Source organism: Caenimonas koreensis DSM 17982, from assembly GCF_009646335.1.
Classification (GTDB): Bacteria; Pseudomonadota; Gammaproteobacteria; order Burkholderiales; family Burkholderiaceae_C; genus Ramlibacter; species Ramlibacter koreensis.
This window is the reverse complement of sequence record NZ_WJBU01000002.1, coordinates 1-57,671: the sequence shown is the minus strand read 5'-3', so window position 1 is coordinate 57,671 and position 57,671 is coordinate 1. Positions and strand designations below refer to the sequence as shown.

The following is a 57,671-nucleotide window of genomic DNA, read 5'->3' as shown; positions in this document are numbered from 1 at the left end:
AGCAGCCAGCGCAAGGCACCTGACCACTGCGCCGAGAGGCTCGCGTGCGGCTTGCACAAGTCGCCGCAACGCGCATCGAGCGTGCAGCACAGCGAGCAGATCGGCCCTTGGTAGGCGGGGCAATGCGCCATGTCCGGGCCTTCGTAGTCGCGCTCGCAGATCACGCAGCGCTGGGTCTGCAAAGGCTGGTACTGGGAAAGATCACGCTCATCTTGCCTTGCGATGTAGTAGCGGCCCCTTGTCGCCCACGCAATGAGCGGTGAAGTGACGAACGCCACCCCCAGCGCGATCACCGCAGAGAACGCCTGCGCCGTTGGCCCGAACACGCCCAGGTGCGCGGGAATCGACAACGCCGACGCGAGCGCCATCGAGCCCACACCCACCGGGTTGATGTCGTACAGGTACGCGCGCTTGAACTCGATGCCAGGCGGCGACAAACCCAGCGGCTTGTTGACGACCAGGTCAGCCACCACGGCCATCATCCACGCGATAGCGACGTTGGAGTACAGGCCAAGCACATCGCCCAGCGCCTGGAACACATTCATCTCCATCAGCATGAAAGCGATGAGCGTGTTGAACACCACCCACACCACGCGCCCGGGGTGGCTGTGCGTGATGCGTGAGAAGAAGTTCGACCACGCGAGCGAGCCTGCATACGCGTTCGTCACGTTGATCTTCAGCTGCGAGATCACCACGAAGATCGCCGTGGCCGCCACGGCCCAGCCGTAGTTCGGGAACACGTACTCATACGCCGCGAGGTACATCTGGTTCGGATCGACAGCGCGGTCGGGCGGCACCATATGCGTGATCGCCAAGTAGGCGAGCAACGCGCCGCCCAGCATCTTCAAAACGCCCAGCACGACCCAGCCCGGCCCACCCGCAAGCACGCCAAACCACCACGCCTTCCTGTTCGCCTCGGTCTTCGCGGGCATGAACCGCAGGTAGTCCGCCTGCTCGCCCATTTGCGTGATGAGCGCGATACCGACAGTGAGCGCAGCACCGAAGAGGTGCAGATTGAACGCCGCCGTCTCGCCTTTCTCACCAGTGAAGTGCACGATGCCGGCAAACGCCCCAGGATCGCGCATCAGCACATACACGAACGGCACGACGAGCATCACCAGCCACAGCGGCTGCGTCCACACCTGCAGCCGGCTGATGGCCGACACGCCGTGCGTGACCAGCGGCACCACGACCAGCGCGCAAATGAGATAGCCCCACACAGGCGGAATGCCCAGCGCCAGATCGAGCGCGTAGGCCATCACGGCGGCTTCAAGCGCGAAGAAGATGAACGTGAACGACGCGTAGATGAGCGACGTGATCGTCGAGCCGATGTAGCCAAAGCCCGCGCCGCGCGTGAGCAGGTCCATGTCCACGCCATAGCGCGCGGCATAGATGCTGATCGGCAGGCCGGTGAGGAAGATGATCAGGCCCGTGGCGATGATGGCCCAGAAGGCATTGAGGAAGCCGTATTGCACGAGCAGCGTGGCGCCGACTGCTTCGAGAATCAGGAACGATGCCGCGCCAAACGCCGTGTTGGCGACGCGGAACTCCGACCACTTGCGAAAGCGCTGCGGCGTGTAGCGCAGCGCATAGTCTTCCATCGTCTCGCTTGCCACCCAGCTGTTGTAGTCGCGGCGCACCTTGACGACGCGCTGTGGCGCGTCTTCATTGGCCGGGCGCTGTGGCGCGTCTTCGTTGGCCGGGCGCTGTGGCGCGTCTGCCGGGTGGATAGGAATAACAGTGCTCAGGGGCTGGCTCACAGAGCCATTGCGCACATTCCGTGCCCGCAATGCGCCAAACGGCGTATGGGCGGGCATGGGCCTTGCACTAAGATGGAACACGCTCTTTTGCCCCGCCAACTGGTCCCCTATGGAACTGACTCCCCGCGAAAAAGACAAGCTGCTGATCTTCACGGCGGGCCTGCTCGCCGAACGGCGCAAGGCACGCGGCCTGAAGCTCAATTACCCCGAAGCCGTGGCGCTGATTTCTGCGGCGGTGATGGAAGGCGCGCGTGACGGCAAGACCGTGGCGCAGCTCATGTCGGAAGGCCGCAGCGTGCTCACACGCGCCGACGTGATGGAAGGCGTGGCCGAGATGATTCCTGATATCCAGGTCGAAGCGACCTTCCCGGACGGCACCAAGCTCGTCACCGTGCACCAACCGATTGTTTGAGGCAGGAGTTGCTCCATGCGAAGCTTGAAACGCATTGCCGTCGTATCGGCATTGATCACCACAGCCACCAACGCACTGGCACACGGCGGGCATGCCGTCGAAGGCGCGCACTGGCACGCGAGCGACGCGTGGGGCTTTGTCGTGGTCATGGCGCTGGCCGCAGCAGCCGTCCTGTTCTCACGCGGCGATCGCTGAGAGCACCGCGATGATTCCCGGCGAACTCTTCACTGACGAAGGCGACCATGTGCTCAATCCGGGCCGCCGCGCGATCACCGTGATCGTGCAAAACACCGCGGACCGGCCCATCCAGGTCGGCTCGCACTATCACTTCGCGGAGACGAACGGCGCGCTGCAATTCGACCGTGACGCAGCGCGCGGCATGCGGTTGAACATTGCGTCGGGTACGGCGGTGCGCTTCGAGCCGGGGCAACAACGCACTGTCGAACTGGTCGATTTCTCAGGCGACAGGAAGATCTACGGCTTTCGCGGCCTCGTGCAAGGAAGCGTTTAAGACATGGCAACCATTGGCCGCCGCGGCTATGCGGAAATGTTCGGGCCCACCAAAGGCGATCGCGTTCGACTGGCCGATACCGATCTGGTGATTGAGGTCGAAGACGACTACACGCTGCGCGCGGGTGGCTATGGCGAAGAAGTGAAGTTCGGCGGCGGCAAGACGATTCGTGATGGCATGGCGCAGTCGCAGCGCACACGCGTCGAGGGATCCGTTGATTGCGTAATGACGAACGCGCTCATCATCGACCACTGGGGCATCGTCAAGGCTGACATCGCCATCAAGGACGGGCGCATTGCCGCCATCGGCAAAGCCGGCAATCCGGATACGCAACCCGGTGTAGACATCATCATCGGCCCCGGCACGGAAGTGATCTCGTGCGAGGGCAATATCGTGACTGCGGGTGGCATCGACAGCCACATTCACTTCATTTGCCCGCAACAGATTGAAGAGGCGCTGGCGTCAGGTGTGACAACGATGCTCGGCGGCGGCACAGGCCCCGCCACGGGCACATTCGCGACGACCTGCACGCCCGGCCCCTGGAACATCGAGCGCATGCTGCAAGCCGCCGATGCGTTCCCGATGAACCTGGGCTTTCTCGGCAAGGGCAATGCGAGCCTGCCCGCTGCGTTGCACGAACAGATCGACGCCGGCGTGATCGGCCTGAAGCTGCATGAAGACTGGGGCACGACGCCCGCCGCGATCAGCAATTGCCTCGATGTGGCCGAGTTGACCGACACGCAGGTGGCGATTCACAGCGACACGCTGAATGAATCAGGCTTTGTCGAGAACACGATTGCAGCAACGAAGGGCCGCGGCCTGTGCGCCTTCCACACCGAAGGTGCGGGTGGCGGGCATGCACCGGACATCTTGCGTGTGGTCGGTGAGGCGAACTTCCTGCCGTCGTCCACCAATCCAACGATGCCGTACACGCGCAACACGCTCGACGAGCACGTCGATATGTTGATGGTGTGCCACCACCTTGACCCGGCGATTGCAGAAGACCTGGCCTTCGCCGAAAGCCGCATCCGCAAGGAGACAATTGCCGCTGAAGACGTGCTGCATGACTTGGGCGCGATCAGCATGATGTCGAGCGACTCGCAGGCGATGGGCCGAGTCGGTGAAGTGATCATGCGCACGTGGCAGACGGCGCACAAGATGAAGGTGCAGCGCGGCGCGTTGCCGGGCGACGGTGCGCGCAACGACAACTTCCGCGCGAAGCGCTACATCGCCAAGTACACGATCAACCCTGCGATTTCGCACGGCATCAGCCATGAAGTGGGCAGCATCGAGCCGGGCAAGTGGGCCGACCTGGTCGTGTGGAAGCCAGCGTTCTTCGGCGTGAAGCCGGCATTGATTTTGAAGGGTGGCTTCATTGCAATGGCGGCGATGGGCGACCCGAATGCGTCGATCCCTACGCCGCAGCCCGTGCACTACCGGCCGATGTTCGGCAGCTTTGGTGGCGCTGTGGCCAAGGGTTCCTTGACGTTTGTATCGCAGGCTGGACTGGCTGGTGGCATCAAGGAGAAGTTCGGTCTTGCGAAGAACCTGTGTGCCGTGAAGAACATCCGCGGTGTGCGCAAGCAGGACCTGATCCACAACGGCTATCTGCCGAAGATGGAGATCGATCCGCAGACGTACGCTGTGCGCGCTGATGGGGTGTTGCTGACTTGTGAGGCAGCCACTGTGCTGCCGATGGCGCAGCGCTACTTCCTGTTTTGAGTCGTGCCGGTCTGGTGGTGGCGGTTCGCACTACCATCCACCCATGCTCCAAGTCTCGAAAGTACTCTCCCAGGGCCACGGCCTGGCCAAAGTCCTGCTCAAACGCGCAGCCACCGTCGAGCTCGACTGGGATGTGCGGCAGAAAAGCCGCTTCGACTGCACCGACTCGCAGGGCCGCCACCTTGGCGTGTTCCTGCCGCGCGGCACACTCGTGCGCGGTGGCGACGTGCTCGTTGCCGAAGATGGCTCGCTGATCCAGGTGATCGCTGCGCCGCAACCCGTGCTCGTCATCACACATTGCAAGGAACACGGCACGCCGTTTGACTTGACTCGTGCGGCCTACCATCTGGGCAACCGGCATGTCGCGATTGAACTCAAGCCCGACCACCTGAAGATCGAACCCGACCATGTGCTTGCCGACATGCTGCGCGCCATGCATTTGATCGTGCATGAACAAACCGTGGCGTTCGAGCCCGAAGGCGGCGCGTACAGCTCGGGCGGCGGGCATGGCCACTCACATGGGCATGGGCATGACCACGATCACGCGCATGGGCACGACCATGCCCACACGCCCGCCACCCAAGGCGTCGGCCCCCTCGCCCACGGCGCGTACGGAGACGATGGTCACGACCACCACGCTCACTGACGACGCGCTGCTCAGCCTGATCTGGCTCGCGTCGCCCGCGCTGCCCGTGGGCGGCTTCTCTTATTCCGAAGGGCTGGAGGCCGCGGTCGAAGGCGGCCACGTCACTGATGAAACCACCGCCAGCGAATGGCTCGCGCAGCAACTGCACCTGACGCTTGCTCGCGCTGATCTCGGCGTGATCGCGCAAGCCGTCGATGCGTTTCGCGTGAACGACATCGCGCAGGTTCGCGAACTCGACCAGTGGATTTTGCAGACACGCGAGACGAGCGAGCTGCGCGCGCAAACCGAGCAGATGGGCCGCTCGCTCGGCGAGTGGATGCGCACACTCGATGCATCCAACTCACCGCAGGCACCGCAAGAGCCCAACGCCAACTGGACGTACCCGATTGCCTTTGCGCTGGCCGCATCGCGCGGCGCAGCCAGCACGCGCGCCATCCTGCTCGCATTCACCTTCGGCTGGGCCGAGAACATGATGCAGTCGGCCATCAAGTCGATTCCGCTGGGCCAGAGCTCGGGCCAGCGCATCCTGGCGCGGCTGGCCAGGGAAATTCCTGCGGCGGTGGACCACGCTTTACAACTGTCTGCCGACGCGCGGCAGGCTTTCTCGCCTATGCTGGCAATCCTGTCGGCGCAGCACGAAACACAGTACTCACGATTGTTCCGCTCATGACCCTGCACCACATCGCCAACCGCACCAAAAAACTTCCGCCGCTGCGAGTGGGCATAGGCGGCCCCGTCGGCTCGGGCAAGACCACGCTGCTGGAAATGCTGTGCAAGGCCATGCGCGAGAAGTACGACCTCGTCGCCATCACGAACGACATCTACACCAAGGAAGACCAGCGCATCCTCACCGTGAGCGGCGCGCTCGCGGCCGAACGAATCATGGGTGTGGAAACCGGCGGCTGCCCACACACGGCGATCCGTGAAGACGCGTCGATCAACCTCGAAGCGATTGACCGCATGCTGGAGGACTTTCCCGATGCGGACATCGTGTTCGTCGAATCGGGCGGTGACAACCTCGCGGCCACCTTCAGCCCCGAACTCTCCGACCTCACCATCTACGTGATCGACGTGGCAGCCGGCGAGAAAATTCCGCGCAAGGGCGGGCCAGGCATCACCAAGAGCGACTTGTTCGTGATCAACAAGACGGACCTCGCGCCGTATGTGGGCGCCAACCTCGACGTGATGGAAGCGGACACCAAGCGCATGCGGCGCGACAAACCCTTCGTCATGACCAACCTCAAGACCAACACGGGCCTGGCGGAAGTGGTCGAATTCATCGAACGCAAAGGCATGCTGGAGCACACATGAAACGCAGGAAGTTTCTCAGCACATCCACCACCATGGCGTGGGCCTCGGTTGCGGCGCTGTCGGCTTGTGGCGGCGGCGGTGGTGGTGGCAGCCCCGCGCCCGTTCCTTCGCCGAGCCCGTCGCCCAGCCCGACACCGGCACCAGGCCCCACACCCGCGCCCAGCCCGACACCCACGCCCGCGCCTGTCACAGGCCCTGCCTGGGCCATGCTCGGGCGCAACGCGCAGCACACGGCCGTGAGCGCAATTGCCACGCAGGACATGAACCGCATCGGCTGGAGCACGCCGGTCGACCTCGCGCCGCAATACACCTCGGGCGGCGCGCTGCTGGCGCACTACGGCACGCCTGTGATCACGACGCAGAACACGGTGGTGATCCCGGTGAAGACGGGGCCTACGTCGGGCTTTCGCGTCGAGGCGCGCAATGGCGCTGATGGCTCGCTGATCTGGTCGCAAACCTCCGACTACGTGATGCCTACGCACAACTGGGTGCCCACCTACAACGCGGTGCTCACGCCTGCGGGCCGCGCGTATGCGCCGGGTGCAGGCGGCAAGCTGTTGATGCGTGTGTCGGCAGACAATGCCGGGGCCTTCACGAACGTGGTGTTCTACGGCTCGGCAGCGTATGACGCCAACCCGGCGGCATTCAACACGACCGTGTTCATCAACACGCCCATCACCAGCGACAGCGCAGGCAATCTCTTCTTCGGCTTTGTCGTCACCGGCACGAACCCGGCAGGCCTGCAAAGCGGATTCGCGCGCGTGGACGCAGCGGGCAACGGATCGTGGGTGCCTGCGACCACGATCGCCGGCGACGCGACGATTGCGAAGTGCGCGATGAACTGCGCGCCGGCCCTCTCGCCGGATGAGGGCACGGTGTACATCGCTGTCAACAGCACCGCCGTCACCGGCACGCCTGCCTTTGGCTACCTGCTGGCGTTGAACAGCACCACGCTCGCGCTGCGCAACAAGGTGCTACTGCTCGACCCCGTGACGGGCTTGCGCGCACGTGTCGAAGACAACGGCACATCGTCGCCCGCTGTCGCCAGTGATGGCCGCGTGTTCCTCGGTGTGCTCGACAACCCGTTTGCCTCGCACAATGCGCGCGGCTGGATGCTGCAGTTCACCAGCACGCTGGCTAGCGCCGGCGCGCCGGGCAGCTTCGGCTGGGACGTGACGCCGTCGATCATTCCGGCGGGCATGGTGCCGGGCTACGTCACAACGTCCACCTATCTCATCGCGGTGAAGTACAACAACTATCAGGGCATCGGCTCCGGCAACGGCGCGAACCGGCTGGCCGTGCTCGACCCATCGCAGACACAAATCGACTTCATCTCCGGCAACACGGTGATGCGTGAGGTGCGCACCATCACCGGCCCGACCTTCGAGCCGGGCAGCAGCGTGGCTGTGAAGGAGTGGTGCATCAACACCATGGCAGCCGACCCGGCCGGCAACACCATCATCGCCAACAGTGAAGACGGCGTGCTGTACCGCTGGCACCTGCCGAGCAACACGTTCACGCAGAGCATCCGCATCACAAACGGCCTCGGCGAGGCGTACACGCCCACGGCCATCGGGGCGGACGGCACGGTGTACGCGATAGGCAATGCGAAGCTGTTCGCCGTGAAGGCCTAAGTCTCGACGCGCTACCCATCCGGGAACGACTGCTGGCAACCCGTTACGAAACGGGCTCAGGGAGCGGTCGTAGGTTAGGAGTAGCAGCATGCGAGTAGGCGCAGCGAGCAGGATTTCGCTTCCCGAAACAGACAACGCGTGGCCATTGAACGAGCGTCAGCTGCAGTTCTGGTGCCAGCATCCACCGTCGTGGCTCAGTGACAGCGTGAAGGGCAAGTGCGAGTCGCTGCGCGAGCAAGTCGCGCGGATCGCGGGTGCGTCGGCGCTCTCGCTCGATGAACGGTGCGAGAAGTATGTGCAAGTGCTGGGGCGCACGACACCGCGGCGCAGTTCCATCGTGGACCTGGCACTGAACACGCAGCACGGTGAAATTGCAGGAGCTGTGTTGCTTGGCCTGCTGGGGTCCGGCGCGCAGCCTGATGAAATTCAGGCGATGCTCTTGCGCGCGGGCATCGATGTGGCGCGGGTGAGCGCCGCTGTGCGAGCGTTGCCCGACGATGGATCGGGCTGGGCAGATGAATTGGCCGATGAAATCGACGCGCTGGGGCAACGCCAGAGGCAGCCCAGTGCCGACCATGCCTGCGCAGCAGAGCAGGCACCAGTGCGCATCGTGCTACCCCGAGCCGAAGCGGTCGAACCCCAACCGCGGCGGACTGATCCCGCGTAGCACCTAGAATACGGGCCTTGCGGAGAGTTGGCAGAGCGGTTGAATGCACCGGTCTTGAAAACCGGCGACGTTGAAAGACGTCCGTGAGTTCGAATCTCACACTCTCCGCCACCCCTACGGCTTATTCGGATCGACAGTTCCGTTCTTGCCCGTATCCGGATTCTGATTGCCCTTCGTCGACCAGTTGTTGGCCTTGGTCTTATCGGGGCTGGTGGCACGGTGCGGTGCCACGTACGTGCCGTCTTTCTTCACATAGCCTCTCACGCGAGGAGCAGCTTTCCCAGCGGCACGGCATAGCGCTCAACCCAACAGCGCCGCCGTCAACGCCAGGTTGACGTAGTAGTTGCCGCGCCCGATCTTCTGCTTCTTGACGAATCCGCCGGCTTCAAGCGCCTCAAGGTACCGGGTCGCGGTCAAGCGCGACACCTGCAAATCGCGTTGCACAAAGTCGATCTTTGTGTACGGATGCGAGAACAGGTTGTTGATCAAGTCCTGGCTGTAAAACCTGTAGCCGGCACGAATGCGATGCTTGTAATCAAAGAGCGCTGACTTGATCGAGTTGATGGTGGTAATTGCTTGCCCGGCCGTTTGCTCGACACCATCGAGCAGATACAGCACCCACTCTTCCCATGAGTCCTCTACGCGCACCGATTGCAGGAGTCGGTAGTAGTCGGCCTTGGTTCGCACGATATGACTACTGAGATACAGCACCGGAATATCGAGCAGGCCTTCCTTCACCAGGTAGAGCACATTCAGGATTCGGCCTGTCCGCCCGTTGCCGTCGTAAAACGGGTGAATGCTCTCGAACTGATGATGAATCAGTGCCATCTTGATCAGGGGGTCGACATCCAGCAGGTCAGGCTCGTTGATGAACCGCTCCAGATCTCGCATGAGCGACACGATCTCTGTCGGGTCTTGCGGTGGTGTGTAGATCGTATGGCCGGCACCATCTTTGAGTGCAGTGCCGGGCAGCTTGCGAAAGCCAGCGTTGTTGCGTTCCAGCTCGGCCTGCATTTCGACGATGTGATTGGCAGTGAGAAGCCCACTGCTGCGCACGCGCTCGAAACCAACACGCAGGGCTTGCCTGTACCGCAACACTTCTTTGGCGGCCGGGTTCGCGAAGGCTTCCGGTAGCACGTCGTCCTTGAACAGCTCATCATGGGTCGTGATGATGTTCTCTATCTCCGAGCTGTCCTTGGCCTCCTGTAAACCCAAAGTGTTGATCAGGATGCCCTGATTGGGGATGGACGCAGCGGTGCCCTTCAGCTCAGCCAGGCGGCGGCTGCTGCTGCTGGCCAGCTTCTTGAGGATCGCTGGGGTCTCGAACCGGGCCGCGGACAGTTTTTCGAGCGGAGCTAGGGAAGGCATGCGAGGTGGCCTAAAAGAGGTGACGTGTATAGAAAATCGCGATTTCTATACATATTAATGCGACGTGTATAGAAATCGCGCCTTTTTGATCACATCGCCCCGCCGCGCCCCGACCGCCTGACATCCCGCAGCATGAACAGATACAGGCTCTCAACTTTCTCCCGCGCCCACGGCGTCTTGCGCAGGAACTTGAGGCTTGACGCTACGCTGGGGTCCGTCGTGAAGCAGCGAACTGGGATGCGCTCGCCAAGGCCCGCCCAGCCGTAGTGGGCCTGTAGCGCAGTGACGATCGCTTCCAGGGTCAAGCCATGCAATGGGTTGCGAGGCTGTGGCGAAGGCGGCTGTATGGGTTGATCGGCCATGTTGATGCTGACTTCAAGGAGTGGGCACCAGCCCCACCCCATCCACCTGCGGCGGCACCGCCGCCCCCATCATCTGCATCACCGTCGCCGTCACCTGCGGCGTGGTCACCTTGCCCATGCGCGCACCCGGCTCAAACCCTGGCCCGCACATCAACACAAACCCCTCTGACGAATGCCCGCCCGTGCGGAAGAACGGCGCTGGCCCGACGCGGCCGAGCGTGGGGTGATCGGCCACATCCGTCTCCACATCTTCGCGCCACACCACCATCAGATCCGCCGCTGAGAGTTGCACCGCATCGTCGAACGGGCCTTGCCGCACACGGATCACGTCTTGCACCAGGCGCTCGCCGCTGCGCGGATCGACGATCTGCTTGGCCAGCGCAGTGAGTTCGTCGCACAGCGCGTCGAACGATTCCGGTGGCACGCCACCATCGCCGTCGCGGCCCGCCACGTTGATGCGGATCAGCCCTTCGGAATAGCCGGGCAGCACGAACGCGCGCATCTTGTGCCACTGGTCGCGATACCAGTTGCCCGGGTCCCAGTCGAGTGGGTCGCCGCGCTTTTCCTGCTCGTAGGGCGACTCTAGGGTGTCGTTGCCGTGGGGCGTGCGCAGCGCCCACACTTCTTCGCGCCAGTGGCGCGTGTAGTCGGCTCGCGGCGCAGGCACGGGCTCGCCCGCCGCACCGCCTGTGAACGCAGCTTTGCCGGTGCTCCAGCGATAGAGCAGCTCGGGCAACAGGAACATCGCATACAGGTCGATCGCGTTGCCCACCATGCCGTGCGGCGAAAACAGGATGACCTGCGCGTCTTGCGGCGCGGCGGCCAGCAGCTCGCCCAGGCCTGTGTCGATGGCCTGCACGATCTCGAGCATCCAGTCGCCTTGCGTGCCCGGCGGGCGCGTCTGCGAAAGCAGGTGCGGCTGGCTCAGGTGCCAGAAGATGTGGCCGGCCGTGTGCGCCTCGGCATACGTCGCCATGAACAGGTCCCACCGTTCGCGCGCCATCACGTCTTTCAAGATGGCCGTGCGCTGCCCGATGGCGGCGAGCAGCATCGCCTTGACTTCAGCCAGCCGCGTGTAGTCGTACGCGCTGGGGATGCGATACGACAGTGTCTCGGCGCCGTCGTCGGCATTGGTGATCGTGTCGTAGAGCGGGTGGCGGCCATGCTTGTCGATCAACTCGCGCATCAGGCCCGGGGGTTGTGATTGCCGCAGGATCTGGTTCACTTCGGTGCCCCAGCCAAGCAGCTGCACACCATCCACATTCGGCACCATGCGCGTGAGCGGTATGTCGAACACCGCCACACGCTTGCCAGGCGCGAGCGCATAGAACGGCTGCAGTGTGTTGAAGCGGTAGGTGGCGTTCTCGTTCAGCTGGTACTTGCCTGCATCGTATTGCTGGTGGCCCCACTCGCGGCTCTTGTCGATGGTGCAGCCTTGCAGGAACGTGAGCCAGCTGTTCTCCACGCGATACAGGTTGGTGTTGATCTGCCGTGCATACGTGCCTTTGGCGAACAGGCGCGCGAGCACGGGCAGTTTGCCTTCGCTCACCCACCGCTCCAGCAGTTCGGGGGACATGGCGTCGATGCCAATTGCGATCACAGGTGCTGTCATGGTCAGTATCCGAATCCGTAGGGGCGAATCGCTTCGAGCTCGCCGGCGCTGGCAAAGCGCGCGGCCTGCGCAAGCCAGGGGTGCAGGCGGAAATTTACTTTCACCTCGAAGTCGTCTTTCACTCGCGCATGAAAGGCCAGCGCGTCATCGAGCACGGCCTGCGCGTCACCGCGCCTGCCCTGCGATGCATGGATGGAGGCGAGCACCATCGACGCATTGAGCGACTCGACGGGGAACAGCGCGGGCCGCCCGCCGTGCACCTGGCCAAGCTGCTCGCACGCTGCGGCAAGCCGGCCTTCGCGGTAATGCATGTAGCCGCTGAACCATGCGTAGCGCAGCCAGTGCGGGTCGCGCTGTTGCGCGCGGGCCAGGCGCCACACATAGCGCGCGTCTTTGGCTACGCGGCGCGACAGGTCAGGAAAGTGCCGCAACCGCATCGCTGACCAGCTTGCCGTGCCGCCCGCTTCGCGCAGCGACGGCTGCACTGTGTCGTGAACAAAGCCGCGGTGGTAGTGCCCCCGCCGGAAGATGCACAGCTTGTAGTCTTCGACCAGGCCTTCGTCGCCCAGGTCCGTGTCCCAGCCGCAGAACAGGCCTTCGGGCAGGGCTGCGTCGTCTTGCGCGATGAGCGCGACGAGCTCGTCGCGGTCGATGCGCTCGTCAGCATCGAGCGTCAGCACCCAGGGCGTGGTGAGCACATCGAAGCTGCGGTTGCGTTGCGGTGCCAGGGCAAAGCATTCTTCCTCCAGCAGCTCGCCTTGCAGCGGCGTGATGCCAAAGCGCTCGTGCAGCAGCTCGCGCGTGCGGTCGGTAGAGCCGGTATCAACGATCACCACCTGCTCGAACAGATCGACGATGGGAGCGAGGCAGTCCACGATGTTGTGCTCTTCGTTCTTCACCATCATGCTCAGCCCGATTTTCAGCATCCGCTCGATCCCGTTTGTTCATGCATAGAATTTGCCCAAAGGATTGTCCACTGTGTTCTACCAGCAGCTCGCATTCTGGGCGAAGGCCACGCCCACGGCGATAGCGTCGATCGCGGCGGGCCAGCGCATGACGTACGCGCAGGCGCTCAAGGGGGTCGACGGGCTCGCGGCCCACTTCACGGCAGCAGGTATCCGGCCTGGCCACCGGGTGATCGTGCCCAAGGTCAATCACATCACTTCGCTGCTGTGCCAGTTCGCGCTGGACAAGATCGGCGCGGCCACCTGCATCCTGCAAGGCGACATACCGGACTGGGTCGACAAGATCCTCGCCCACCGCAGCAGCGATGACCCGCGCACAGTGTTGATCCCGCGTGACTTGCGGCAGGCACCCGCCATCGATGTGCCCGTGCACGAGTGGAAGCTCACCGAGCCGTGCCGGCTCAAGTCGTCATCCGGCTCCACGGGCCGCATCAAGGTGATCAGCCGCTCCTACGGCTCCACTGTCGAGGGCACGGACGCAACGCAGTTCATGATGGGCGTGCGGCACGGCATGGCCGTCGCATCGCTCGTGTCGTGGGCGGGCCCGGCGACGACGATGAAGACCATCGCGTGGCTGCATGGCGCCACGCTTGTCATGCCGTCGCGGGACGAGGCGATCTGGCCTTTGCTCAATGAGCACCGGGTGAGCTTGCTGGCGGCCAGCCCCGTCAACCTGAACATGGCGATCGCGCGGGGCGAGACGTTCGAGCGCGTGCCGGGCCTGTCGATCTACCTTTTTGGCGGGCGCGCTTCGCCGACATTGGTCGAACATTACCGCCGCCATGTCACCGAAGACATCGTGATGACCTATGGCTCCACCGAAACCGGCTCCCTCATGATGCAGCCGCTGCGCGGCATGCCGGCACCGCAGGTGACGCTGGGGCGCGTGTTGCCCTCACGCGTGGTGGAAGTAGTGGCTGCTGATGGCCAGGCCGTGCCGCGCGGCCAGACGGGCTTGCTGCGGCTGCAAACGCGCCACCTGCGCCATGACGGTTATGTGCGCGAAGGCGGCGTGCTGCATCCGCTCAACGAGAAAGACCGCGAGTGGTTCCAGCCCGGTGACCTGGGCTTCATCGATGCAGATGGCCTGGTGCATGTGCTGGGCCGTGAAGACGACGTGATCAACATGGGCGGCGGCAAATTCCTCACGTCGGACCTTGCCGACGCTGTCGAGCGAAGCGGCCTCGCCACCGACCAGGCGGCGCTGAACGTGATTGCGTCTGACGGCCCGTCGCGCGCGTGCGTTGCCGTTGTATTGAAGCCGGGCGTGACGCTGGCGGAGATTCGCGCCGCGCTGAAGGAACGCTTCAAGACACTGAACCAGGTGCACATCGTGCCGTTCGCAGAACTGCCGTATCTGGCCAACGGAAAGGTGGACTATCCGCAGCTGCGCGAGAGCATTCGGGCGGTGCTGGATGGGCAGGGGGCGCAGGAAGTGGTGGGGTGAATTCGCAAGTCACCTGGCCGTATCCGCCATCAACTTCAGGTCCTCAAAGTTGAGCTCGTGAATCCTTCGAAAATCCGCCCACAGGGCCGCAGCGTCTGAGTCCTCGAGCCGGGCTGCCCCAACGTTGCTGCCGCATTGACCTGCACCAGCTTGCGCAAGTGCTGCTGCTGCCCCGCCGCTTCCAACAATTCGTGCGACATCAAAGGGAGTTTCACCAAAGTCATTCTCGATACGCGCATTCGCACCCCGCTTGGGGAGATAAAGGGCCACATCCAGCTGCCCTGCGAGAACAGCCAAGTGGATCGGTGTATTGCCAAGATCGCCAATGGCATCAATCTCGGCACCACAATCGAGCAAGACGGCAACGTCATCAATTTGCCCGGCAAACGCTGCTATGCGAAGGATCGTGTCGTCGAAAGCACCAACCTGATTGGCGCTGCGTATAGGCAAACCAACGAATTCGACATGCTTGCCGTACTTGTCAGCCATATAGGACACGGGGAGCGGCTTCAGATTCTTTTTCATCGGGCGCATTTTTCCTGCGAACATCCTTCAGGTTCTCCCACTTGTTTCTCAACTCGGTAATTTTTGTCCCTGCGCCAGCTGGCTGCATTGCCAAGTTGACGACAGTTCTTCATGGCTCAGAAAATTCTGGATACGCCCACTGCTTGCTCAATGAATGGGCGATTTCATAGGGTGATCTTTCTACTTGGCCGCAATGAAATCAGACTCGGACCCCAATTCACCCTCGGACGCGTCGCTATCCTGCGCGACCACCGACCTCTGAATCCAGCAGCGCACCTCGTCGCTCGACGTTCACCATCCAGGCATAGTCGCCCTGGCGCGGTCGAATGAGCTTAGCCAATATCGAAACAGCAATCTCGATGATCTGCTTCGTTTCACTTTCCGAACCCATTGAATCCCTCTCGATTCGTAAAAGCAAGAATTCAACTTCGTCTTGAATCTCCATTTGCACACTTTTGACCAGTGAATCAAGCGCCCTTGAGATTTCTTGCCTGACGAATTCTCCCGTAGCTGGGTCTATTGGTCCCATATTGCCTCCTTCAGGGTGTCGGTCTTTTTGGCGCCGGTCGGGCCAACAACTCATACGCCTTCGGGGGGACCGTGCACCCCATGCTGACAGCTTCGTCGATAAATCGATGCCGAAGCTGCGTGCTGCGGTGTCGCCGGTGCCCCACGTCCATGATTTCGGCTGGCCGAGCGCGTTGTGCGTGAGGCTGCTAATGAAGGGGATCGTAGGTTTGGGCTTGCGGGCGGTGCCGGGCTCGCGAACGGTAACGCCACTCATCTTGCCTCTTTGGGATCGGGCCTGCCCTCATGGGGCAAGAAACCGCGATCACACCGGAGAGTCGGGTCGGCACCGGCCGCAAGCAGTGCTTCAATGTTCTCGCGCTTCCCGCCCATGTAGGCATAGTGGAGGGGAGTCATTTCAAAGTCGCCACGCCGACTGATATCAGCGCCATTTTCCAACAGCGAACGAATGTCCTCCGCTGAGCCGCTCCGAGCGGCAATGTGAATGGGCGCCTCCCCAAGAGCATTGAGCTGGTTCACGTCAGTCAGCGGAATGTCGTAACCCATTTCATCGGTTTGACACCACCAATATTCACGCAGTCTTTCAAGAACCTCTAGCATGGCGCGCAATCTCCTCTAGCCAAGCGAGCACGAAGCTTGTCAATGTCTCGCCGAAGTGTATCCACTCGCCCCGCATGGCCTGGATTGAACACACCGCTGTACCACTTGTTTGTCAATGCAACTCGGCGCGCAACGATATCTTCCAGAAAACGGATGCGTTCCCGAATCTCGTCGCATGTTGGTTTGCTCGGATCTTTATATGGAACAGGCTTGACGTCATTAACACCATCGCGATCACGGATGAACTCCTTGTTCTTTTCCGGATCTGGTGACCAAGGGCTGTAGTCCGGAGGTGGAGCCAACGTCATAGCCACGGCTGCTGCTGTAGCAAGTGCGGCTGTGCCATAGGCAAGGGCAGGTGCCCACGCAGGCGCCAACAGAGGAGCTAGTAGAAGCGGTACAAATTGTCCGGTCGGATCGGTGTAACTTGTCGGAGCACCGGCAGCGTAGCCGAACGTATTGATGCCCCCGTCAAGTCCAATTGAATCACTCTGAATGTACCTGCCGCAACGCGCGCAGTAGTGACGGTGCCCGTTGTAGAACAGCCCCGTCTCCGCATCGAAGTACTGCCCCGGGAACCGCAGATTCATCTCGATGGGCTTGGTCGCCTTGAGCAGCACCGGCTGATTCGTGATCGCTTGCTTGGGGTTCGGTGTGGATTGCAGGACGCCCGTCGGCGTGTTGTTGCCGAAGGCTGAATAGGGCCATTGCCACACCGGTTTGTTGGCTTCATCCGTGATCAGTCTTGGCGTGCCCAGATGGTCTGCATGCACTGCGTAGAACTTGCCATTGCGGTACATGCCCACTGGCAATGCCTGGCCGTCTTGGGTGAGCAGCCAGATGTATTCTGTGCGGCCCTTGCCCACTGCGCTTCCGTTGTCGTACTCGCCCAGCATCGCCCATGCGGGGATGGGGCCGTCGCCATAGACGTATGCCGTGCCGAGGCCCGCACCTGTTGTCGTGGTGCTGGCGCTGAACAGCCAGCCGAACGACTTCTTGAGCCACGCGATGAAGCCCGCGTCCAGCGTCGTTTCATCGGGAAGGGTTTGCTCTGCCTGCGGGACGCTCTTGAACACCCGTTGGCCCATCGCGTTGGTGAGATAGACCACTCTTGCGGCTTCGCCGTCTTTGCTGACGGTCACTTTGGCGAGTCGGTTGGCCGCGTCGTAGTCGAACTCTCGCAGGCCATCGCTGGTCATTGATCCGTTCGCGTTGACGATGTAGTTCACCGGCGCCGTCACCACGCTCTTGACCTTGCCATTGCTCATGGTGGTGAGCGTCTGCGTGAAGCCCAGCAGGCGGTTGCTGTCGCCGTCCATCAAAGACACCTGGCTTGTGGTGCTGGCGGCGTCTTGCTCGGTGAACTGGCCGTCTATGTCCGTGTCGCTGGTGGTCTTGTCGATGGACGTAAGGCGGTTGGAGTTCGCGTCGTAGGTGTAGTGGGTGCTGGCGCCTGCCCGGGTGAATGAAGTGAGGTGGTCGCGGTTGTCGTAGCCGGCAGTCCAGGTCAGGGGCGTGCGGTACAGCTCCAGCGTCGTGGTGCGTTGTGCCCACAGCTCTTGCGTGATGCTGGTGATGCGGCCTGCCGCGTCGTAGCCGTAGCCTGAGAACTCGGTGGCCGTCATGCGGCCATCGGTGTCGAAGGTGCGTGCGGCGGTGTCGCCCGTGCTCCACGTCCAGCTTTGCGGCTGGCCGAGCGCGGTGTGCGTGAGGCTGCTGATGAACGGGATCGTGGGCTTGGGCTTGCGGGCGGTGCCGGGCTCGCGCACGGTCACGCCGGTGATGCGGCCTGCGGTGCGCTGGTAGCTCACTGCAAGGCCGCTGGGGTAGGTCATGCCTGCGAGTTCACCTGCTGCGTAGCTGTAGCTCACCGTGTAGCTGCTGGGCGTGTTGGGGTTGTCCAGCACCGTGGAGGTCTTGCTGGTGATGCGGCCCTGCGCATCGCGCACGAAGACGAGTGAACCTGTCTTGTCGCTGATGCTGGCCAGATACCCCGTCTTATTGCTGTCCCACTCGAACTGCTGGGCGGGTTCATTGCCGTAGCGGATATCAGCGCCTTGGGCTGCTAAGACGAAGACGAGCCTTCCTCTTTGATTGAAATTCTCCTAACCGCACAATCTGCCGGACGAATTCCCACCCGCCGCTCGATTCAGATCAAGCTTGAAGGATAAATCGCAGCCGCATACCGAATTCGGACGCGGCCGCCCGGACTGAACTTCGCCACGACCTCATCCGCGTGATCCTCCGCCGGAAGCAATTCGAAGAGCTTGAGCTCTTGACTAGCTTCGACAGCAAATTCGACGTGACTGACACCCTCTAGCCGGATGACTCCACTTTGTCGGCCCGGATACTCAGGCAGCCCGAGAAAATTGGCATAAATGTCGTCCACAACAAACTCCACGACCTGAGATTCAACATGCCAATTCATCGCGACGAGACGCGCATCGTGGAGACCGCCAAGTTTCAACAGATATTCAGGTAGCTGATTCATCTTGTCTCTCACAGTTTGGGTTCACAGTTTAGGGTAGCGGGTACATGTAGACGCGTGGCGGCGGCACAGGCATGAACCTTTCTCGACGCGTGTCATACACCGCTGGCGGCATGAAAGCATCCTTTAGCCGATCGATCAGTGACCGCTCAACCGGCTCAGGCGGGCAGCTATCGGGAATCTCGCTGCCAGGCGGAAGGTGTTCGTCGCCACCGTTGTGATGCCAGTGATCTCTTCCTCGCCAGCCAGGCAAGCCAGGACGACCTTTGTGCCAATCCAATACGTCTCCATTAGGATCGCGAAAACGCTCACCGTTCGGATCGCGATGCGACAGGTCAGGCTTCCATCCTGGCGGCAAACCACTTGGATCATTCGGTAGCTTCAGCAATCCAAGAGGATCGATGTGCCTCAGCGGATTTGCGCCCACATACCCAAACAGGTTCATCCCGCCAATCAGCCCGATCAGATCACTTTGGATGTACCGCCCACCCTTGTCGTTGTAGTAACGATGCCAGTTGTAGAACAGTCCCGTCTCCGCATCGAAGTACTGCCCCGGGAACCGCAGATTCATCTCGATGGGCTTGGTCGCCTTGAGCAGCACCGGCTGATTCGTGATCGCTTGCTTGGGGTTCGGTGTGGCTTGCAGGACGCCCGTCGGCGTGTTGTTGCCGAAGGCTGAGTAGGGCCATTGCCACACTGGCTTGTTGGCTTCATCCGTGATCAGTCTTGGCGTGCCCAGATGGTCGGCGTGCACGGCGTAGAACTTGCCGTTGCGGTACATGCCCACGGGCAATGCCTGGCCGTCTTGGGTGAGCAGCCAGATGTATTCTGTGCGGCCCTTGCCCACTGCGCTTCCGTTGTCGTACTCGCCCAGCATCGCCCATGCGGGGATGGGGCCGTCGCCATAGACGTATGCCGTGCCGAGGCCCGCACCTGTTGTCGTGTTGCTGGCGGTGAACAGCCAGCCGAACGATTTCTTGAGCCAGGCGATGAAGCCCGCGTCCAGCGTCGTTTCATCGGGCAGCGTTTGTTCTGCTTGCGTGACGCTCTTGAACACGCGCTGGCCCAACGCGTTGGTGAGATAGACCACTCTTGCCGCTTCGCCGTCTTTGCTGACTGTCACTTTGGCGAGTCGGTTGGCCGCGTCGTAGTCGAACTCGCGCAGGCCATCGCTCGTCATTGATCCATTCGCATTGACGATGTAGTTCACCGGCGCTGTCACCACGCTCTTGACCTTGCCATTGCTTGTGGTGGTCAGTGTTTGCGTGAAGCCCAGCAGGCGGTTGCTGTCGCCGTCCATCAACGACACCTGGCTTGTGGTGCTGGCTGCGTCTTGCTCGGTGAACTGGCCGTCGATATCCGTATCGCTGGTGGTCTTGTCGATGGACGTGAGGCGGTTGGAGTTGGCGTCGTAGGTGTAGTGGGTGCTCGCGCCTGCTCGGGTGAATGAAGTGAGGCGGTCACGGTTGTCGTAGCCGGCAGTCCAGGTCAGGGGCGTGCGGTACAGCTCCAGCGTCGTGGTGCGTTGTGCCCACAGCTCTTGCGTGATGCTGGTGATGCGGCCTGCCGCGTCGTAGCCGTAGCTTGAGAACTCGGTGCCGGTCATGCGGCCATCGGTGTCGAAGGTGCGTGCTGCGGTGTCGCCTGTGCTCCACGTCCATGATTGCGGCTGGCCGAGCGCGTTGTGCGTGAGGCTGCCAATGAACGGGATCGTGGGCTTGGGCTTGCGGGCGGTGCCGGGCTCTCGCACGGTGACGCCGGTGATACGGCCTGCCGTGCGCTGGTAGCTCACTGCGAGGCCACTGGGGTAGGTCATGCCCGCGAGCTCGCCTGCTGCGTAGCTGTAGCTCACCGTGTAGCGGCTGGGCGTGGTGGGGTTGTCCAGCACAGTAGATGTCTTGCTGGTGATGCGGCCCTGCGCATCGCGCACGAAGACGAGTGAACCTGTCTTGTCGCTGATGCTGGCCAGATACCCCGTCTTGTTGCTGTCCCACTCGAACTGCTGGGCGGGTTCGCTGCCGTAGCGGATTTCTGTAGGGCGGCCCAGGGCGTCGCGGGTGATTGCCGTCTTGATGCCTTTGGCATCGGTGCTTGCGATCACGTTGCCTGCGGCGTCGTGCTCGTAGGTGACGTTGCCGCCATCGGCGCTGGTCTGGCGCTTCACATCGCCCAAGGCGTTCTGCTCGTAGCCGGTCTGCACGCCCTTGGGGTCGGTGACTCGCGTGAGCTGGTCCAACGCGTTCCAGTCGGTGGTCACGCTGGCGTTGTCGGGCAAGGTGGTGCGGATGGGGCGGCTCAGGCCGTCGAGCGATTGGGCTGTTGTTTGCTGCAGGGGATCGGTTACCGATGTCGGCTCGCCATTGGCGTTGTAGCCCAGCTGCGTGGTCTGGCCTTGCGCACCGGTCAGGGCCCGAACACGGTTGAAGCTGTCGATGAGCTTGCCGGTTTGCAGCGCGAGGTTGCCGTTGGCGTCCAGCACTCGTTCGCTGACGCGGTTGCCTGCGGCGTCCAACTCATACTGGATCGTTGCGCCGAGGTTATCGGCGATCGTGCGAAGGCGCTGTGCTGCGTCGTATTGATAGCTCTGGCTGTAGCCGCTGGGCAACTGCACGTTGGTAAGCAGGCCGAGTGCGTTGTACTGGTAGCTCGTGGTTTCGCCGCCTTGCGTGGCGCTGGTCATGCGGCCGCGTGCGTCGTACACGTAGGTCGTCACCAGGCCACTGGGCTCGGCTTGACTCAGAACGCGACCCGCGCCGTCGTGGGTGTACGTGGTCTCGTGGCCTGCGGGGTTCTTCACTGAACGTTGATTGCCCGCACTGTCGTAGCTATAGCGCCAGACGCCGCCGTTGGGGTCTGTCATCGTGTCTATTTGGCCGCTGCTCGTGTAGCTCCATGATGTTTTGCGCGATGCGCCACTGGCCGTGTCGGTCACTGTCTCGCTCAGCGTGTTGCCCTGCGCGTCGTACTCGTACGCTGTGGTGCGGCCTGCTTCTGTGATGAGCGTGGGCAGGCGGAATGTGGGGTGCCACTGGGTTGTGCGCGTTTGGGTCTCGGGGCGTCCTGCCGCTCGTGTGGTCGACAGGTTCAGCACGCGTGCTGTGTCCCACGTGTACGTGGTCTGCACGCCGGTGAAGTCGGTCTCGGACTGCGGCAGGTGTAGTGGCCCAAAGCCGGTGCTTGCCGTACGGTTGCCGTCGAACGAGCCGTTGGCGCCTGCAAGCCGGATCTGGCCGTCGCCACCTTGCCACGTGTAGGTGCGCGGGTTGCCGAGCGGGTCGTTCACTTGTGCGCTGGACTGGAACAAGTTCGGATTCACTGCCGCTGTGGTCAGGGTGCCGACGGCAGTTGTGCCGCCCGAGTACGTCACGCTGAAGCTGCCCGCAGCACCTGCGTGTTGCGTGCTCACTGCACGGCCTGTGTCGTCGTAGCTGAAGGTGGCATAGGTCGTGTTGGTTTCGTCCACGATGCCCGTCAGCGCCCACGGCCAGCGCGTGTCGTTGTATTGATAGCTGCGCGCGACGTTGCCCGTGAAGGTCGCTGTGGCCAAGCGGCCCAGGCTGTCGTAGCCGTAGCTGGTTTGTTGCCCATCCGGCGCTGTGATACCAACGAGCTTTCCTTGCTCGCTGTAAATGAGCTGCAGGCGCCGACCAAACGCATTCGTAACCGACTGAAGGCGATCAGCCGCATACGCCATGCTCATCGTCCAGCCATTGCGCTGCGTGATCGACAGGAGCTTGCCTGCCGTATCAAAGCGCCAGCGCGATTCGTCTGATACTCGCGTGTAGGTCAGGCCGGCTGCATCTTCTGCAAGCGCGTCTTTGTAGTTGTCTGCAACCCAGCCGCCAGTTGCTGCGCGCTTGAACAGCACCTTGCGCCCATCTCCAAAGCGGATGTGGCTGTCTGCATTGCCCTTGAACGCTGTGGCCGCGTAGTCGTGGCTCCACATCGGGCCCATGCCCGCATCGGTGTTGTACAGGCTGCGGTAGTGCCGCACGAATGACAGGGGATGCGCGCCGCTGTCGAGCCAATCAGATTCGTCTTGCAGCTTCTCACCTGTCGCAGGCTGTATTGGGTTGCCAACACCGCCGCACAAGTCGCACGACTGGACCGTGATCTGTTTGGTGGCCGCACTCGCGCAGCCGTCGCACGTGCCAGTCAATGTATCGGTCGTGGCTTTGTACGGCGGAACGTACGTGAAGTTGAATTCGCCCGCACCATTGGTGGTGCCGGTTGCAGTTGCTCCGCCCGTGATGGTGACCGTGACACTGCGCCCACTCACCGGGGCGCCGTTGCTCGTCACCTTCGCTGTCTGCGCAAGCACCGGCCCCGCAATCAACGCCTTGGTGCTGCTCGCACCAATCAGCTCAATGCGGTACGGCGCCACTTCGCAGCGCTGCGTCTGCTCGTTCCACGATTGGCCTACCGGGCATGCGCATGTCGCGTCGGCCTTGATGAGGGAGCCGCCCGGGCAATCGCAGCCCGGGCCGTAGATCGTCGTGCCCCATGGCTGGCGTACAAGCGGGTTGCCGCTGGGCTGCACGTCCAGCGCAGCGAAATCCAACAGGACGTTCGCGCCCAGTCCACCCACGTAATCGGGCCGAATGGTGGGATTGGAGAACTCGCACGATGTCACTTCCGATCCGGCCACGCACGACCACGTGTGGGCACCCCCCAGGTGCAGGGAGTGACTGCGCGCGAAACGTTTGCAGGCTTCCTGGATGGCGGCGTAAGCGCCCTGAACAATCATCGGTGGTGAACATTCCGGTCCACCCCAGATCTGGTCGGCCTGCACGTAACACATGGGTGCCGGCGCAGGCCCGCCAAACTGCATGGGCTGCTGCGCGGGCGCAATGCCCGACACAACAGACATCACAAGCGCGATGACGCAGCGCCACGCGGTGGCCGCTGCCACACTCACGGTTTTCTTCACCGTCCACTCCCTGCGTTATCAGAAGGGCGGACTATAGGTGCCGAAAACCGCTGAAGAACCTAGCCTTTCGTCTTTGTCACCAGCAAATCACGTCGCAAGATTTCTCAACTCGCGCAGCGCGACTGACAGCATCGCCAGGTCAGGATTGGTCGTCTCGCGCAGGTCCGCCAGCAGGCGGCTGGCGCGTGCAAACGTGAGCGGGTTGCGGCCTTCCCAGCCTGCCAGTTTGTCAGCGGAAGACTTGCCGTCGCCCTGCACCGCATCACGCACGATGGAGTTCTGCAGGTCTGCCAGGTCGCCGGCCAGCGCTGCTTTCGCAAGCGTCTGCCAGTTGGTGTCGGCGGGCAGCAGGTCGATCTGGCGGCGCAGCTTTTCAAGGCCCAGCCGCTCGCCCACACCAAACATCACGTCTGCCGCAACTTCAAGCGGTGACTTGCTGGCCTCTGCCACTTCCGCAATGTCGAGCGCGTTGAACAGCAGGTCAGCCGCGCCCACTTGCTGCGCGAGCGCTGCGGGCACTCCAGCATCAACCCACGCTGCAACACGCGGCGACGACTGGCGTTCAAGCTGCTTGCGCAGGAAGCTCACTGCGGGTGCAAGGCGTGTGGCTGCACGATCCGTCGGCTCTTCGAGGCGGCGCGAGCGCAGGAACCATGTGGTCGCGCGCGTGATCAGGCGGCGCCACTCCACAATCATTTCGTACTGCACGCTGTCGGCGACCTGGTTGTCGAGTGCCTCTATCTTTTCCCACACGCCCACGCTGCCAAACACTTCGCGCGAGAGCAGGTAGGCACGCACAACCTGCGATGGCTTCGCGCCGGTCAACTCCACCATCTGGTGAACAAAGGTGGAGCCGACGCGGTTGATCATGCTGTTCAACACGTGCGTCGCGATGATTTCGCGGCGCAGCGGATGGCGCGGAATGCATTCGCCAAACTGCTCACGCATGGCCGCCGGGAAGTAGCGCTCGAGCGCCGTGCCTATCCAGCCGTCTTCGGGCACGTCGGACTCGACGAGTTCTTCGGACAGCCACATCTTGCTGTAGGCCAGCAGCACGGCCTGCTCTGGCGTGGTCAGGCCCAGGCCCTTGCTCTTGCGCTGGGCGATTTCATCTTCAGGTGGCAGGAACTCGATTGCGCGGTTCAGCCGGCCAGTCTTTTCAAGGTAACGGATGAACTGCGCATGCGCGTCGAGCAGTGCCGGCGCTTCTCGGCGGCCGACTGACAACGCCTGCGTCTGGAAGTAGTTGTCGCGCAGCACGAGCGCGGCAACGTCATCCGTCATCGTGGGCAACACCGCATTGCGCTGATCGCCGTTCAACTTGCCATCGGCAACGGCGATGCCCAGCAGGATCTTGATGTTGACTTCATGGTCAGACGTGTCGACACCGGCCGAGTTGTCGATCGCATCGGTGTACAGGCGCACGCCGCTCAATGCCGCCTCGATGCGGCCACGCTGCGTGAAGCCCAGGTTGCCGCCCTCGCCGATCACCTTGCAGCGCAGCTCGTTGCCGTTGATGCGAAGCGCGTCGTTCGCGCGGTCGCCTACGTCTGCATGCGTCTCGCTGCTGGCTTTCACGTAGGTGCCGATGCCGCCGTTGTACAGCAGGTCCACCGGCGCCTTGAGGATGGCTGTGACGAGTTCTGTTGCGGTGAGCTGCTCTGCCGTGATGCCGAGCGCTGCGCGCGCTTGCGGTGAAATCGGGATCGACTTCTCGGAGCGTGCCCACACGCCGCCGCCTGCTGAGATCAGCTTCGCGTCGTAGTCAGACCACGACGAACGGGGCAGTGCAAACAGGCGCTCGCGCTCCTTGAATGAGGCGGCCGAATCGGGCGTCGGATCGATGAAGATGTGGCGGTGGTCGAACGCAGCCACCAGGCGGATGTGCCTGGACAGCAGCATGCCGTTGCCGAACACGTCGCCCGACATGTCGCCCACGCCCACCACAGTGAAGTCGGTGGACTGGATGTCGGTGCCCAGTTCGCGGAAGTGGCGCTTGACACTTTCCCAGGCGCCGCGCGCCGTGATGCCCATGACCTTGTGGTCGTAGCCGACGCTGCCGCCGGAGGCGAACGCATCGCCGAGCCAGTGGCCGTATTCAGCGCTCACGGCATTCGCGTAGTCAGAGAACGTGGCCGTGCCTTTGTCAGCCGCGACGACGAGGTAGGAATCGTCACCGTCCATGCGCACCACGTGCGGCGGCGGCACGCTGCGGCCGTTCACGAGGTTGTCGGTCAAATCGAGCAGGCCGCGCAGGTAGTCCTGGTAGCAGGCGATGCCTTCTTTCATGAACGCATCGCGGTCCGTGGACGGCGGCGCCTTCTTCAGCACGAAGCCGCCCTTGGAGCCCACAGGCACGATCACGGTGTTCTTCACCATCTGCGCCTTCACCAGGCCCAGCACTTCGGTGCGGAAGTCGTCCGGGCGATCAGACCAGCGCAGGCCACCACGCGCCACCTTGCCGCCGCGCAGGTGAATGCCTTCGAAGCGCGGTGAGTACACAAAGATTTCGTAGAGCGGGCGCGGCGCAGGCAGGCCCGGGATCTGCGCGGAGTCGAGCTTGAAGCTCAGGAACGTGCGGCGCGGACCTGCATCGCCCGAGTGGCCCACGCCCGTGCGCCAGTAGTTCGTGCGCAGCGTGGCCTGCACCAGCGCAAGCAGCTGGCGCAGCACGCGGTCTTCAGAGAGGTTGCTGACTTTCTCAAGCGCTTTCTCGATGGCGTTGACCTGTGCGGTCGCGCCCTGGGCGTCAAAGGCTTTCGGATCGAACCGCAGCTTGAACAGCACCACCAGCATGCGCGCGATGCGCGGGTGCGACGCGAGCGTGGCGGCAATGGTGTCTTGCGACTGCGCAAAGCCGATCTGCTTGAGGTACTTCGCATAGGCGCGCAGCACCACCACTTCTTCGGCGGCCAGGCCCGCGAGCAGCACGAGGCGATTGAAGTTGTCGCTTTCGACTTCACCACGCAGCACGCGTGCAAATGCCTCTTCGAACAGCGCAGCAAGTGTGTGCTGCTCGATCTCGCCCGTGACGGGCGCCTGCAATTCAAAGTCGTGCAGCGCAATGGCGTCGTGGGTGGGCGAAACAATCTTCCAGCTGGACTCGGCGATCACGCGCGCGCCCATGTGTTCGAGCATCGGCAGGCTATCGGAGAGCACCAGCGGCGCGCCGCGGCGGTAGACCTTCAGGCCGAGCGTGCCTGCAGCAGCACCGGCCGGCTGGTACAGCGCCAGCGCGAGCGGATTGGAGGCCGTCAATGATTCGAGCTTGGCGACGTCCGGCGGCGCGGTGTTCGCAGCCACGCGTTCACGGTAGGCCAGCGGGAAGGTGGAGCCCCAGCGCTTGTACTGCGCCAGGCCCACGGCCTCGCCGTTCGATTGCACCAGCGCATCACGCAGTTCGTCGTCCCAGCGGCGTGCCGCCGTTTCAAGGCGACGCTCGATCTCCTTGCGGTCGAAAGCCGGCACGTGCCCCGGTGAGGTACGCACCGTGATGTGCACACGCGCGAGCTGCGTGTCGCTCAGCAGCACATCGAAGTCGGAGTGGGTGCCGTTGAATGCTTCGAGCAGGATGCGCTGGAACTTCAGGCGCAGGTCGGTCGAGAACGCTTCTCGCGGCGCATAGACGAGGCACGACACGAAACGCTCGAACGGGTCGCGCCACAGGAACAGCCGCAGTCGTTGCCGCTCGCCGAGGGCGACGATGCCCATGGCGGTGTCGAACAGGTCTTCGTCGGAAATCTGGAAGAGATCGTCACGCGGGAATGTTTCCAGCACGTGGTCGAGCGCCTTGGCCAGGTGGCCGCCGGGTGGAAGGCCGGCGCGCCGCTCGATGGCGCCCACCTTGCCGCGCAGCAGCGGTGTTTCCAACACGCGCGCACGGTATGCAGTCGAGGTGAACAGGCCGATGAAGCGGTGCTCGCCGATCACTTCGCCCTGTGCGTTGTAGCGCTTGACGCCGATGTAGTCCGTGTAGCCGGCGCGGTGCACGGTGGAGCGTGTATTCGACTTCGTCACCACCAGCATGGGCAGCGGCGCAACGGCCACAGCGCGCGCTTGGGCAGACAGTGCCGAGAACGTGGCCGAGACGGCATCGGCCGCGGTGTCGGCCAGCAGGCCGAGGCCGCTGCCGGCAACGATGCGCATGGCGACATCGCCGCTTTTGTCCCTGACGAGCTCTTGCTGGCGATAGCCCAGCAACGTGAGGTGGTCGTCGGCCAGCCACTGCAGGAAGGCGCGGCTTTCATCGACGGCTGCGCGCGGCAGTGACGCGGGCGCGTGGTCGAGTTCGGCAATGATTTGCGCGAGCCGCTCGCACATGGGTTGCCAGTCGCGCACGCCGGCACGCACATCGGCCAGCACACTTTCAATGCCGGCGCTGAGTGCGTCGCGCTGGGTGTTGTCGAGCAGGCGGTCGATCTCAATGTGCATCCACGACTCGCGCGGTGCGTCGCCTGCGGCTTCGCGCGGCGCGAGCGACTGCAGCTGGCCTTGCGCGTCGCGCACGGCCTGGAAGATCGGGTGGACGATGAGGTGAAGTGTCTGGCCCTGGCGATTGATCTCGAGCGATGTCGAGTCGACCAGGAAGGGCATGTCGTCATTGACGATCTGGATCACCGAATGCCGCGACCACCAGCCGTCTTCGCTGGCTACGGGGCTGAAGATGCGGATATTGGGCTGACCGGGCTGGCGGGTCTGGCCAAGCTGCAGGTGGGAAAGCAAGGCGCCGAGAAGGTCCTCGGGGGTTCGCTCGGCCAGGTCGTCCGCGTCGAGACGGGCGAAGTACTCGTGGGCGACCCCTTCCACCAGCTTGTGGCGCGCGGCATCAAGCCGCGATGCGGAAAGGGCCACCACCGCCGCGACACGGTTGTGCAGCAGTTGGGCAGGGGCATTCATGGAGGCAACCTCGTTGTTGTTCTATCGAGGCCACGACTCTAGGCTTGCGGGCGCGGTGGTGCAAATGCCATTTGCAACGCCGACCATGCAAACAATGCATGCATGCCTTTTTGCGCATGCAGCATTCATGGAACTACTCGGGCTTGAGGCCCAGCGATTGGGCAAGCCGGCGGTAATACGCAAGCCGGTCGGCCAATGCACTGGCGAGTTTTTCCGGCGAGGTGTCTTCCTCGACCGAACTGCCGCGCGCGAGCATCAGCTCACGCATCTTCGGGTCTTTCGACGCGAGCGCGAAATCACGGTTGAGCCGGCGCACCACGTCAGGCGGGGTCCCGGCCGGCGCCATGATGCCAATCATGCCGTCCACCACGAAGCCGGGCCAGGTCTCGCGCAATTGCGGCAGGCGGTCGAAAGGCGCCATCAAGGGCGCTGCGCCGGTGGTGGCAATCGGCAGGATGCGTTCACCATCGGCCCACGGCACAGCGGCGTCGTAAGGCGCGAGCATGACGTCGATCTGCCCGGCCGCCAGCGCGTTCACCGCAGGTGCGACGCCAGGGTAAGGCACCGTGACCACCGCGCCGCCGAGCGCCTGCTTCAGCTGCTCGCAGGCAAGCGCCATCTCACCGGGTGGCGCCCCGCAGTTGAGGCCGCCGCGCCTTGCGGCCGCAGCGCGCTGCAGGTCTTGCGGCGCGCGCGCTTCAAGGCCCTTGCGCGCAAGCATCACCATGCTCGCCTTGCCCAGTTTGATCACGGGCACGAGATCGCGCATCGGGTCGTACGCCACTTTGTAGAGCACCGTGTTCGTCACGACGAAGCCGGACATGAGCAACACCGTGCGGCCATCAGGCGGCGCCTTCGCCACGTAGTCAGTGCCGATCACGCCGCCCGCCCCCGGCCGGTTTTCGACAAAGACAGTCTCTTTGGTGTTGCGCGCAATGGCACCTGCCAGTACTCGTGCGACCACGTCGAGTGGCCCGCCGGCGGTGGTGGGCACGACGAGCCTGATCGGGGCGTCGGATTGGGCGATGGCGGGCGTGGCCATGACGCCGACGGTCAGGCCGAGCGAGCAGGCGAGCAGCAGGTGCAGTTTCATGCGGAGCAGTTTCATAGGGGCGCGGCCTTGGCGATGGCCGGCAGTTCCGCGCGGGCGAGTTTGCCGGCGGGCGTGCGCGGCAGTTGCGCGACAGGCACGACGTGGATCAACGGATAGTGAATGCCGGCCTGCGCCTTCAGGTGCTTGCGCAAGGTGGCCACGTCAGGCGCCTGCTGGCCCGGCGCTGGCACCAGGAGCAGCGCCAGCACGTCGGCACCGACGGCATCGCGATAGGTGGTGATGGCTGATTCGGCGACCGCTTCATGGCTGTCGAGCACGGCTTCGACGACCAGCGGATCGAGCTTCAGGCCGCTGAGGTTCAGCACGTCGTCGGTGCGGCCGCCGAGCACGAGTACACCGTTTGAATCGATGCTGCCTTTGTCCCCCGGGTAGTACCAGCCGTCCCGAAAAGCCGCTGCACTGGCTTGCGGGTTGCCGAGGTAATGGGTTGCCATGTCCGGCCCGCGAAAGCGCAACGCGCCGATCTGGCCCGGCGGCAAGACGGCACCCGTCTCGTCGAGCGCCTGCGCTTGAACCCAGGGAATGATGCGCCCCGTGGCCGCAGGCTGCTCAAGGAAGGTGGCCGGGTCGCAGACGGCCGTGGTGCCAATCTCGGTCGAGCCGTAGATCACCGTGACGTTGGGGCACACCAGGCGCTCGAGCCGCGCGCGCAGCTTCGGCACCAGTACGCCGCCGCCGATCTGTATCGACAGCACGCTTGGAAATGCGGGTTTGTCTGGCAGTGCGACAAGGTGGGCGGCGAGCGCACTGGCGATGGACGGCGTGGTCAGCACGCGTGTGGGCGCGTCTTGCTGCATGCACGCGCTGACGTCGACCGCGTCGAGCGTCTTGGGGAAGATGACCGTGCCGCCTGCCTGCAACTGCTGCATCGAATGGCCGATCGCCAGGCCGATATTCAGGTCGACGACGATGGCGAGCCGCTCGCGCGGGCCGGCCGGAAAGATGTTGGTCAACAGCCGCTGCATATGCGCGGCACTGGCGTGCGTCCAGGGGATGCACTTGGGCGTGCCCGTTGTGCCCGACGACAGCGCAATGCGCCACACCAGGTTGTCTGCTTCATGGTCGAGCGGTGGCACTTCGCCTTCAGCGGGTGAGGTCAGAAGGTCATCCGGCGCGATGCGCCGCGGCGCGTTGCCCTCTTCTTCCACCACTTCACGCGCCACCCACGCAACGGCCTTGCTCTGCGCGAAGAGCGCGTCGCGCTGCGCGCGCGGCAGTATTGCCTGCACGCTGATCGGGCTCGCGCCGATACGCCACAGCGCCATGAACAGAATCAGCCGGCCCCGCGGCAGCAGCCCGGAAATGGCGACGCAGTCACCACGCCGTATCCCATGCGCATGCAGGTGCGCGGATGCCGAGCGCACGCGGCTCCACAACTCTTTGTACGTCAGCACATGCCCGTCATGAATGGCGGCAGGCCGTTCAGGATAGGCGCGCACCTGGCGCTGGACGGGCTCGAGCAGATTCATCGTGAGACTAGGCGAGAAAGAGTTCTTGAAGGTCGCTGAGGAAATCAAAGCCGCGCGTGCTCGCACGCACACCACCGAGATCGCGCTCGACGAGGCCCTTGGCCTGCGCCAGCTGCAATTGTGGCTCGATCATGGCCAGCGGCAGGCCAGTGCGTTCGGTGAATTGCGCGAAAGTGAAGCCGTCTTTCAGGCGCAGCGCGTTCAGCATGAATTCGAACGGAAGTTCGGCCCGGGCCACATCACCGTCCTGGGCGAGTGCGTGGCCAGCCAGCGCGTTGTCCATGTACAGGCGCGGTTCACGAAAGCGCACTTGCCGCACGATGCGATGCGCAAAGCTCAGCTTGCTGTGCGCACCCGCGCCAATGCCGAGGTAGTCGCCGAACTGCCAGTAGTTGGTGTTGTGCCAGCAGCGGTGGCCTTCTTTGGCATAGGCCGACACTTCATACCGGGTCATGCCTGCAACAGCGGTTGCTTCAGTGATGCGGTCGAGCATGGCGTAGGCCAGGTCGTCGTCCGGGATGCGTGGCGGAAACTTGGCGAAGTAGGTGTTCGGCTCGATCGTCAGGTGATAGACCGACAGGTGCGGCGGCGCGAGCGCAAGCGCCTGAGCCAGGTCAGCCTCAAGGTCCTGCATTGTCTGGCCTGGCAGCGCGTACATCAGGTCGAGGTTGAAGGTATCGAACGACGCGGCGGCTTCTTCGAGCGCTGCGATGGCCTGCGCGCGGTCGTGCACGCGGCCGAGCGCCTGCAGGTGCGCATCATTGAAGCTCTGCACGCCGACCGACAGGCGCGTGACACCCGCTGAACGAAATGCGCGGAAGCGGTCTTTCTCGAAGGTGCCGGGGTTGGCCTCCATCGTGATCTCGCAGTCGGGCGCGAGCTTCAGGCGCGCGCGCACGTCGCCGAGCAGCCGGTCGATGCTTTGCGGCGAAAACAGGCTGGGCGTGCCGCCGCCAATGAAGATGCTGTGAATGGGCCGGCCCCAGATGAGCGGCAGCGCGGCTTCCAGGTCGGCGTTGAGTGCGTCGAGGTAGCGCGCGTGCGGCACATCGTCAGGCTGCAGTTCGTGCGAATTGAAGTCGCAGTACGGGCACTTGCGCAGGCACCACGGCAGGTGAATGTAGAGCGACAGCGGCGGCAGTGCGGCCAGCTGCAAAAGCCCGGGGCGCAGGTAGTGGCTGACATCGCGCACGGCGTCGCCACCTGCGGGCTGAATCGCAATCACAGCCAGCGCTCGCGAATGAGTTCCATCATTTGCCGGGCGGCCTTGCCCCGATGGCTGTTCGCGTTCTTCACCTGCGGTGGCAGCTGGGCAAACGTTTGGCCGAATTCGGGGATATACATGACGGGATCGAAACCGAAGCCATGTGTGCCGACGGGCTCCTGTGCGATGAGGCCGGCGACGCGGCCCACCGCGATGAGCGGCTCCGGATCGTCGGGCGTGCGCACGGCGACGAGCGTGCTGACCAGCGCGGCGCGGCGATCAGGCTGGTTCTTGAGCTGTTCGAGCAGCGCACGCACATTGTTGTCGTCGCCCTTCTCGTAGCCGAACTGCGTTGCGTAGTAGGCCGTGTCCACACCTGGCAGGCCGCCGAAGGCGTCGACACACAAGCCCGCGTCGTCTGCAAGTGCAGGCAGGCCACTGCCCTGCGCAGCGTGACGCGCCTTGGCCAATGCGTTTTCAACGAAGGTGCGATACGGCTCATCGGCCTCGCCAATGCCGAGGTCAGACTGCTTCACGAGTTCAACACCGAGCGGCACCAGCATCGCCTGCAACTCCGCAAGCTTGCCGGCATTGTTGGAAGCAAGAACGAGTTTCATGGGCTGCATTGTCCCCTCCCCCTCTGGGGAAGGGCTAGGGTGGGGGCTCTCAGCCCAACAACGCCTGTTTCTGCAGCGCCACCAGCTCGGTGATGCCCTTCTCAGCCAGGCGCAGCAGCTCGTTCATCTCGTCACGCGTGAAGGCCACGCCCTCGGCGGTGCCCTGCACTTCGACGAAATGGCCGGCGCCCGTCATCACCACGTTCATGTCGGTGTCGCAGCTCACGTCCTCGATGTATTCGAGATCGAGCAAGGGCACGCCCTGCACGATGCCGACCGACACGGCCGCCACCGGGCCGATGATGGGCGAAGCCGCGAGCTTGCCGCTGGCGAGCAGCGTGCCCACGGCGTCTTGCGCCGCGACAAACGCGCCGGTGATCGCGGCGGTGCGCGTGCCGCCATCGGCTTGCAACACGTCGCAGTCGAGGTGGATCGTGCGTTCGCCGAGCGCCTTCAGGTCGAACACCGCGCGCATCGACCGGCCGATCAGGCGCTGGATTTCCTGTGTGCGGCCGCTTTGCTTGCCACGGGCGGCTTCACGGTCGCTGCGGGTGTGCGTCGAGCGCGGCAGCATGCCGTATTCGGCAGTGACCCAGCCTTCACCGCTGCCGCGCTTGTGGGGCGGCACCTTGTCTTCGACGGATGCGGTGCACAGCACCTTGGTGTTGCCAAACTCGATCAGCACCGAGCCTTCGGCGTGGATCGTGTAGCCGCGCGTGATACGGATGGGGCGCAGCTGGTCTGCGGCGCGGCTGCCGCTTCGTTCAAATTCGATCATGGATTTCTCAGGTTTTTCGCGCAGCAGACCTGCGGATCGCTTCATTGATTTCGGCGATGGACCGCTCGATGGCGGCGTCATCGAGGTCTTCGACCATCGTGTCGAGCACGCCGGCCTGGATGGTGGAGGCGAACACGCCGTCCATGATGCTGTCGGTGGAGATGCCGCGTGTGGACTCGAATGTGTCGGGGGTTTCCCATTCGAGCGCGATCACGGTGACGTTGTCGCTGTGCTCGCCGCCATTGCGCAGGGCAGCTTCGACCAGGTCAGGTACGGCCTCCGACACGGGCTTGGCGCTCAAGTCACGCACGATCTCGGTATCGGTCATGCTGCCCCACAAGCCATCCGAGCACAGCAGGATCTTGTCGCCCTGCTGCAGCGCGACGGGCCCGGTGATGTCGAACACCGGCTTGGTGGGCGAGCCCAGGCACGTGAAAAGAATGTTGCGGTTGATCCGGTCGAGCCGCACCACGCCCGAGCCGCTTTGCTGCTCCAGGTACGAATGGTCGCGTGTGCGCGTGAGCAGTTCATTGCCGCGCGCGACATAAAGGCGCGAATCACCGCAATGCACCCATGTGGCTGACGAGCCTTGCACGATCGCCGCGACGAGCGTGGTGCGCGGCGTATCGAGCATGCCTTTTTCGCTGGCGTAGCGAATGATCTGGTGGTGCGCGGCCATGAGCGCAACCGACAGGAATTCATTCACGTCGGCCACGATCGGCTTGGCTTCCTTCTGGTACAGGGCCGAGATGGTCTGCAGTGCGAGCTGCGCGGCAACTTCACCTTCCGGGTGGCCGCCCATGCCATCGGCCAGCACAAACAGGCCGGACTCGCGCGTGTAGCAGTAACCCATGCGGTCTTCGTTTTTCTCGCGGCCCCCGCGGCGGCTGATCTGGAAGACGGAGAATTTCATTCGGTGTCTCCGCGATTCTTATTTGGCCTTGACATTGCCAAAGCCGGTGGCCTTGCGCACATTCTTCTTGGTGTCAGACACCATGTTGTCGAACTGCAGGCGCATCTTCTCGCCGACAGACAGCTTGGTGTAGCGGCGCTCACCCTCACGGCTGAGCTCCTTTTGCAGCGCAAACACCGACTGCGGGCGCGACAGCGGGTCGAGCGACATGCACCACTCCACCACTTCGATCAGGTTGTCTGAATAGACACCGCGCAGGCGCGACAGCGCCAGTGCAAGCCGGTCTTTTTCAAGCCGCTGCGGCGCATCGTTGGGCGGGTAGCCCTGCATGCACGCGTAGATACAGGCGCCGATGGCATAGATGTCGGTCCACGGGCCCATGGATGAGTCGCGACGATACATCTCAGGCGCGGCAAAACCCGGCGTGTACATCGGGCGGATGAAGTTGCCTTCTTTCGACAGCACTTCGCGTGCGGCGCCGAAGTCGATCATCACGGCCTTGTTGTCGTCGGTGATGAAGATGTTGGCCGGCTTGATGTCCAGGTGCAGCATCTTGTGCTGGTGCACGATGCGCAGGCCGCGCAGGATTTCGTCAAAGAGCGAGCGGATGGTCGATTCGCGAAAGACCTTCTGCTTTTTGAGTTCACGCGCGGTGATGATGAAGTCTTGAAGGGTGGCGCCCTCCAGGTAGTTCATCACCATGTAAACGGTTTCGTTCTCGCGGAAGAAGTTGAGCACGCTCACCACGGAGGCATGCGAGATCTGTGCGAGGGAGCGGCCTTCTTCAAAGAAACTCTTGAGGCCCAGGCGATAAAGCGAGAGCTTTTCAGGCTGCACTTGCGGCAGCAGCTCACCGGGGGAGCGGGTGGCTAGCGAGGCAGGCAGGTATTCCTTGACGGCGACCTGCTGGCCTTCGTTGTCGACCGAGAGGTACACCACGCCGAAGCCGCCGGCTGACAGCTTGCGCACGACTCGATAGCCACCGATCACGGTGTCAGGCGGAAGCGGCGCTGGTTTGACCTTGGACATATGTAGCGAGCGGCTGCGGAAGGGTTATTCTTGCAACCCCGCAACGACCGTTCGATTGAAGACACCTCAATGCCAGTTTACAGCATGACCGGCTACGCAAGCGCGCAGCAAAGCGCCTCGCCGCCGACTGGCGCATCGGATAGCAAAGGCGCAACACCGGGCGCTTCCACCGGCGCGAACCCAAGCCGACTGGGCATCGAAATCCGCTCGGTCAACAGCCGCTTTCTTGACCTGACTTTCCGCCTCGGCGACGAGTTGCGGCCGTACGAGCCGCAGCTGCGCGAGATCATCGCGGCGCGCCTGAAGCGCGGCAAAGTCGAAGTGCGCGCAGGCATCGAAACCCCTGGCGGCGACACCGTGCGCGAGCCCAGCACGCGCCTGCTGCAACGCCTGAACACCGTGCAGGACCACGTGCGCAGCTGGATCCCGGATGCGCGCGCGCTGAGCGTGGCCGATGTCGTCCGCTTGAGCGCCTCCGAAGGTGTTGTGGATATCGACTGGGGGGAAACCCTCACTGCGCTGGCAACACGCACGGTGGATGAATTGATGTCGGCCCGCGAACGCGAAGGCGCGCGGCTGGCAAGCATGCTGCTCGGCCACCTCAAGCAGTTGCGCGCGCTGGCCAAACAGGCGCAGCCCATGATTCCGCAACTGGTCGAGCAGCAGCGCAACCGCTTTCTCGACCGCTGGAAAGAAGCGATGGCCCTGACCGACGGCGCCACGCTGCCCGAGGCAGCGCAAGACCGCGCCTTGAGCGAGGCGACGGCCTTCGCGATCCGCATCGACGTTGCGGAAGAGCTGACGCGGCTGGACTCGCACCTCGACGAGATCGAGCGGCTGGTCAAGAAAGGCGGCGATGTCGGCAAGCGGCTCGACTTCCTGATCCAGGAGCTGCACCGCGAAGCCAACACGATGGGATCAAAGTCTGCCGCGCTTGAGCTCACACGCATCTCGGTAGACATGAAAGTGTTGATCGAGCAGATGCGCGAGCAGGTCCAAAACATCGAATAGTTCCGAATTAGCGTCTGCGCACCCCCGCGATCATGGGGGGCATCACCCATCACTCCGGCGCAAGTCTTGCAGGACTCGTAACTACGCCGTTACGATCTGGCTCTTCTTGGACATGGAGATGCAGTTGCTATGAAAACGAACCGGAAACTCACCATGCTGGCCCTGTCTGCGCTGATGGCAGCGTGCGGCGGCGGCAGCGATCCCGCACCGGCGCAAGCCACACCGCTGGCGGCCATCGGCGCGCTGCGGGCCAAGGCGAAGGTGCTGGCCACCCAGCAGGACGTGACGCCCGCACAAGCGGCAGAACAGTTGTTCGCCTATGCCGAAGAGCAACTGGCTGGCTACTTCCCCGGCCCCAAGGTCACCGGCACCATCGGCCCTTTCGCCTACCGCTACTACCCTGAGACTGGCTTGTACCTCGGCGTGGTGATCGAGCAAGGCTGGCAGTGGGAATACATGGCCGTGTACGTCACGGGCGGCATGTTCGGCACGGATCTGTTCTACGCCGGCCCGATCACGAACTACATCACCCCCGCGCCGGCGCCGACCCCCGCACCCACGCCGGCACCGACGCCGGCTCCGACGCCCGCCCCCACACCGGCACCGACGCCGGCACCTGCCTCGTCAAGCGCCTGCTACGACTTGGTGCTGGCCGACACAGAAGGTACGCACCTTGTCGTGAATTACACCTACAACGGAACGATCGGTGGAAACGAGACTGTCGACACGGTCACCGGCCCGGTGACGACGTACGAAGGCTATTCCGCCCGCGCCAGCACGGTGGTGACGACCGGGTCGCACACGACCATTGCCGGTACTGTCGCGATCAATACCTCCGGAACCGCCTATACGCGTGTCATTGGCAGCGCGGTCCACACGTACGGCATCGTGACCACGGCGACCACAAGCATTCCGTTCACGATCACGACGACCATCAAGACAGTGAACGTGCCGGCTTACATCGATCCGAGCTATTCGCTGTTTGCGGGGCAGTCGGCCTCGGCGACGATGACGGGCACCACGACCACGACGGTTCACACGGGCTTTGGCCCGGACCAGGTCACCACACTGCCCTACAACTCGACGACCACCGTCAAATATCTCGGCAATGAACCGGTGACGGTCCCTGCGGGCACGTTCAACGCGTGCAAGTTCGAGTACACCTCTGGCGACACCGTGACAACCTCGTGGCTGGCTTACGGCAAGGGCATTCTTCTCAAGAGCCTGGCAGGCGGAACCGCTCCGCAAACCATCGAAATGACCTCCGCCACGATCAATGGCGCGCCGCTCACGCCGTAACCCGGTTTGGCATTGCGAGCAAAGCGGCCGCCTTGTGCGGCCGCTTTTTTTTGGGTTGATAGAATCCGGCACCCACATGGACTACCCCGGCAATCTCTTCGTCGTAGCAGCGCCCAGCGGCGCAGGCAAGTCCAGCTTGGTCAAAGCGCTTCTCGAACTCGACGCACGCGTCCAGCCCTCCGTTTCGCACACCACGCGCGCGCCGCGCGGCCAGGAAAAGCACGGACGCGAATACTTCTTTGTAGCGCCAGCCGAATTCGACCAGATGGTGCTGGGCGACGGCTTTCTGGAATGGGCGCATGTGCATGGCCAGCGCTACGGCACGTCGAAGAAGGCCATTGAAGAGCGCATCGCGACGGGCTCCGACGTGATCCTGGAAATCGACTTCCAGGGCGCGCTGCAGATCAAGCGCATCTTCGCGAATTCCGTGCTCATCTTCATCCTGCCGCCCAGCTGGGAAGAGCTTCGCTCGCGCCTGGAGCGCCGCGGCGAGGACGCGCCCGAGGTCATCGAGCTGCGGCTGGCCAACGCCGCCGAAGAGATGAAGCAGGCGCAGGAATTCGACTTCGTTATAATCAACGAGTTATTTGACAGGGCGCTCTTCGATCTCAAAGCGATCGTCCACGCACAACGGCTGAAGTTCTCGGCCCAGCGCCGCGCCCGCGCTGACACGTTCAAAGCCCTCAACATCACCTGAAGCATCTGGAGTTATTCATGGCCCGCATCACCGTCGAAGACTGCCTGCAAAAGATCCCCAATCGCTTCCAGCTCGTGCTGGCAGCAACGTACCGCGCCCGCATGCTGAGCCAGGGCCACGCGCCCAAGATCGAAAGCAAGAACAAGCCCGCCGTCACGGCACTGCGCGAAATCGCGCAAGGCAAAGTGGGCCTTGAAATGCTGAAAAAAGTTCCCGGCTGATCAAGCCTGACACCCCAGACAAAAGCACCGCGCCGCGGTGCTTTTTTATTGGGCAGCGCGCACGGCGATCCCACACGCTACATTTGAGGCATGAGCGCAGTGCTGACCCCTTCTGGCAAGGGCAAGCGGCCATTGGCTGCCGCTTCGCCGAGCCCTGCCGCAGCCAACGCAGCTGCAGCGAGCTTTGCCGCGCTCACCGAGAGGCTCGACTACCTCGACGCTGCCGATATCGAACAGGTACGCAAGGCCTACCGCTTTGCCGATGAAGCGCATCTGGGCCAGATCCGCGCCAGCGGCGAGCCCTACATCACCCACCCGATCGCCGTTGCCCTGCAATGCGCCGAATGGAAGCTCGATGCGCAGGCGCTCATGGCGGCCCTGCTGCACGATGCGATTGAAGACTGCGGCGTCACCAAACCCCAGCTGATCGAACGCTTTGGCGCGCCTGTGGCTGAGCTGGTCGATGGCCTCACCAAGCTCGACAAGCTGCAGTTCAACACCCGCGAAGAGAGCCAGGCCGAATCGTTTCGCAAGATGCTGCTGGCCATGGCGCGCGATGTGCGCGTCATCCTGGTCAAGCTCGCGGACCGCAGCCACAACATGCGCACGCTCGAGGACGTGCCGCGCGAGAAGTGGGCGCGCATTTCATCCGAGACGCTCGACATCTACGCGCCGATCGCGCACCGGCTTGGCCTGAACCAGACGTACCGCGAGCTGCAGGAGCTGGCCTTCCGCCACCTGCGTCCGTGGCGCTACGCCATCCTCTCCAAAGCCGTCACCAAGGCGCGCAACCGCCGCCGCGACTTGATCCAGAAAGTGGCGAGTGAGGTCGATGCTGCATTCGAGCGCGCCAACATGCGCGTGACCATCGCGGGCCGCGAAAAGACGCTGTATTCCGTCTACCGCAAGATGGACGAGAAGCACCTGTCGTTCGCGCAAGTGACCGACATCTACGGCTTTCGCGTGATCGTGCCCACGCTGATCGACTGCTACACGGCGCTGGGCATCCTGCACCAGATGTACAAGCCGGTGCCGGGCAAGTTCAAGGACCACATCGCGATCCCGAAGGTCAACGGCTACCAGTCGCTTCACACCACGGTGGTGGGGCCCTCGGGCGTCAACGTCGAATTCCAGATGCGTACCGAGGCGATGCACCTCGTGGCCGAATCGGGCGTGGCCGCGCACTGGCTCTACAAGGCCAGTGACATCGATGGCGGCAACGCCGACAGGCTCGGCACCAAGTGGCTGCAATCGCTGCTCGACATCCAGGACGAAACGCGCGATGCCGCCGAATTCTGGGACCACGTCAAGATCGACCTCTTCCCCGATGCGGTGTACGTGTTTACGCCCAAGAGCCAGATCATGGCCATGCCGCGTGGTGCGACGGTGGTCGATTTTGCGTACGCGATTCACAGCAACATCGGCGATCGCACAGTGGCCGCCAAGATCAACGGCGTGCAGGTGCCGCTGCGCACCGAGCTGAAAAACGGCGACATCGTTGAAGTGGTGACTGCGCCGGTGTCCACCCCCAATCCGGCGTGGCTGGGGTTCGTGCGCACGGGCCGGGCCCGCTCGAAGATCCGTCATCACTTGAAGTCGCTCGCGCAGGTCGAATCGGAAGATCTCGGCCTGAAGCTGCTCACACAGGCGCTGCGCGCCGAAGGCCTGGGCACCCTGCCCGAAGACGATGCGATCTGGGACAAGCTGCTGCGCTTCACGGGGAACCGCACCCGCGCCGAACTGCTCACGGACATCGGCCTGGGCAAGCGCATTGCGTCCATCGTTGCGAAGCGACTGGTGGTGATGCTGTCCGAACGCGGCGAGCGGCCCGACGCCCTGCTGCTCACGCGCGAGCGCTATACGGCGCACGAGAACGTGTCGCAAGGCGAAGTGATCCTGGACGGCAGCGAAAACGCGTCGGTGCAGTTTGCAAGTTGCTGCCGGCCGGTGCCGGGCGACGCGATCGTCGGTTACCTCGGCCGTGGCGAAGGGCTTGTCGTCCACTGCGACGACTGCGCTGTCGCCAAGCGACTGAAGCACAAGGACAGTGAGCGCTTCATCAGCGTCGAATGGGCCGACGAGCCAGTGCGCTCTTTCGAGACTGGCATTCTGGTCACGGTGATCAACGGCAAGGGCGCCCTCGCCCGCGTGACCACCGCCATCGCCAGCGCCGAAGCAGACATCACCCACGTGGACATGGGCGACGAAAAAGCGCAGGACGCAGCAGATCTGCGCCTGATCATTGCCGTGCGCGACAAGACCCACCTCGACGCCGTGATGCGCGTGCTCAAGCGCACGCCCGCCGTGATGCGGGTCGTGCGGATCAAGCCAGGCGTGAACGCCAACGGCAGTTGAGCGTTCGGCGTTCGGCGTTCGGCGTTCGGCGAGGGATGTTCGCTCAACGCCCAACGCTCAACGCTCAATCCCGTAAGCCACCTTCAGCACCTCGATCTCCTGCGCGCCCGCCGGCGTGACAAGCTTGACGACATCCCCCTCGCGTGACTTGAGCAACGCGCGAGCGATCGGGGAAATCCAGCTCACCTGGCCGCTCAGCGTGTCAGCTTCATCAATGCCCAGGATGGTGACGGTGCGCTCCAGGCCCGCCTCATCCGCGTACGTCACGGTCGCGCCGAAGAACACCTGGTCTTGCCCGTGGTGCACCGATGGGTCGGCGATCTCCGCGATCTCCAGCCGCTTGGTGAGAAAGCGAATCCGCTTGTCGATCTCGCGCAGGCGCTTCTTGCCGTAGATGTAGTCGCCGTTCTCCGAGCGATCGCCGTTCTTGGCGGCCCAGTGAACAGCCTCGACCACCTTGGGGCGGTCGTCGTCAATCAGGGTGAGCAGTTCCGCGCGCAGGCGCGCGTAGCCGCCGGGCGTGATGTAGTTGCGTGTGCCAGCGGGCAGCGCGGGCGCGCCGTCCAGGTCGTCGTCGTCATCGGCCGTATCAGTCTCGCGGGTGAAAGCCTTGCTCATGGGGCAAGCATACGTGCGCCGGTGCATTTTTTGCTGTGGGACGCCGGCTCATCTTTGCGCGAACAGCTCGCTTCGTGCCGTCTGCGTGATGGCCGCCACGCCAGGGTGCGTGATCTTGCGCTCGATCGAGATGGCGTAGAACTCCTCGACCAAATCGTCTGGCGCACCCAGCCGTTCCACTTCCAGCTGCCTCGATATTTCCCTGGCAAGCACAGCAGGTGCCGGGAACACGCCCAGGCCCTCGCGTCCAAAGGCCTTCATCAGCGCAGAGTCTTCAAACTCGCCCGCGATTTGCGGTGCCAGCCCATGCCGGCGCAACCACCCATCGACACGCGGGCGCAACGCCGAGTCGGTGCCCGGCAAGAGCATCGGCATGGCATTGAGGCTCTGGGGAAACTTCGCGCGTGCCTGGCGCAAATTCATCGAGCAGGACGCAAGCAGTTTTTCGGACGCAAAGAACGCAATACCGCTTCGCCCGAGCAGGTGCGTGAACGCCTTGACGCCCAGGTTGCCGGGCAGCGGCACATCCGACACCACCAGGTCAACGCGGCGCAATGCCAGTTGCGCCATCAAGGCCGGCAGCGTCCCTTCCGGGCAGTGAAGACGCGGCGCGGGGTTCAGGCGCAGCGCAGGCTCCAGCACGTGGTACGCGATGCCCTTGGACACTGAATCCACAAACCCGACTTTGAGCAGCGGCGCGCGTGGCGCGGCGCGCCCGCCGCGCAGCGCGTCTTCCATCTCCTGGCCGAGCGTGAAGATCTCGTCGGCGTACTGCATGACCATCTGCCCGGCCTGCGTGGGCTCCACGCCGCGCCCGACCTTGCGCAGCAGCGGCGTGCCCAGCCGCTCCTCCAGCAGGTTGATCTGCCCGCTGAGGGTCTGCGCCGACAGGTGCAGCTGCTCGCTCGCGCGCAGGACACCGCCTGCGCGGACTACCGTCCAGAAGTAATGCAGGTGCTTGTAGTTCATCGGGCCATCCAATCATCCGTTTTTCCCGAACGATTCTCGCTTTTTTTCGAATATTCAGAAACTACGCGGCTTCGTAAAGTGAGGGCTCCACAACCCGAGGAACGAAGGACCATCATGAACATCGACATCCGTGCCGGCGACCTGACACCCACCCAGGCACGCGAGATGAGCACCACCGTTCGCAATGCCTTGCGCGACGTCGGCCATCGCATCGCCCGCGTCGTGGTTCGCGTCTCGGCCCTGGCAGGCAAACGCCACGCAGCGCGAAACTGCGTGATCGAAGTCCACATGACCGACGGGCACGTCGAATACGTCGAAGAGCGCCAGCGCCGCCTGGGCTCGGCGCTTCGCCGGGCCGTCCGGCGCGCCTGGCAGGCAGCAGCCCGCTGGGTCGCGCTGCAGCTGCCCAAGCGGCAAACCCTGCGGCTGCCCCGGCGGCAAACGCACTGACTGAAGACCACCTCCTGAACCTGGATCTGATGTGACCGAATTTCTGCAGGCCGACTTTCTCGGCCAGGCCGTGTGGCTCTGGCTGGCCTTCATCATCATCGTCGTGACACTTCTCGCGTTCGACCTGGGCGTGCTGCACAGGGACGACCGCGAGATCGACGTCAAGGAGAGCCTGGTGCTGTCTGCCGGCTACATCGCCGTGGCCGTGCTGTTCGGTGTGTGGCTGTGGTGGCAGATCGGCGCCGAGCGCAGCATCGAGTACTTCACCGGGTACGTGATCGAAAAATCGCTTTCGATGGACAACGTGTTCGTCATCGCGATGATCTTCACGTTCTTCTCGACCCCGAGGCAGTACCAGCATCGCGTGCTGTTCTGGGGCATCCTGGGCGTGATCGTCCTGCGCGCCATCATGATCGGCCTGGGCTCCGCACTCATCAGCCAGTTCTCGTGGGTGCTCTACCTCTTCGGGGCGTTCCTGGTCCTCACCGGCATCAAGATGCTCTGGATGGCCGACCACCAGACGGACCTGGAGAAGAACGTTGTGCTGAAGTGGCTGCGCAAGGTCATGCGCGTGACGCCGCAGCTGCACGGAAATGCCTTCTTCGTGCGGCAGCCGCATCCGGCCAACGGCAATGCCGTGACCTGGGCGACGCCGCTCTTCCTCGCACTGTGCATGGTGGAATTCGCCGACCTGATCTTCGCGGTCGACTCGGTGCCCGCGATCCTGGCGATCACGGACGACACCTTCATCGTCTACACGAGCAACATCTTCGCGATCCTGGGCCTGCGCGCGCTCTACTTCGCGCTGGCTGCGATGGTCCATCGCTTTGCCTACCTGAAGTACGCGCTGGCACTCGTGCTGATATTCATCGGCAGCAAGATTTTCCTGGTCAACATCATCGGCAAGATCCCTGCGGTGGTGAGCCTGGGCGTGACGGGCAGCCTGATTGCCGGCGGCGTGATCGTGTCGCTGTGGAAGACGCGGCCGGCGCGGTGAGTTTCATGCCGGCACCTGCGGCACCCGGTCGAGCCGGTAGCCGTAGCCGTACACCGGAAACAGCTTCCAGCCGCGGGCGCCGTCGAACGCCAGCCCGCGCAGGCTGCGCAGGAGCTGCTGCCGCACCAGCGCCTGTCGGCGCGCGAGCAGGTGCTGCTGGGGCTGATCGCCTCAGGGCGGCGCTTGCCTGACATTGCGGCGCAGCTGGACTTGCCCGAGCGGACGGTGGGCGTGTACCGCGCGCGGCTGATGGAGAAGATGCGCATGTCGAGCGCGGCCGAACTGGCGCACTACGCGCGCCGGCATCACCTGTTGCCACCCTCGAAGTGAGGGCATGCCAGTGCGCACGCTCGATGCGCGCATGCCAGTGCGCGCGCTCGATGCGGGCACGGCTGACTTTTTCAGGGTGAGTCGGGAAAGGCCTCGTCGAGCGCCGCGCGCGTTGCGGCAACGCTGCCAAGCACGAGCGCCCATTGCACAAGCGCATCGGCGCGGCGGCCTTCGCACAGCGCGTGCTCCATCGAGCGCACCTGCGCCGAGAGCAACGAATCCTGCATCATGCCCGCCGAGCCTGCGACCTGGTGAGCCAGCGCAATGGCGCACGGATCGTCGTTGCGCGCCAGTGCATCAGCGATCTCGTCGGGGCGCGCAATGAGCATGGCGCGGTACATACGCACCATCTCGCGCCGCGACGCAGGCGGCAGCATGCCGAGCAGTTGCAGCATGGCAGCGGTGCCAGCGACGCTCATCGATTCATTCATGCGGCTTCCTTGTGCGGTCGTGACGAGCCATGCTGGGTTCCAGTGTTCCCAAGCGTATGACGCGACCGCAGCAGGCGAGCTGCTGAATAAGGGTGCAAAGACGGGGCTTTTGGAGGTGCCGCAACCAGTTGCGGCCAGCGCGCGGGCAAAGAAAAAGGACCTAGCGATCTCTCGCTAAGTCCTTGATCTGATTACCTTGTCTGGTGCGGCTGGCAGGAATTGAACCCACGACCCCTTGGTTCGTAGCCAAGTACTCTATCCAACTGAGCTACAGCCGCTAAGCCTGAAATTATAGCAGGACGTATCCAGCTCCTGTAATTCGCTCAGGCCCACCCCTCTTCCATGAGCGCGAGCGTGGCGGGCAGGCAGTAATCGTGCAGGTCGTAGCCCTTGACGATCGTCTCGCGCGCAGCCGCGCGCAGCGGCGCCAGTTCCTCGCGCCGGGCCAGCGCATCGGCCGTGGCGTGCGCGAGTTTTTCCACGTCGAAGAAGTCCGTGAGCAGGCCGTTGCGGCCGTGCTCGATCACCTCGCGCACCGGCGCCGTGTCGGACGCGACGATCAGGCAGCCAATGCTCATGGCTTCGAGCATCGACCACGACAGCACGAACGGGTACGTCAGGTACACGTGCACGGCCGACACCTGCATGAGCTGCGTCAGCACGGCATGGGGCACCCGGCCCACAAAGTGGATGCGGCTCATGTCGAGCTGGGCCGCCACTTCCGACAGGAAGATGTCTTTCCATGTCTTGCCCGCGGGCGGCGCAGCGCCGTAGCTGTTGCCGTCGCCGCCCACGATGATCACGCGCGCGTTGGGCCGCAGCTTCTGCAGCAGCGGCAGTGCGCGCATGAAGATGTGATAGCCGCGGTACGGCTCGAGTTGCCGCACGGCGAAGGTGATGATCTCGTCGCCGGGCCGCAGCGTGAGGCCTGCCGACTTCAGCTGCACGCTCGCATTTGCATCGGGCTTGAAGCGCCGGGTGTCGATGCCTTCGTGGATCACGCGGATCTTGTCGAGTGCCCAGCCGGGGTGCTGCGCCTTCTGGTATTGCGTGGGTGTCAGCGCTGCATCGCATGCGTTCAGCGCATGGAGCAGGTGGGTATTTTTGATGCGCACGCGCTGCATGCCGCCAATGGATGGCTTGCTGAATTCCGGGTCGAACGCGATGTCGCCGTCTTTGCCGCCGTAGAAGTACTCGGCATGCGTGATCAAGCGCGCGTGCGGGAAGATGTCCTTGGCGAACATCGCCTCACCCCAGCCAGGGTGGATGACGACGACATCCGGCTCGAAACCTGACTTCTGCACGGCCAGCATGGCGCGCGCCGCCGCCTCGCCACGCGCCACCTTGGAATAGAGCTCAGCCATGGCTGCCGCCATGGGCGTGGTCACGTCCATGGGCGGCACCGCCGGCTCGCGATACAACGCGTGCCGCACGCCGGGCACCGGCTCTGCCGGCTTGTTCACGCCCAGCGCGTGCACCTCATGGCCGCGCGCCGCAAGCGCGGCAGCGACGTGTTTGAACTGGCCTGGAAAGTTCTGGTGGACGAAGAGAAAACGCATGAAAGAAAAAACCCTCCGGGGCGACGCCGCGGAGGGTTCCACGTTGTTGGCCTGACCGCTATTTTGCTGCGGCCGGCTCGGCAATCTCCGACTGGATCAGCCAGCCGCCCTTGGAGCGCGTCCACACCATGACTTTGCGCGTGCGGTCCTGGTAGCTGGACGAGCGATACGTCTGCGTGAAGGTCGCCGTTGCGCGGTCAGGGCCGTCGGCAATCACGGACACATCAGACAGCTCGATCGCGACGCCATCGGCACGGCCGATGATGGCGCGGCGCTTGGCCTTCCACGCCTTTTGCGTCAGGTCGCCTGCGGGCTTGAAGTCGGGCGCGTAAGCATTGAGGTAGGCGTCGATGTCCTTGCGTCCCCATGCGGCGCGCCAGGCTTCGATTGCATCACGCACTTCCTTGGCAAGACCCGCGTGCGCCAGGGGTGCAGGAACCAGCTGCACGTTCGGCGATGGGCTGGCAGAGATGGTGGACGGCGCATTGAGCACCGGGCGTGTCTGGGCCAGCGCACGGGTGGTGAGCGCCTGCTTGTCGACGGTGTACACCGTCACGGCTTCGGCCGGGCATTGCTGCGCGGCGTCGCCTTCCATGCGCCACTGCGCCATGTCTTCGTCATGGCCGGTCGTCATGCTCGACAGGTCGAGCGCGCGCAGCAGCGTGCCGACAGCTTGCTGTGCGCGTGCATAGGCGATGTTCTGGTCCTGGCGCGCATTCACGACAGCGCGGCGGGCCTGGAACAACTCGTTCTCGGTGTCGAGCAGGTCGAGCAGCGAACGCTGGCCGATGTCGAACTGCTGGCGATACGCGCCCAGCGCCTTGGCCACGGACGCCTCGTGCGTCTCCAGGTAGCCGATCTGCTCGCGCAGCTTGTTCACGTCGTTGAACGCGATCAGCAGCGTCTGGCGAAGGTCGCGGCAGGTCTTGTCGCGGATGTCCTTGGCGATGTTCACGTGCTCCGCGAATTCGCGCTCGCGCGCACGGTCGCTGCCGCCATTGAAGAGGTTCCAGGTCAGCAGGACTTCGGCCGTGGTCGTGTTCACGCTGCCAACCGGGCCGTCCTGGTTGACGCCCTGGTCGCGGCGCAGGCGGAAGTCAAATCGCGGCTGGTAGGCGCCCGAGCGCGACGCGAGCGCGGCATTGGCAGCGCGCATGTTCTCGATGGAGGCCAGCAGCGCCGGGTGGCGCGTGCGTGCGCCGTCGACGGCGGCCGTCGGGTCAGCAGGCAGCTGCGCCGACAACTGCGGCGGCACGGGCATCAACTCGGAAGGCACGCGGCCCACGATGCGCTGGAAGCGCGCTGTGGTGTCGTGCAGGTTGGCAGTTTCGATCAGCAGGTTGGCCTCGGCCAGTGCCAGGCGCCCGGAGATCTGCTCCAGGTCCACCGCGCGCGCGACTTTGGCCTGCACGCGGCGATCGGTCTGCGCGAAGACGGCGCGGTGTTCCACAAAGTTGTCTTCAGCGAGCTTCACGAGGTTGCGATAGCGCAGCACGTCGTAGTACGCACGCGCTGCTTCGAGCGCAGTCGACTCGGAGATGTCGAAGAATTCGAACAGGCGCGCCTGCACGTTGTGGTCCAGCCGCGAGACTTCCTGGCGGGTGAAGCCGTCATACAGCAACTGCGTGAGCGACAGCTGGCCCCAGCGGCTGCTGTACTGGCCAAAGTTGTTGCGGCGCTGCGATCCGGCAGAGGCATTGAGGTCCACCTTCGGGAAGAAACCGCCGCGGCCCGCGTCGCGCTCGAACTCGGCGGCGCGGATGGCGTGCCAGCGTGCCATCACTTCAGGATTCTTCAGCACTGCCAGCTGGGCAGCCTCCTTGAGCGTGAGGGGCGTTGCCTCCGAGGCACTCGCCGCCTGGGCACCCACCGGCTGCACAGGCGCCGTCGACTGCGCGATCGCCGCTGGTATCACCGCCAGTGAAAAGAGCACTGCACAGCTGCCCGTAGCAGCGCCTGCAGTCAGTTTGTGCCAAGTCGTCTTCAGATTCATTCTCAAACCTCTTTCAATTCATGTCTCGCGGCTCAGGCCGGACCTTCGTGAGGCCCTGCCTGTTGCCGAACTTCTTCAATCAGTCACCAGCTTGTTGTTGGCCAACAGGTTCTGGATGATCGCCTGGTCGCTTGCAAAGCCCGTCACCATGTCGACGCCCGTCACGATGATGGTCTCGTCTTCCTTGGAGAACTGGTAGCCCGCCGAGAACCCGCCACCCGAGCTGATGTGGATCTTCGTGTCCGCACCCACCTTCTCGAAGTGCAGGAAGTACGTCAGGTTACCGGTCAGGCCGAAGCTCGTGGACTCGCCCGCCAGCAGGTCACGCAGGTCGAGCACATCACCCGTGGGCCCCGTCGCGAAGTTGTTAATGGTGTCCACGTTCGGTGCGCCGGTGCTGCCCTTGTCCGCCAGCAGGAAGCGGAACGTGTCCACGCCTGCAGCGCCATCCATGATGTCGTTGCCCGCACCACCGGTGAGCGTGTCGGCCCCGGTGTTGCCGAGCAGCGAGTCGTTGCCCGCGCCACCATCCAGCCAGTTGTTGCCGGTGCCGCCGTCCAGCGTGTCGTTGCCCGCATCGCCGCGCATGACGTCGTTGCCCGCGCCACCGCGCATGCTGTCGTTGCCGTTGCCGCCTGCCAGCGTGTCATCGTCGTTGCCGCCGTCGAGCGTGTCGTTGCCGTCGCCGCCGTCCAGAATGTCGTAGCCTGCGCCGCCCGAGAGGCTGTCTGCGCCCGCAACGCCCACGATGTGGTCGTTGGCTGTGCCACCGGTGATGGTGTCGCCTGCGGCCGTGCCGTAGTAGTTCTGGCTCACGATGTTGAGCGTGAGCGTGGCGGACGACTGCGAGTTTTGCGCGTCGGTCAGCGTGTAGCCCACTGTCTCGGGCGCAATGGACGTCGCCGCCGGGTTGGCAACGGTGTCGTAGGCAATGCCCTGAATCGACGCCGTGGCGTCGCCGGCCGCCTCGATCACGATCTTGCCGATACCGTTGTAGGTGGTCGGTATCGCCACGGCGCCTTCCTTGTCGCTGCTGAACTGGCCCAGGAAAGCACCATCGACGCCGTACATCTTGTACGTCAACGACGGATCGGTACCGCCACCGGGCGGCCCGAGATTGCTGGTCGGGCTGACGTTGACCACCACGTTCTGCACGCCAAGCGCAAACGTGGTCTGGGCAAACGTGATGACGAGCGACTCGAGGTTGTCGATGGTGGCGTTGGAGCCGCCGCCTGTCACCGCAGCGCCGACGTTCGCAGCGAATGTCGCTGTCGTGTCCGGCACGGAGCTCGTGCGCGACATGCCTGACAGCGTCACGCCCGTCGCACCGCCTGGCGCTGCTTGCAGGTCGAGGTACGTCTGCGCGGTGCTCGTCAACGTGTAGTTGATCCCCTGGATTCGCGCGGACGACGTGCCGTCTGCATTGATATCGACGCGCGTCACGTTGGTGAGCGCCGAGATCGCCCCCGGCATCGCGACAACACCTTCTGCATTGCTCGTGAACGTGCCCAGCAGCGTGTTGTAGTTGTAGAAGCTGTACGTCAGGGTATTGGCGCCGCCCAGGTTGCTGTTGGCCGCATTCACGTTGATCGACTGCACGCTCGAGTACTTCGGGAACGTGATGAGCAGGTTCTCGTCGTTGTTCACGTTCGCGTTGTTGCCGCCGCCCTGCACGCCGACACCACTTGTCGCGTTGTAGTTCACGGTTGTCGGCGCACCCGCTGCCGTGACGCCCATGACATCGACGCCCGTACCGAAGCCCGGCGCTGCCGTCAAGGCTGTGGACACTGCTGTCGCCGTGCCCGCGCCTGCCGGCGTCACGGGGATGTTTGCCGTTGGCGGCGTGTACTTGTAGTAACCCGTCGTATCGAACGTGAGCGCCGATCCGTCTGCCTTGGTCCAGACGAAACTGCCGAAGCCGGTTCCGGCGTTGTAGGCCACGGTGTAGGTGCCGCCGAAGAGCGCCGTCGATCCGGTCGCGGCGATCAGGCTGACTGACGAGCCATGGAAATTGATCGCCGTGACCTTGGCGTTGTCGACGATGGTGTCCACGCCTGCGCCTGCCGAGGCAAACGGGCTGAACGCCGTTCCGTTGGCCAGGCCCGAATCGGTGCCCGAACCCGACACGACGTTGCCTTCCAGGAAAGTCGTTCCGGCAAACAGCGTGTCCGAGTCGTCGCGTGCAAACGGCTTGCCGTCGACCACGGTGATGGTCTGCGTCGACGAGGCCGTGTCGCCGTCAAGGTCGGTCACCACCGAGGTCAGCGAGAAGCTCGAACCCGCATTGGCCGAATTGCCGCTGAAGTAGCTGTAGTCACCTGTCGAGAAGTCGAAGACCAGCGTGCCGTACACAAACTGGCGCGACAGGTTCAGCGTGAGCGTGTGCGTGCCATTGAGTGGCAAGCCGGGCACGGCACTCGACGCGGTGATTGAATCCGTCGCGGGTGTGCCGCCCGGCGTGAACGTGAAGGTCACAGGGACGTCGCCCGCGTCGATCACGCCGTTGTTGTTCGTGTCGAGCGTCAGCGTCATTGTCTTGACGTAGCCGGTGTCGGCGCCGAACGTCGCAAAGGTGCCGGAGCCACCTGCGACGACGTTGCCGCCGAAGGTCACCGGCACGGTCGACAGAAGCTGGTCGTCAAGCTGCGTCAGGTCCGGCACGATGATCGCCGGATCGGGGTTGCCGTCTTTCAGCTGGTCGGTGTTGTTGATCGCGTTCAGCTGCGTGAGCGACGAGATACCGGTGCCGATGCCGACGGCATACGAGTTGATGAACGAGCCGCCCACATAGGCGCCATTCGCAAATGTTGCGAAGCTGCGGCCCGTGCCGGCGTAAACCGCCGTGGCCGGATCCACCGTGTTGCCGACCGAGGGCGTGCCGTCAGACAGGAAGTAGATGAAATTGTTGCGCGTCGAATCGACCACACCGAAGTTGTCTTGTGCCGCATTCAAGGCCGCTTCGTAGTTCGTGCCGCCGCCCGCTGTCGCGCTGTTGATACCGGTCGTTGCAGCTGAAAGGTTCGTGTAGGTGCCGACGAATGAGGCGGTCGCCTGGAACGTCTCGAACTTGACGATCACGTCGGACGACTGGGCGAAGTACTGCGTGACCAGCGCAATCAGCGCCTGCTTGGCGATCGTGATGCGATCGGTGATCGTGACCACGCCGTTGGCGTCCGTGTTGCGCACGGCACCGGACGTGCCACTCATGGAGCCCGACACGTCCAGCACGATGTAGATCGTGTAGGCCTGCGACGGGCTCGCCGGGATCACCACTGTTGCGTCTGCCGCGGCAGGCACGTCGTCCCTGATCGACACGCGCAGGTTCGCGGCGATGCTGTTCGTGGAGTAGCCGTAGCCGATCGTGTCCGTGATCGCGGCGTTGTTCGCGGGCAGGGAATTGTCGGCACGCGTGTTGAGCGTGTAGGTGTAGGCACCTGTTGCCGCGGTCACTGAAACCGTGCCGTACGTCGTGGCCGCCCGAATGACGCCAGCCGTCGGGTCGGTGTCACCCGCCCCGCCGTCGGTGATCCAGGTCCCGCCGCCATTGAGCGTGATGCGCGACACCTGCGTGCCTGCACCGCCGTCGTTCGCGAGCAGGAAGCCCGAGGCAGTCAGGTTGCCGCCGCCGGAGCCGGCAGGCAGCGCCGACTCGTACACCGTGGCGAGGTCATCCGACGCCGTGCCCACGTTGAACGTGACTGTCGCGGTGCTCGTGGAGCCCTGGTCGTCTTTGACGGTGTAGGTGAACGTCGGCGTGCCCGTCACGCTCGGCGTGAACGTCATCGTGCCATCGCCGTTGTCAACCAGCGCGCCATTGGGCGTGGCCGTCGTGAACGAGAAGAAGGCCGCGTGGTCAGGCAGCGTGTCATTGGCCAGCAGCGACGCCTTGCTGAACGTGATCGGCGTGCCGAGCACCACGTTGAACGAATCCGCAACTGCGGCCGGCAGGCCGTCGTCCACCGATGCGACGTTGATCGTTGCGGTAGCACTGGCCGAGTTCGCGCCGTTGTTGTCGGTCGTGATGAAGTTGAAGCCCGTCGTGCCGAACGAATCCGGCAGCGGCCTGAAGTACAGCGTGAGGTTGCCCGTGGACGGTATCGGCGAGCCGATGACCACCGGAGTCTCGAAGCCGGCGTCGATGTAGAACAGCGTGCCGTTGGTCGGCAGGCTCGACACCGTGAAGCTCGCCACCGTGCCATCCACGTCGGTGCCCACCAGCGGGATCGCGATGGGCGCTGGCTGGTCTTCGTTGCCATTGGCCACCACGTTGCTCGTGACCGGCGGATCGTTCACCGGTGTGACGGTGATATTGGCCGTGGCGACAGCGCTGTCGGCTGTTCCGTCGTTGACCGTCACCGTCACGACACGGGTCACCGAACCGGGGTTGTCACCCGTGTTGCTGAACGTGATGGTGCGGATCGCCGTCTCGTAGTTCGCAAGCGTCGTGGTTCCGCTCAGCGTCAGGATGCCCGTGACCGAGTCGTACGCGCTGGCGACGATGCCGCCTGGCAGCGATCCTGCGGTCAGGACGTCCAGCGCCTGCCTGTTGGTCAGAGTGATCGTCGCGCTGACGATGTTGACGGAATCCGCATCCGTGATCCTCGTATCGACATCGCCGATGGTCACGGCTGCGCCGTTCTCGGTGTACGAGTTGTTGAAGTCGCGGCCCGTCGCGGCGGACGAATTGTTCAGGTCCAGGTCGATGTCCGGCTCGTTGTCGATGATCGTGCCTGTGCCGGAGATGCCGCCGACAGTCAGCGTGACCGTCTCGGTCGATTCGGGCGTGGTGTCATTGACGGTGGGCACCGTGACGGTGAACGACGAGACATTGGCGGGCACAGTGACAACACCGCCCGACAAGGTCACGCCATTGCTGAAAGTCACTGCCGTGCTGTAGTCGGAGCCCGACGTCGCCGTGCCGCCACCCAGTGCATAGGTGAAGGTGGTGACGCTGCTCGACGAGTTGGTCAGCGTGACTGTCTGCACGAGGCTCGTGCCTTCGATCTGCGTGTCGTTCGACACGGTGGAGACAGTCGGCGCGTTGTCGTCGTCGATGATCGTGCCGACGCCGCTGGCGCCACCGACGGTCAGGTTGTACGTCTCGTTCGGCTCGTCGATCGTGTCCGACGTGGTCGGCACGGAGACCGAGAACGTCGTCACGCCTGCGGGAACGGTGATGACGCCGCCGGAGATCGTCACGCCATTGGTAAACGCCGTGCTGGTCAGTGCCGACGTGTAGTCAGTGCCGCCGCCCGTCGCGGTGACATCACCCAGCGCCAGGGCAAAGGTTGTCACCGAGCTTGCCGGGTTCGACAGATTGACAGTGTGGACGATGCTCGTCGCTTCCGTCGCGCTGACGCTGCTGACAGACGAGATGGTCGGCGTCGGGTCGTCGTCGATGATCGTGCCGACACCCGAGGCGCCGCCGATCGTCAGGTTGTACGTCTCGTTCGGCTCGTCGATCGTGTCCGACGTGGTCGGCACGGAGACCGAGAATGTCGTCACGCCTGCGGGCACGGTGATGACACCGCCCGAGATCGTGACGCCATTCGTGAAGGCCGTGCTCGTCAGGGTCGACGTGTAATCGGTGCCGCCGCCCGTGGCCGTGCCGCCGCCGAAGGTGAACGTGAACGTTGTGACCGAGCTGGACGGGTTCGACAGATTCACCGTGTGGACGATGCTCGTCGCTTCCGTCGCGCTGACGCTGCCGACCGAGGAGATCGTCGGTGCCGCGTCGTCGTCCAGGATCGTGCCCACGCCCGAGGCGCCGCCCACGGTCAGGTTGTACGTCTCGTTCGGCTCGTCGATCGTGTCGGTGGTGGTTGCCACGGAGACCGAGAAGGTCGTGACGCCTGCCGGCACGGTGATGACACCACCCGCAATCGTCACGCCGTTCGTGAAGGCCGTGCTCGTGAGCGCCGAGGTGTAGTCGGTGCCGCCGCCTGTGGCCGTCACATCGGCCAGGGTCAGCGTAAACGTGGTCACGCTGCTCGATGCATTCGACAGGTTTACGGTGTGAACAATGCTCGTCGCTTCTGTCGCGCTGGCGCTGGTCACGGAGGAGATCGTCGGCGCAGCGTCGTCATCGATGATCGTGCCGACGCCCGAAGCGCCGCCAATCGTCAGGTTGTACGTCTCGTTCGGCTCGTCGATCGTGTCCGACGTGGTCGGCACGGAGACCGAGAACGTGGTCACGCCTGCAGGCACCGTGATCACACCGCCGGAGATCGTCACGCCATTCGTGAAGGCCGTGCTCGTCAGGGTCGACGTGTAATCGGTGCCGCCGCCCGTGGCCGTGCCGCCGCCGAAGGTGAACGTGAACGTTGTGACCGAGCTGGACGGGTTCGACAGATTCACCGTGTGGACGATGCTCGTCGCTTCCGTCGCGCTGACGCTGCTGACCGAGGAGACCGTCGGTGCCGCGTCGTCGTCCAGGATCGTGCCGACGCCGCTCGCGCCGCCCACGGTCAGGTTGTAGGTCTCGTTCGCTTCGTCGATCGTGTCGGTCGTCGTGGCAACAGACACCGAGAATGTCGTCACGCCTGCCGGCACGGTGATGACACCACCCGCAATCGTCACGCCATTCGTGAAGGCCGTGCTCGTGAGCGCCGAGGTGTAGTCGGTGCCGCCGCCCGTTGCCGTCACATCGGCCAGGGTCAGCGTGAACGTCGTCGCGCTGCTCGATGCATTCGACAGGTTCACAGTGTGAACGATGCTCGTGGCTTCCGTCGCGCTCGCGCTGGTCACGGAAGAAATCGTCGGTGCAGCGTCGTCATCGATGATCGTGCCGACGCCCGAGGCGCCGCCGATGGTGAGGTTATACGTCTCGTTCGGCTCGTCGATCGTGTCCGCCGCCGTGGGTACGGAGACAGAGAACGTGGTCACGCCTGCAGGCACCGTGATCACACCGCCGGAGATCGTCACGCCATTCGTGAAGGCCGTGCTCGTCAGAGTCGAGGTGTAGTCGGTGCCGCCACCGGTCGCTGTGCCGCCGCCAAGCGTCAATGCAAATGTCGTGACTGAGCTGGACGGATTCGACAGGTTCACTGTGTGGACGATGCTCGTCGCTTCCGTCGCACTCACGCTCGAGACCGACGAGATCGTCGGCGCAGCGTCGTCGTCAATGATCGTGCCCACGCCGCTGGCGCCGCCCACGGTCAGGTTGTACGTTTCGTTCGGCTCGTCGATCGTGTCCGTGGTCGTCGGTACGGAGACCGAGAACGTCGTCACGCCTGCCGGCACGGTGATCACGCCAGCCGCAATCGTCACGCCGTTCGTGAACGCCGTGCTGGTCAGTGCCGAGGTGTAATCGGTGCCGCCGCCCGTCGCCGTCACATCAGCAAGAGTCAGCGTGAACGTGGTCGCGCTGCTCGATGCATTCGACAGGCTCACCGTGTGAACGATGCTCGTCGCTTCCGTCGCGCTGGCGCTCGTCACCGACGAGATCGTCGGCGCTGCATCGTCGTCGATGATCGTGCCGACACCCGAGGCGCCGCCGATGGTGAGGTTGTACGTCTCGTTCGGCTCGTCGATCGTGTCCGCTGCTGTCGGGACGGAGACAGAGAACGTCGTCACGCCTGCAGGCACGGTGATGACACCGCCGGAGATGGTCACGCCATTCGTGAAGGCCGTGCTGGTCAGGGTCGACGTGTAATCGGTGCCGCCGCCCGTGGCGGTCACGTCACCCAGCGTCAACGTGAACGTCGTGGCACTGCTGGAGGGATTCGACAGGTTCACCGTGTGGACGATGCTCGTCGCTTCCGTCGCGCTGACACTCGACACCGACGAGATCGTCGGCGCAGCGTCGTCGTCGATGATCGTGCCGACGCCCGAAGCGCCGCCGATGGTGAGGTTGTACGTCTCGTTCGGCTCGTCGATCGTGTCGGTCGTTGTGGCAACAGATACCGAGAACGTCGTGACGCCTGCCGGGACAGTGATCACCCCAGCTGCAATCGTCACGCCATTCGTGAAGGCCGTGCTCGTCAATGCCGAGGTGTAGTCGGTGCCGCCACCGGTCGCTGTCACATCCGCCAGGGTCAGGGTGAACGTCGTCGCGCTGCTGGAGGCATTCGACAGGTTCACGGTGTGGACGATGCTCGTCGCTTCTGTCGCGCTCGCGCTGGTCACGGAAGCAATCGTCGGCGCGTTGTCGTCGTCGATGATCGTGCCGACGCCGCTCGCGCCACCCACCGTCAGGTTGTAGGTTTCGTTCGGCTCGTCGATCGTGTCGGCCGCTGTCGGGACGGAGACCGAGAAGGTCGTGACGCCCGCAGGCACGGTGATGACACCGGCGGCAATCGTCACGCCATTGGTGAATGCCGTGCTCGTCAGGGTCGAGGTGTAGTCGGTGCCGCCGCCGGTCGCTGTGCCACCGCCCAGCGTCAGCGCGAATGTTGTGACCGAGCTGGACGGATTCGACAGGTTCACTGTGTGGACGATGCTCGTCGCTTCCGTTGCGCTCGCACTGGTCACCGAGGAGACCGTCGGTGCCGCATCGTCGTCCAGGATCGTGCCCACGCCCGAGGCGCCGCCCACGGTCAGGTTGTACGTCTCGTTCGGCTCGTCGATCGTGTCGGTGGTGGTTGCCACGGAGACCGAGAAGGTCGTGACGCCTGCCGGGACAGTGATGACACCGACCGCGATCGTCACGCCGTTCGTGAAGGCCGTGCTCGTCAGTGCCGAGGTGTAGTCGGTTCCACCGCCTGTGGCGGTCACATCGCCCAGCGTCAGCGTGAACGTGGTCGCGCTGCTCGATGCATTCGACAGGTTCACCGTGTGGACGATGCTCGTCGCTTCCGTCGCGCTCGCGCTGGTCACGGAGGAGATCGTCGGCGCTGCGTCGTCGTCCAGGATCGTGCCGACGCCGCTCGCGCCACCCACGGTCAGGTTGTAGGTCTCGTTCGGCTCGTCGATCGTGTCAGCCGCTGTCGGGACGGAGACCGAGAACGTCGTCACGCCCGCAGGCACGGTGATCACACCGCCCGAGATCGTCACGCCATTCGTGAAGGCCGTGCTGGTCAGAGTCGAGGTGTAGTCGGTTCCACCGCCTGTGGCCGTCACGTCGCCCAGCGTCAAGGTGAACGTCGTCGCGCTGCTGGAAGCATTCGACAGGTTCACCGTGTGGACGATGCTCGTCGCTTCCGTTGCGCTCACGCTGCTCACCGACGCGATCGTCGGCGCAGCGTCATCGTCAATGATCGTGCCCACGCCGCTGGCGCCGCCCACGGTCAGGT

The 57,671-nt window shown here is 63.7% G+C and carries 44 protein-coding genes and 2 tRNA genes (1 of these 46 running past the window's edge); 19 read left to right on the top strand and 27 right to left on the bottom strand.

Translation table 11 applies throughout. The annotated features are described in order from the left end of the window. Positions 1-1,760: the 5' portion of a hybrid sensor histidine kinase/response regulator gene (locus tag GHT07_RS02215; RefSeq protein WP_407646587.1), read on the bottom strand. The gene continues 1,798 nt to the left of window position 1, outside the view; 1,760 of the gene's 3,558 nt are visible here — the first part of the coding sequence; it begins with the start codon at positions 1,758-1,760; its stop codon lies beyond the left edge, outside the window. A 109-nt stretch (positions 1,761-1,869) separates the two neighbouring features. Between GHT07_RS02215 and ureA the strand changes: the two genes are divergently transcribed. The 10 genes from ureA (at position 1,870) to GHT07_RS02165 (ending at position 8,774) form a co-directional block, all read left to right on the top strand. Next, entirely contained in the window at positions 1,870-2,172 is a 303-nt protein-coding gene (ureA, locus tag GHT07_RS02210; RefSeq protein ID WP_153583433.1) for an urease subunit gamma, read from the top strand. 15 nt (positions 2,173-2,187) lie between these two features. Then, positions 2,188-2,367 (top strand): hypothetical protein, encoded by a 180-nt coding sequence (locus GHT07_RS02205; protein ID WP_153583432.1) that lies wholly within the window; start codon positions 2,188-2,190, stop codon positions 2,365-2,367. A 10-nt stretch (positions 2,368-2,377) separates the two neighbouring features. Beyond that, positions 2,378-2,683 carry an urease subunit beta gene (locus tag GHT07_RS02200; protein WP_153583431.1) on the top strand — a complete coding sequence of 102 codons (306 nt, stop codon included), beginning with the start codon at positions 2,378-2,380 and terminating at the stop codon, positions 2,681-2,683. 3 nt (positions 2,684-2,686) lie between these two features. Continuing rightward, positions 2,687-4,405 carry an urease subunit alpha gene (ureC, locus tag GHT07_RS02195; RefSeq protein WP_153583430.1) on the top strand — a complete coding sequence of 573 codons (1,719 nt, stop codon included), beginning with the start codon at positions 2,687-2,689 and terminating at the stop codon, positions 4,403-4,405. A 43-nt stretch (positions 4,406-4,448) separates the two neighbouring features. Then, positions 4,449-5,051: an urease accessory protein UreE gene (gene ureE / locus GHT07_RS02190; protein ID WP_153583429.1), complete on the top strand. Its 603-nt coding sequence runs from the start codon at positions 4,449-4,451 to the stop codon at positions 5,049-5,051. After that, positions 5,026-5,721: an urease accessory protein UreF gene (locus tag GHT07_RS02185; protein ID WP_228488153.1), complete on the top strand. Its 696-nt coding sequence runs from the start codon at positions 5,026-5,028 to the stop codon at positions 5,719-5,721. Before ureE ends, GHT07_RS02185 begins: the two co-directional genes overlap by 26 nt. Further along, complete coding sequence (gene ureG / locus GHT07_RS02180; protein WP_153583427.1) at positions 5,718-6,362, top strand: urease accessory protein UreG; 645 nt, start codon at positions 5,718-5,720, stop codon at positions 6,360-6,362. Before GHT07_RS02185 ends, ureG begins: the two co-directional genes overlap by 4 nt. Further along, entirely contained in the window at positions 6,359-7,996 is a 1,638-nt protein-coding gene (locus GHT07_RS02175; protein WP_153583426.1) for a hypothetical protein, read from the top strand. Before ureG ends, GHT07_RS02175 begins: the two co-directional genes overlap by 4 nt. Positions 7,997-8,084: 88 nt before the next feature. After that, on the top strand, positions 8,085-8,663 hold the full coding sequence (locus GHT07_RS02170; RefSeq protein WP_153583425.1) for a hypothetical protein: 579 nt from the start codon (positions 8,085-8,087) through the stop codon (positions 8,661-8,663). 21 nt (positions 8,664-8,684) lie between these two features. Next, positions 8,685-8,774, top strand: a tRNA-Ser gene (locus GHT07_RS02165). Between the two features lie 189 nt (positions 8,775-8,963). Here the strand turns inward: GHT07_RS02165 and GHT07_RS02160 are convergent. The 4 genes from GHT07_RS02160 to GHT07_RS02145 form a co-directional block, all read right to left on the bottom strand. Next, positions 8,964-10,031, bottom strand: coding sequence for a Fic family protein (locus GHT07_RS02160; protein ID WP_153583424.1), 1,068 nt, complete (start codon positions 10,029-10,031; stop codon positions 8,964-8,966). Between the two features lie 89 nt (positions 10,032-10,120). Next, complete coding sequence (locus tag GHT07_RS02155) at positions 10,121-10,393, bottom strand: VF530 family protein (RefSeq protein ID WP_153583423.1); 273 nt, start codon at positions 10,391-10,393, stop codon at positions 10,121-10,123. Positions 10,394-10,406: 13 nt separating this feature from the next. Continuing rightward, positions 10,407-12,005 (bottom strand): alkaline phosphatase family protein, encoded by a 1,599-nt coding sequence (locus tag GHT07_RS02150; RefSeq protein ID WP_153583422.1) that lies wholly within the window; start codon positions 12,003-12,005, stop codon positions 10,407-10,409. A 2-nt stretch (positions 12,006-12,007) separates the two neighbouring features. Then, positions 12,008-12,910 carry a glycosyltransferase gene (locus GHT07_RS02145; protein WP_194792791.1) on the bottom strand — a complete coding sequence of 301 codons (903 nt, stop codon included), beginning with the start codon at positions 12,908-12,910 and terminating at the stop codon, positions 12,008-12,010. A gap of 73 nt (positions 12,911-12,983) precedes the next feature. Between GHT07_RS02145 and GHT07_RS02140 the strand changes: the two genes are divergently transcribed. Beyond that, a complete protein-coding gene (locus GHT07_RS02140; RefSeq protein WP_323740780.1) occupies positions 12,984-14,417 on the top strand; it encodes a class I adenylate-forming enzyme family protein in 1,434 nt (477 codons plus the stop codon). Between the two features lie 9 nt (positions 14,418-14,426). Here GHT07_RS02140 and GHT07_RS02135 read toward each other — a convergent pair whose 3' ends face one another. From GHT07_RS02135 to GHT07_RS02070, 14 genes are all read right to left on the bottom strand, one after another. Continuing rightward, positions 14,427-14,942 carry an ankyrin repeat domain-containing protein gene (locus GHT07_RS02135; RefSeq protein WP_194792789.1) on the bottom strand — a complete coding sequence of 172 codons (516 nt, stop codon included), beginning with the start codon at positions 14,940-14,942 and terminating at the stop codon, positions 14,427-14,429. 235 nt (positions 14,943-15,177) lie between these two features. Beyond that, on the bottom strand, positions 15,178-15,726 hold the full coding sequence (locus GHT07_RS02130; protein WP_153583418.1) for a hypothetical protein: 549 nt from the start codon (positions 15,724-15,726) through the stop codon (positions 15,178-15,180). Then, complete coding sequence (locus GHT07_RS02125; protein WP_153583417.1) at positions 15,723-16,070, bottom strand: ankyrin repeat domain-containing protein; 348 nt, start codon at positions 16,068-16,070, stop codon at positions 15,723-15,725. The genes GHT07_RS02130 and GHT07_RS02125 overlap by 4 nt, the downstream gene beginning before the upstream one ends. Continuing rightward, positions 16,064-18,019: an RHS repeat-associated core domain-containing protein gene (locus GHT07_RS21680; protein WP_153583416.1), complete on the bottom strand. Its 1,956-nt coding sequence runs from the start codon at positions 18,017-18,019 to the stop codon at positions 16,064-16,066. The genes GHT07_RS02125 and GHT07_RS21680 overlap by 7 nt, the downstream gene beginning before the upstream one ends. A gap of 200 nt (positions 18,020-18,219) precedes the next feature. Beyond that, positions 18,220-18,561 carry a hypothetical protein gene (locus GHT07_RS02115; protein WP_153583415.1) on the bottom strand — a complete coding sequence of 114 codons (342 nt, stop codon included), beginning with the start codon at positions 18,559-18,561 and terminating at the stop codon, positions 18,220-18,222. Positions 18,562-18,589: 28 nt separating this feature from the next. Next, positions 18,590-23,488: an RHS repeat-associated core domain-containing protein gene (locus GHT07_RS02110; protein ID WP_153583414.1), complete on the bottom strand. Its 4,899-nt coding sequence runs from the start codon at positions 23,486-23,488 to the stop codon at positions 18,590-18,592. Positions 23,489-23,575: 87 nt separating this feature from the next. After that, positions 23,576-28,384, bottom strand: a complete 4,809-nt coding sequence (locus GHT07_RS02105) for an NAD-glutamate dehydrogenase (RefSeq protein WP_153583413.1) — start codon at positions 28,382-28,384, stop codon at positions 23,576-23,578. Positions 28,385-28,517: 133 nt separating this feature from the next. Next, positions 28,518-29,477 (bottom strand): Bug family tripartite tricarboxylate transporter substrate binding protein, encoded by a 960-nt coding sequence (locus GHT07_RS02100; protein ID WP_194792788.1) that lies wholly within the window; start codon positions 29,475-29,477, stop codon positions 28,518-28,520. Positions 29,478-29,488: 11 nt separating this feature from the next. After that, positions 29,489-30,967 carry a class I adenylate-forming enzyme family protein gene (locus GHT07_RS02095; RefSeq protein WP_153583411.1) on the bottom strand — a complete coding sequence of 493 codons (1,479 nt, stop codon included), beginning with the start codon at positions 30,965-30,967 and terminating at the stop codon, positions 29,489-29,491. Positions 30,968-30,974: 7 nt separating this feature from the next. Then, a complete protein-coding gene (hemW, locus tag GHT07_RS02090) occupies positions 30,975-32,192 on the bottom strand; it encodes a radical SAM family heme chaperone HemW (RefSeq protein WP_323740748.1) in 1,218 nt (405 codons plus the stop codon). After that, complete coding sequence (rdgB, locus tag GHT07_RS02085; protein WP_153583409.1) at positions 32,189-32,788, bottom strand: RdgB/HAM1 family non-canonical purine NTP pyrophosphatase; 600 nt, start codon at positions 32,786-32,788, stop codon at positions 32,189-32,191. The genes hemW and rdgB overlap by 4 nt, the downstream gene beginning before the upstream one ends. Before the next feature lie 49 nt (positions 32,789-32,837). Continuing rightward, entirely contained in the window at positions 32,838-33,566 is a 729-nt protein-coding gene (gene rph, locus GHT07_RS02080; protein WP_153583408.1) for a ribonuclease PH, read from the bottom strand. Positions 33,567-33,573: 7 nt separating this feature from the next. Next, a complete protein-coding gene (locus tag GHT07_RS02075) occupies positions 33,574-34,479 on the bottom strand; it encodes a PP2C family protein-serine/threonine phosphatase (RefSeq protein ID WP_153583407.1) in 906 nt (301 codons plus the stop codon). A gap of 18 nt (positions 34,480-34,497) precedes the next feature. Continuing rightward, the gene (locus GHT07_RS02070) at positions 34,498-35,508 is read right to left on the bottom strand and encodes a serine/threonine protein kinase (protein ID WP_153583406.1); all 1,011 of its coding nucleotides are present in this window, start codon (positions 35,506-35,508) and stop codon (positions 34,498-34,500) included. A gap of 84 nt (positions 35,509-35,592) precedes the next feature. Here GHT07_RS02070 and GHT07_RS02065 point away from each other — a divergent pair, with 84 nt between their 5' ends. The 5 genes from GHT07_RS02065 (at position 35,593) to GHT07_RS02045 (ending at position 41,091) form a co-directional block, all read left to right on the top strand. Then, positions 35,593-36,519, top strand: coding sequence for a YicC/YloC family endoribonuclease (locus GHT07_RS02065; protein ID WP_407646585.1), 927 nt, complete (start codon positions 35,593-35,595; stop codon positions 36,517-36,519). Positions 36,520-36,648: 129 nt separating this feature from the next. Next, positions 36,649-37,818 carry a hypothetical protein gene (locus GHT07_RS02060; RefSeq protein ID WP_153583404.1) on the top strand — a complete coding sequence of 390 codons (1,170 nt, stop codon included), beginning with the start codon at positions 36,649-36,651 and terminating at the stop codon, positions 37,816-37,818. A gap of 76 nt (positions 37,819-37,894) precedes the next feature. Next, positions 37,895-38,515, top strand: a complete 621-nt coding sequence (gene gmk / locus GHT07_RS02055; RefSeq protein ID WP_153583403.1) for a guanylate kinase — start codon at positions 37,895-37,897, stop codon at positions 38,513-38,515. Positions 38,516-38,532: 17 nt separating this feature from the next. Further along, complete coding sequence (rpoZ, locus tag GHT07_RS02050) at positions 38,533-38,736, top strand: DNA-directed RNA polymerase subunit omega (RefSeq protein WP_153583402.1); 204 nt, start codon at positions 38,533-38,535, stop codon at positions 38,734-38,736. 90 nt (positions 38,737-38,826) lie between these two features. Then, positions 38,827-41,091 (top strand): RelA/SpoT family protein, encoded by a 2,265-nt coding sequence (locus GHT07_RS02045; protein ID WP_153583401.1) that lies wholly within the window; start codon positions 38,827-38,829, stop codon positions 41,089-41,091. Between the two features lie 57 nt (positions 41,092-41,148). On the opposite strand, the gene greB is transcribed toward GHT07_RS02045, so the two are convergent. Then, entirely contained in the window at positions 41,149-41,709 is a 561-nt protein-coding gene (gene greB / locus GHT07_RS02040) for a transcription elongation factor GreB (RefSeq protein WP_153583400.1), read from the bottom strand. A 48-nt stretch (positions 41,710-41,757) separates the two neighbouring features. Continuing rightward, a complete protein-coding gene (gene nhaR, locus GHT07_RS02035) occupies positions 41,758-42,678 on the bottom strand; it encodes a transcriptional activator NhaR (RefSeq protein ID WP_153583399.1) in 921 nt (306 codons plus the stop codon). Positions 42,679-42,792: 114 nt separating this feature from the next. Here nhaR and GHT07_RS02030 point away from each other — a divergent pair, with 114 nt between their 5' ends. Then, on the top strand, positions 42,793-43,128 hold the full coding sequence (locus GHT07_RS02030; RefSeq protein ID WP_153583398.1) for a hypothetical protein: 336 nt from the start codon (positions 42,793-42,795) through the stop codon (positions 43,126-43,128). Positions 43,129-43,159: 31 nt separating this feature from the next. Then, positions 43,160-44,125 carry a TerC family protein gene (locus tag GHT07_RS02025; protein WP_323740747.1) on the top strand — a complete coding sequence of 322 codons (966 nt, stop codon included), beginning with the start codon at positions 43,160-43,162 and terminating at the stop codon, positions 44,123-44,125. A gap of 3 nt (positions 44,126-44,128) precedes the next feature. Here the strand turns inward: GHT07_RS02025 and GHT07_RS21610 are convergent, their stop codons facing one another. Then, positions 44,129-44,251 carry a hypothetical protein gene (locus GHT07_RS21610; RefSeq protein WP_267237560.1) on the bottom strand — a complete coding sequence of 41 codons (123 nt, stop codon included), beginning with the start codon at positions 44,249-44,251 and terminating at the stop codon, positions 44,129-44,131. On the opposite strand from GHT07_RS21610, the gene GHT07_RS21250 reads away from it, so the two are divergent. Beyond that, positions 44,240-44,455 (top strand): response regulator transcription factor, encoded by a 216-nt coding sequence (locus GHT07_RS21250; RefSeq protein WP_323740779.1) that lies wholly within the window; start codon positions 44,240-44,242, stop codon positions 44,453-44,455. The two genes, GHT07_RS21610 and GHT07_RS21250, sit on opposite strands and share 12 nt — an antisense overlap. A 71-nt stretch (positions 44,456-44,526) precedes the next feature. Here the strand turns inward: GHT07_RS21250 and GHT07_RS02015 are convergent, their stop codons facing one another. The 5 genes from GHT07_RS02015 to GHT07_RS21675 all read right to left on the bottom strand — a co-directional run bounded on the left by GHT07_RS02015 (position 44,527) and on the right by GHT07_RS21675 (position 57,591). Continuing rightward, positions 44,527-44,886 carry an Hpt domain-containing protein gene (locus GHT07_RS02015; protein ID WP_153583396.1) on the bottom strand — a complete coding sequence of 120 codons (360 nt, stop codon included), beginning with the start codon at positions 44,884-44,886 and terminating at the stop codon, positions 44,527-44,529. 201 nt (positions 44,887-45,087) lie between these two features. Further along, positions 45,088-45,164 (bottom strand) — tRNA-Arg (locus GHT07_RS02010). 45 nt (positions 45,165-45,209) lie between these two features. Further along, positions 45,210-46,445, bottom strand: a complete 1,236-nt coding sequence (locus GHT07_RS02005) for a glycosyltransferase (RefSeq protein ID WP_153583395.1) — start codon at positions 46,443-46,445, stop codon at positions 45,210-45,212. Between the two features lie 58 nt (positions 46,446-46,503). Beyond that, positions 46,504-48,438, bottom strand: coding sequence for a TolC family outer membrane protein (locus tag GHT07_RS02000; protein ID WP_153583394.1), 1,935 nt, complete (start codon positions 48,436-48,438; stop codon positions 46,504-46,506). A gap of 75 nt (positions 48,439-48,513) precedes the next feature. After that, the gene (locus GHT07_RS21675; RefSeq protein WP_323740746.1) at positions 48,514-57,591 is read right to left on the bottom strand and encodes a type I secretion C-terminal target domain-containing protein; all 9,078 of its coding nucleotides are present in this window, start codon (positions 57,589-57,591) and stop codon (positions 48,514-48,516) included. Between the last annotated feature and the right edge of the window lie 80 nt (positions 57,592-57,671).

Excerpts from the sequence above, each read along its gene's own strand:
- GHT07_RS02045 (WP_153583401.1), top strand. The coding sequence starts at position 38,827 with ATGAGCGCAGTGCTGACCCCTTCTGGCAAGGGCAAGCGGCCATTGGCT.
- GHT07_RS02005 (WP_153583395.1), bottom strand. The coding sequence starts at position 46,445 with ATGCGTTTTCTCTTCGTCCACCAGAACTTTCCAGGCCAGTTCAAACAC.
- GHT07_RS02115 (WP_153583415.1), bottom strand. The coding sequence starts at position 18,561 with ATGAATCAGCTACCTGAATATCTGTTGAAACTTGGCGGTCTCCACGAT.
- GHT07_RS02000 (WP_153583394.1), bottom strand. The coding sequence starts at position 48,438 with ATGAATCTGAAGACGACTTGGCACAAACTGACTGCAGGCGCTGCTACG.
- GHT07_RS02105 (WP_153583413.1), bottom strand. The coding sequence starts at position 28,384 with ATGAATGCCCCTGCCCAACTGCTGCACAACCGTGTCGCGGCGGTGGTG.
- GHT07_RS02175 (WP_153583426.1), top strand. The coding sequence starts at position 6,359 with ATGAAACGCAGGAAGTTTCTCAGCACATCCACCACCATGGCGTGGGCC.
- ureE (WP_153583429.1), top strand. The coding sequence starts at position 4,449 with ATGCTCCAAGTCTCGAAAGTACTCTCCCAGGGCCACGGCCTGGCCAAA.
- GHT07_RS02135 (WP_194792789.1), bottom strand. The coding sequence starts at position 14,942 with ATGAAAAAGAATCTGAAGCCGCTCCCCGTGTCCTATATGGCTGACAAG.
- GHT07_RS02030 (WP_153583398.1), top strand. The coding sequence starts at position 42,793 with ATGAACATCGACATCCGTGCCGGCGACCTGACACCCACCCAGGCACGC.
- ureG (WP_153583427.1), top strand. The coding sequence starts at position 5,718 with ATGACCCTGCACCACATCGCCAACCGCACCAAAAAACTTCCGCCGCTG.
- GHT07_RS02185 (WP_228488153.1), top strand. The coding sequence starts at position 5,026 with ATGGTCACGACCACCACGCTCACTGACGACGCGCTGCTCAGCCTGATC.
- ureA (WP_153583433.1), top strand. The coding sequence starts at position 1,870 with ATGGAACTGACTCCCCGCGAAAAAGACAAGCTGCTGATCTTCACGGCG.
- GHT07_RS02015 (WP_153583396.1), bottom strand. The coding sequence starts at position 44,886 with ATGAATGAATCGATGAGCGTCGCTGGCACCGCTGCCATGCTGCAACTG.
- ureC (WP_153583430.1), top strand. The coding sequence starts at position 2,687 with ATGGCAACCATTGGCCGCCGCGGCTATGCGGAAATGTTCGGGCCCACC.
- GHT07_RS02095 (WP_153583411.1), bottom strand. The coding sequence starts at position 30,967 with ATGAATCTGCTCGAGCCCGTCCAGCGCCAGGTGCGCGCCTATCCTGAA.
- GHT07_RS02170 (WP_153583425.1), top strand. The coding sequence starts at position 8,085 with ATGCGAGTAGGCGCAGCGAGCAGGATTTCGCTTCCCGAAACAGACAAC.
- nhaR (WP_153583399.1), bottom strand. The coding sequence starts at position 42,678 with ATGAACTACAAGCACCTGCATTACTTCTGGACGGTAGTCCGCGCAGGC.
- gmk (WP_153583403.1), top strand. The coding sequence starts at position 37,895 with ATGGACTACCCCGGCAATCTCTTCGTCGTAGCAGCGCCCAGCGGCGCA.
- GHT07_RS02070 (WP_153583406.1), bottom strand. The coding sequence starts at position 35,508 with ATGTCCAAGGTCAAACCAGCGCCGCTTCCGCCTGACACCGTGATCGGT.
- GHT07_RS02075 (WP_153583407.1), bottom strand. The coding sequence starts at position 34,479 with ATGAAATTCTCCGTCTTCCAGATCAGCCGCCGCGGGGGCCGCGAGAAA.
- GHT07_RS02130 (WP_153583418.1), bottom strand. The coding sequence starts at position 15,726 with ATGAGTGGCGTTACCGTTCGCGAGCCCGGCACCGCCCGCAAGCCCAAA.
- GHT07_RS02100 (WP_194792788.1), bottom strand. The coding sequence starts at position 29,477 with ATGAAACTGCACCTGCTGCTCGCCTGCTCGCTCGGCCTGACCGTCGGC.
- rpoZ (WP_153583402.1), top strand. The coding sequence starts at position 38,533 with ATGGCCCGCATCACCGTCGAAGACTGCCTGCAAAAGATCCCCAATCGC.
- GHT07_RS02145 (WP_194792791.1), bottom strand. The coding sequence starts at position 12,910 with ATGATGGTGAAGAACGAAGAGCACAACATCGTGGACTGCCTCGCTCCC.
- GHT07_RS02160 (WP_153583424.1), bottom strand. The coding sequence starts at position 10,031 with ATGCCTTCCCTAGCTCCGCTCGAAAAACTGTCCGCGGCCCGGTTCGAG.
- greB (WP_153583400.1), bottom strand. The coding sequence starts at position 41,709 with ATGAGCAAGGCTTTCACCCGCGAGACTGATACGGCCGATGACGACGAC.
- GHT07_RS02065 (WP_407646585.1), top strand. The coding sequence starts at position 35,593 with ATGACCGGCTACGCAAGCGCGCAGCAAAGCGCCTCGCCGCCGACTGGC.
- GHT07_RS02125 (WP_153583417.1), bottom strand. The coding sequence starts at position 16,070 with ATGCTAGAGGTTCTTGAAAGACTGCGTGAATATTGGTGGTGTCAAACC.
- rph (WP_153583408.1), bottom strand. The coding sequence starts at position 33,566 with ATGATCGAATTTGAACGAAGCGGCAGCCGCGCCGCAGACCAGCTGCGC.
- GHT07_RS02200 (WP_153583431.1), top strand. The coding sequence starts at position 2,378 with ATGATTCCCGGCGAACTCTTCACTGACGAAGGCGACCATGTGCTCAAT.
- GHT07_RS02150 (WP_153583422.1), bottom strand. The coding sequence starts at position 12,005 with ATGACAGCACCTGTGATCGCAATTGGCATCGACGCCATGTCCCCCGAA.
- GHT07_RS02060 (WP_153583404.1), top strand. The coding sequence starts at position 36,649 with ATGAAAACGAACCGGAAACTCACCATGCTGGCCCTGTCTGCGCTGATG.
- GHT07_RS02205 (WP_153583432.1), top strand. The coding sequence starts at position 2,188 with ATGCGAAGCTTGAAACGCATTGCCGTCGTATCGGCATTGATCACCACA.
- rdgB (WP_153583409.1), bottom strand. The coding sequence starts at position 32,788 with ATGAAACTCGTTCTTGCTTCCAACAATGCCGGCAAGCTTGCGGAGTTG.
- GHT07_RS02155 (WP_153583423.1), bottom strand. The coding sequence starts at position 10,393 with ATGGCCGATCAACCCATACAGCCGCCTTCGCCACAGCCTCGCAACCCA.